General features: G+C 65.7%; 54 protein-coding genes and 2 pseudogenes. 31 read left to right on the plus strand and 25 right to left on the minus strand.

Annotated elements, in window-relative coordinates:
* Window positions 1-389: 389 nt before the first annotated feature.
* The 3 genes and pseudogenes from DU475_RS24205 to DU475_RS05925 all read right to left on the minus strand — a co-directional run bounded on the left by DU475_RS24205 (window position 390) and on the right by DU475_RS05925 (window position 2,945).
* Window positions 390-779 (minus strand): CZB domain-containing protein, encoded by a 390-nt coding sequence (locus DU475_RS24205; RefSeq protein WP_349644159.1) that lies wholly within the window; start codon window positions 777-779, stop codon window positions 390-392.
* Window positions 780-945: 166 nt separating this feature from the next.
* Window positions 946-1,653, minus strand: a pseudogene (locus DU475_RS24505) (methyl-accepting chemotaxis protein); the annotation flags it as partial.
* 509 nt (window positions 1,654-2,162) lie between these two features.
* Window positions 2,163-2,945, minus strand: a complete 783-nt coding sequence (locus DU475_RS05925; RefSeq protein WP_164631219.1) for a class II aldolase/adducin family protein — start codon at window positions 2,943-2,945, stop codon at window positions 2,163-2,165.
* Between the two features lie 264 nt (window positions 2,946-3,209).
* On the opposite strand from DU475_RS05925, the gene DU475_RS05930 reads away from it, so the two are divergent.
* The gene (locus DU475_RS05930; protein ID WP_205524241.1) at window positions 3,210-4,142 is read left to right on the plus strand and encodes a hypothetical protein; all 933 of its coding nucleotides are present in this window, start codon (window positions 3,210-3,212) and stop codon (window positions 4,140-4,142) included.
* 199 nt (window positions 4,143-4,341) lie between these two features.
* On the plus strand, window positions 4,342-4,758 hold the full coding sequence (locus tag DU475_RS05935; RefSeq protein ID WP_164631222.1) for a Ros/MucR family transcriptional regulator: 417 nt from the start codon (window positions 4,342-4,344) through the stop codon (window positions 4,756-4,758).
* A 7-nt stretch (window positions 4,759-4,765) separates the two neighbouring features.
* Here the strand turns inward: DU475_RS05935 and DU475_RS05940 are convergent, their stop codons facing one another.
* Window positions 4,766-5,506 carry an SDR family NAD(P)-dependent oxidoreductase gene (locus DU475_RS05940; RefSeq protein ID WP_164631224.1) on the minus strand — a complete coding sequence of 247 codons (741 nt, stop codon included), beginning with the start codon at window positions 5,504-5,506 and terminating at the stop codon, window positions 4,766-4,768.
* Between the two features lie 83 nt (window positions 5,507-5,589).
* Here DU475_RS05940 and DU475_RS05945 point away from each other — a divergent pair, with 83 nt between their 5' ends.
* Both DU475_RS05945 and DU475_RS05950 read left to right on the plus strand, forming a co-directional pair.
* Window positions 5,590-6,222, plus strand: coding sequence for a TetR/AcrR family transcriptional regulator (locus DU475_RS05945; RefSeq protein WP_502706840.1), 633 nt, complete (start codon window positions 5,590-5,592; stop codon window positions 6,220-6,222).
* A gap of 120 nt (window positions 6,223-6,342) precedes the next feature.
* On the plus strand, window positions 6,343-6,957 hold the full coding sequence (locus tag DU475_RS05950) for a DUF6456 domain-containing protein (RefSeq protein WP_164631227.1): 615 nt from the start codon (window positions 6,343-6,345) through the stop codon (window positions 6,955-6,957).
* Between the two features lie 32 nt (window positions 6,958-6,989).
* On the opposite strand, the gene DU475_RS05955 is transcribed toward DU475_RS05950, so the two are convergent.
* On the minus strand, window positions 6,990-7,418 hold the full coding sequence (locus DU475_RS05955; RefSeq protein WP_047307089.1) for a SufE family protein: 429 nt from the start codon (window positions 7,416-7,418) through the stop codon (window positions 6,990-6,992).
* A 115-nt stretch (window positions 7,419-7,533) separates the two neighbouring features.
* Complete coding sequence (locus DU475_RS05960; RefSeq protein ID WP_164631229.1) at window positions 7,534-7,956, minus strand: DUF5330 domain-containing protein; 423 nt, start codon at window positions 7,954-7,956, stop codon at window positions 7,534-7,536.
* 405 nt (window positions 7,957-8,361) lie between these two features.
* Between DU475_RS05960 and DU475_RS05965 the strand changes: the two genes are divergently transcribed.
* The 3 genes from DU475_RS05965 (at window position 8,362) to DU475_RS05975 (ending at window position 11,477) form a co-directional block, all read left to right on the plus strand.
* Window positions 8,362-10,185 carry a PAS domain-containing sensor histidine kinase gene (locus DU475_RS05965; RefSeq protein ID WP_164631231.1) on the plus strand — a complete coding sequence of 608 codons (1,824 nt, stop codon included), beginning with the start codon at window positions 8,362-8,364 and terminating at the stop codon, window positions 10,183-10,185.
* Entirely contained in the window at window positions 10,178-10,993 is an 816-nt protein-coding gene (locus DU475_RS05970) for a peptidoglycan-binding domain-containing protein (RefSeq protein ID WP_041807428.1), read from the plus strand. The genes DU475_RS05965 and DU475_RS05970 overlap by 8 nt, the downstream gene beginning before the upstream one ends.
* 142 nt (window positions 10,994-11,135) lie before the next feature.
* Entirely contained in the window at window positions 11,136-11,477 is a 342-nt protein-coding gene (locus DU475_RS05975; protein ID WP_164631233.1) for a DUF1491 family protein, read from the plus strand.
* Window positions 11,478-11,701: 224 nt separating this feature from the next.
* On the opposite strand, the gene DU475_RS05980 is transcribed toward DU475_RS05975, so the two are convergent.
* From DU475_RS05980 to DU475_RS05990, 3 genes are all read right to left on the minus strand, one after another.
* Entirely contained in the window at window positions 11,702-12,676 is a 975-nt protein-coding gene (locus DU475_RS05980; protein WP_164631235.1) for a DUF2336 domain-containing protein, read from the minus strand.
* 152 nt (window positions 12,677-12,828) lie between these two features.
* On the minus strand, window positions 12,829-13,899 hold the full coding sequence (locus DU475_RS05985) for a polysaccharide deacetylase family protein (RefSeq protein WP_164631237.1): 1,071 nt from the start codon (window positions 13,897-13,899) through the stop codon (window positions 12,829-12,831).
* Between the two features lie 78 nt (window positions 13,900-13,977).
* Window positions 13,978-14,508, minus strand: coding sequence for a hypothetical protein (locus DU475_RS05990; protein ID WP_164631238.1), 531 nt, complete (start codon window positions 14,506-14,508; stop codon window positions 13,978-13,980).
* A 173-nt stretch (window positions 14,509-14,681) separates the two neighbouring features.
* Here DU475_RS05990 and DU475_RS05995 point away from each other — a divergent pair, with 173 nt between their 5' ends.
* Both DU475_RS05995 and DU475_RS06000 read left to right on the plus strand, forming a co-directional pair.
* On the plus strand, window positions 14,682-14,876 hold the full coding sequence (locus DU475_RS05995; protein WP_164631240.1) for a hypothetical protein: 195 nt from the start codon (window positions 14,682-14,684) through the stop codon (window positions 14,874-14,876).
* A 17-nt stretch (window positions 14,877-14,893) separates the two neighbouring features.
* A complete protein-coding gene (locus DU475_RS06000; RefSeq protein WP_013503339.1) occupies window positions 14,894-15,676 on the plus strand; it encodes a hypothetical protein in 783 nt (260 codons plus the stop codon).
* 26 nt (window positions 15,677-15,702) lie between these two features.
* Here the strand turns inward: DU475_RS06000 and DU475_RS06005 are convergent, their stop codons facing one another.
* From DU475_RS06005 to DU475_RS06015, 3 genes are read right to left on the minus strand one after another with little or no spacing between them, the layout of a single operon-like run.
* Window positions 15,703-16,269, minus strand: a complete 567-nt coding sequence (locus DU475_RS06005; RefSeq protein ID WP_013503338.1) for a DUF1254 domain-containing protein — start codon at window positions 16,267-16,269, stop codon at window positions 15,703-15,705.
* A complete protein-coding gene (locus DU475_RS06010) occupies window positions 16,266-16,844 on the minus strand; it encodes a DUF1214 domain-containing protein (protein ID WP_013503337.1) in 579 nt (192 codons plus the stop codon). Before DU475_RS06010 ends, DU475_RS06005 begins: the two co-directional genes overlap by 4 nt.
* Window positions 16,845-16,887: 43 nt before the next feature.
* Window positions 16,888-19,170: a transglycosylase domain-containing protein gene (locus DU475_RS06015; RefSeq protein WP_164631242.1), complete on the minus strand. Its 2,283-nt coding sequence runs from the start codon at window positions 19,168-19,170 to the stop codon at window positions 16,888-16,890.
* 268 nt (window positions 19,171-19,438) lie between these two features.
* Here DU475_RS06015 and DU475_RS06020 point away from each other — a divergent pair, with 268 nt between their 5' ends.
* Window positions 19,439-19,951 carry a YcgN family cysteine cluster protein gene (locus DU475_RS06020; RefSeq protein ID WP_164631244.1) on the plus strand — a complete coding sequence of 171 codons (513 nt, stop codon included), beginning with the start codon at window positions 19,439-19,441 and terminating at the stop codon, window positions 19,949-19,951.
* Between the two features lie 53 nt (window positions 19,952-20,004).
* Window positions 20,005-20,748 (plus strand): sulfite exporter TauE/SafE family protein, encoded by a 744-nt coding sequence (locus DU475_RS06025; RefSeq protein WP_164631246.1) that lies wholly within the window; start codon window positions 20,005-20,007, stop codon window positions 20,746-20,748.
* Between the two features lie 293 nt (window positions 20,749-21,041).
* Here the strand turns inward: DU475_RS06025 and DU475_RS06030 are convergent, their stop codons facing one another.
* Window positions 21,042-21,557, minus strand: coding sequence for a MarR family winged helix-turn-helix transcriptional regulator (locus DU475_RS06030; protein ID WP_142882310.1), 516 nt, complete (start codon window positions 21,555-21,557; stop codon window positions 21,042-21,044).
* Between the two features lie 79 nt (window positions 21,558-21,636).
* Here DU475_RS06030 and DU475_RS06035 point away from each other — a divergent pair, with 79 nt between their 5' ends.
* From DU475_RS06035 to DU475_RS06045, 3 genes are all read left to right on the plus strand, one after another.
* Entirely contained in the window at window positions 21,637-22,875 is a 1,239-nt protein-coding gene (locus tag DU475_RS06035; RefSeq protein WP_164631248.1) for a cytochrome P450, read from the plus strand.
* A 9-nt stretch (window positions 22,876-22,884) separates the two neighbouring features.
* Entirely contained in the window at window positions 22,885-23,205 is a 321-nt protein-coding gene (locus DU475_RS06040; protein ID WP_012495408.1) for a 2Fe-2S iron-sulfur cluster-binding protein, read from the plus strand.
* Window positions 23,206-23,280: 75 nt separating this feature from the next.
* Complete coding sequence (locus DU475_RS06045) at window positions 23,281-24,495, plus strand: ABC transporter substrate-binding protein (RefSeq protein ID WP_013503331.1); 1,215 nt, start codon at window positions 23,281-23,283, stop codon at window positions 24,493-24,495.
* Window positions 24,496-24,986: 491 nt separating this feature from the next.
* Here DU475_RS06045 and DU475_RS06050 read toward each other — a convergent pair whose 3' ends face one another.
* Genes DU475_RS06050 through DU475_RS06065 form a run of 4 tightly spaced genes read right to left on the minus strand, consistent with a single transcriptional unit; the run spans window position 24,987 to window position 28,865 of the window.
* Window positions 24,987-25,193, minus strand: a complete 207-nt coding sequence (locus DU475_RS06050) for a hypothetical protein (protein WP_164631250.1) — start codon at window positions 25,191-25,193, stop codon at window positions 24,987-24,989.
* Complete coding sequence (locus tag DU475_RS06055; RefSeq protein WP_013503328.1) at window positions 25,190-26,335, minus strand: PepSY-associated TM helix domain-containing protein; 1,146 nt, start codon at window positions 26,333-26,335, stop codon at window positions 25,190-25,192. The genes DU475_RS06050 and DU475_RS06055 overlap by 4 nt, the downstream gene beginning before the upstream one ends.
* On the minus strand, window positions 26,332-28,644 hold the full coding sequence (locus DU475_RS06060) for a TonB-dependent siderophore receptor (protein ID WP_164631253.1): 2,313 nt from the start codon (window positions 28,642-28,644) through the stop codon (window positions 26,332-26,334). Before DU475_RS06060 ends, DU475_RS06055 begins: the two co-directional genes overlap by 4 nt.
* Window positions 28,644-28,865, minus strand: coding sequence for a hypothetical protein (locus DU475_RS06065; RefSeq protein WP_041807425.1), 222 nt, complete (start codon window positions 28,863-28,865; stop codon window positions 28,644-28,646). Before DU475_RS06065 ends, DU475_RS06060 begins: the two co-directional genes overlap by 1 nt.
* A 424-nt stretch (window positions 28,866-29,289) precedes the next feature.
* Between DU475_RS06065 and DU475_RS06070 the strand changes: the two genes are divergently transcribed.
* From DU475_RS06070 to DU475_RS06080, 3 genes are all read left to right on the plus strand, one after another.
* Window positions 29,290-30,429, plus strand: a complete 1,140-nt coding sequence (locus DU475_RS06070; protein WP_164631255.1) for a patatin-like phospholipase family protein — start codon at window positions 29,290-29,292, stop codon at window positions 30,427-30,429.
* 120 nt (window positions 30,430-30,549) lie between these two features.
* Window positions 30,550-32,535, plus strand: coding sequence for a S8 family peptidase (locus DU475_RS06075; RefSeq protein ID WP_246700253.1), 1,986 nt, complete (start codon window positions 30,550-30,552; stop codon window positions 32,533-32,535).
* 74 nt (window positions 32,536-32,609) lie between these two features.
* Complete coding sequence (locus DU475_RS06080) at window positions 32,610-33,854, plus strand: MBL fold metallo-hydrolase (protein WP_246700254.1); 1,245 nt, start codon at window positions 32,610-32,612, stop codon at window positions 33,852-33,854.
* Window positions 33,855-34,171: 317 nt separating this feature from the next.
* Here the strand turns inward: DU475_RS06080 and DU475_RS06085 are convergent, their stop codons facing one another.
* Entirely contained in the window at window positions 34,172-35,344 is a 1,173-nt protein-coding gene (locus DU475_RS06085) for a serine hydrolase domain-containing protein (protein ID WP_164631262.1), read from the minus strand.
* Window positions 35,345-35,425: 81 nt separating this feature from the next.
* On the opposite strand from DU475_RS06085, the pseudogene DU475_RS06090 reads away from it, so the two are divergent.
* Window positions 35,426-35,593 (plus strand): annotated as a pseudogene (locus DU475_RS06090) (BrnA antitoxin family protein); the annotation flags it as partial.
* 68 nt (window positions 35,594-35,661) lie between these two features.
* Here the strand turns inward: DU475_RS06090 and DU475_RS06095 are convergent.
* Window positions 35,662-36,729, minus strand: a complete 1,068-nt coding sequence (locus tag DU475_RS06095) for a linear amide C-N hydrolase (protein ID WP_164631264.1) — start codon at window positions 36,727-36,729, stop codon at window positions 35,662-35,664.
* Between the two features lie 210 nt (window positions 36,730-36,939).
* Here DU475_RS06095 and DU475_RS06100 point away from each other — a divergent pair, with 210 nt between their 5' ends.
* The 11 genes from DU475_RS06100 to DU475_RS06150 all read left to right on the plus strand — a co-directional run bounded on the left by DU475_RS06100 (window position 36,940) and on the right by DU475_RS06150 (window position 46,634).
* Window positions 36,940-38,529: an MDR family MFS transporter gene (locus DU475_RS06100; RefSeq protein ID WP_164631266.1), complete on the plus strand. Its 1,590-nt coding sequence runs from the start codon at window positions 36,940-36,942 to the stop codon at window positions 38,527-38,529.
* Between the two features lie 128 nt (window positions 38,530-38,657).
* A complete protein-coding gene (locus DU475_RS06105) occupies window positions 38,658-40,055 on the plus strand; it encodes a TAXI family TRAP transporter solute-binding subunit (protein WP_164631268.1) in 1,398 nt (465 codons plus the stop codon).
* Between the two features lie 105 nt (window positions 40,056-40,160).
* On the plus strand, window positions 40,161-40,325 hold the full coding sequence (locus DU475_RS06110) for a Flp family type IVb pilin (protein ID WP_013503316.1): 165 nt from the start codon (window positions 40,161-40,163) through the stop codon (window positions 40,323-40,325).
* A gap of 346 nt (window positions 40,326-40,671) precedes the next feature.
* Entirely contained in the window at window positions 40,672-41,004 is a 333-nt protein-coding gene (locus tag DU475_RS06115; RefSeq protein ID WP_150105227.1) for a hypothetical protein, read from the plus strand.
* Between the two features lie 346 nt (window positions 41,005-41,350).
* A complete protein-coding gene (locus DU475_RS06120; protein ID WP_164631270.1) occupies window positions 41,351-42,526 on the plus strand; it encodes a phage portal protein in 1,176 nt (391 codons plus the stop codon).
* A gap of 116 nt (window positions 42,527-42,642) precedes the next feature.
* Window positions 42,643-43,236 carry a hypothetical protein gene (locus DU475_RS06125; protein WP_164631272.1) on the plus strand — a complete coding sequence of 198 codons (594 nt, stop codon included), beginning with the start codon at window positions 42,643-42,645 and terminating at the stop codon, window positions 43,234-43,236.
* A 92-nt stretch (window positions 43,237-43,328) separates the two neighbouring features.
* A complete protein-coding gene (locus tag DU475_RS06130; protein ID WP_164631274.1) occupies window positions 43,329-43,529 on the plus strand; it encodes a hypothetical protein in 201 nt (66 codons plus the stop codon).
* Window positions 43,530-43,533: 4 nt separating this feature from the next.
* Entirely contained in the window at window positions 43,534-43,713 is a 180-nt protein-coding gene (locus tag DU475_RS06135) for a hypothetical protein (RefSeq protein ID WP_164631276.1), read from the plus strand.
* A gap of 85 nt (window positions 43,714-43,798) precedes the next feature.
* Window positions 43,799-44,545, plus strand: a complete 747-nt coding sequence (locus tag DU475_RS06140) for an HK97 family phage prohead protease (RefSeq protein ID WP_164631277.1) — start codon at window positions 43,799-43,801, stop codon at window positions 44,543-44,545.
* A gap of 131 nt (window positions 44,546-44,676) precedes the next feature.
* Window positions 44,677-45,933 carry a phage major capsid protein gene (locus DU475_RS06145; protein ID WP_164631279.1) on the plus strand — a complete coding sequence of 419 codons (1,257 nt, stop codon included), beginning with the start codon at window positions 44,677-44,679 and terminating at the stop codon, window positions 45,931-45,933.
* A gap of 329 nt (window positions 45,934-46,262) precedes the next feature.
* Complete coding sequence (locus DU475_RS06150) at window positions 46,263-46,634, plus strand: DUF2019 domain-containing protein (protein WP_164631281.1); 372 nt, start codon at window positions 46,263-46,265, stop codon at window positions 46,632-46,634.
* An 85-nt stretch (window positions 46,635-46,719) separates the two neighbouring features.
* Here DU475_RS06150 and DU475_RS06155 read toward each other — a convergent pair whose 3' ends face one another.
* The 4 genes from DU475_RS06155 to DU475_RS24215 all read right to left on the minus strand — a co-directional run bounded on the left by DU475_RS06155 (window position 46,720) and on the right by DU475_RS24215 (window position 49,362).
* Complete coding sequence (locus DU475_RS06155) at window positions 46,720-47,277, minus strand: hypothetical protein (RefSeq protein WP_047308480.1); 558 nt, start codon at window positions 47,275-47,277, stop codon at window positions 46,720-46,722.
* A gap of 3 nt (window positions 47,278-47,280) precedes the next feature.
* Window positions 47,281-47,868 (minus strand): ComF family protein, encoded by a 588-nt coding sequence (locus tag DU475_RS06160; protein ID WP_047308479.1) that lies wholly within the window; start codon window positions 47,866-47,868, stop codon window positions 47,281-47,283.
* Window positions 47,869-48,226: 358 nt separating this feature from the next.
* The gene (locus DU475_RS06165) at window positions 48,227-48,724 is read right to left on the minus strand and encodes a hypothetical protein (protein WP_164631283.1); all 498 of its coding nucleotides are present in this window, start codon (window positions 48,722-48,724) and stop codon (window positions 48,227-48,229) included.
* A gap of 476 nt (window positions 48,725-49,200) precedes the next feature.
* On the minus strand, window positions 49,201-49,362 hold the full coding sequence (locus DU475_RS24215; RefSeq protein ID WP_246700255.1) for a hypothetical protein: 162 nt from the start codon (window positions 49,360-49,362) through the stop codon (window positions 49,201-49,203).
* A 235-nt stretch (window positions 49,363-49,597) separates the two neighbouring features.
* Between DU475_RS24215 and DU475_RS06175 the strand changes: the two genes are divergently transcribed.
* Window positions 49,598-50,554, plus strand: coding sequence for a hypothetical protein (locus tag DU475_RS06175; RefSeq protein ID WP_164631285.1), 957 nt, complete (start codon window positions 49,598-49,600; stop codon window positions 50,552-50,554).
* Window positions 50,436-51,791, plus strand: a complete 1,356-nt coding sequence (locus DU475_RS06180) for a DNA-packaging protein (RefSeq protein WP_502706841.1) — start codon at window positions 50,436-50,438, stop codon at window positions 51,789-51,791. Before DU475_RS06175 ends, DU475_RS06180 begins: the two co-directional genes overlap by 119 nt.
* A 13-nt stretch (window positions 51,792-51,804) precedes the next feature.
* On the opposite strand, the gene DU475_RS06185 is transcribed toward DU475_RS06180, so the two are convergent.
* Together DU475_RS06185 and DU475_RS06190 are read right to left on the minus strand one after the other, a co-directional pair.
* Window positions 51,805-52,116, minus strand: coding sequence for a hypothetical protein (locus tag DU475_RS06185; RefSeq protein WP_164631287.1), 312 nt, complete (start codon window positions 52,114-52,116; stop codon window positions 51,805-51,807).
* An 84-nt stretch (window positions 52,117-52,200) separates the two neighbouring features.
* On the minus strand, window positions 52,201-52,594 hold a 394-nt coding region (locus DU475_RS06190; protein WP_164631289.1), incomplete at its 5' end, for a trypsin-like serine protease.

Below are 52,594 nucleotides of genomic sequence, written 5' to 3' on the forward strand. Positions count from 1 at the left end.
CTCTCGACCAATCGGCGTCAAACGGGCATTCTTGTGAATGTTCATCCGGTCCCTCCTTGGACACTGAAGCTTCGCAACCTCAGCATCCTCGGTCCGGACCGGATGGACAACCTAATGAAAGCTCACAGCTAGAGCGCTTCATTGTTTGGTTGAAGCGAATTTGGCCCTTGCCAAGGGTCCGAAGTCCTCGTCCTGAGGAGCCCGGCGAAGCCGGGCGTCTCGAAGGATGAGGAGCCACATCGCCTGCGGCGCATGGTTCGAGACGGCGCTTTACGCCTCCTCACCATGAGGTTCTGCAAGCTGCGACCGCTAGGAAGTGCGGTCCTGATTCCGTCAAAAGCAGAGATGCTCTAGCTTGCCGGCACGCATCGTCGCCGCGGCGAGCGCCGCTACGTCACGAGCCGGTCGATAAGTCGCAGCACGTCTTTCGAGGCGTGGCCGACCTGGTCGATCTCGGCCATCGCGCCGGCGAGGTCACCGGACTGGATCAGGCGCGCGGCGGCTTTGCCATGCTCGTGCACCAGGGCGTGCGGCCCCTCCAGCGCGGCGAAGGCGGGATTGGTCCGCGATCCCAGCGAGGTGTCCCCGTAGTACCATTTGCCGAGGCGGCAGGCGTGATGATCGGTCAGCTCGGTGCTGCTCAGCCTGCTGCGGCCGGCAGCCATGTCGGCGAGCCGCTTCTTCCAGGCGATATGGTCGGCCTTGGCGAGGCGCGGGATCAGGCCGTCGAAGCTCATTCGGGACAATTCCTCGAGCTCGCCGCCGACCAATGACTGCACTTGGTCGAGCTGATCGGAAATGTGTCCGACCTGGAGGACACACTTCTCGGTCTGTTCGGCGATGGTCGAGATTCCGCTCGCGATCTCGCTCGACGCCTGCGATTGCTGATTCAGCCATCGCAGCCACGATGGTGGCGATGTCCTCGCGCAGCCGATCGATCCGGCTGCGGATGTCGACGGTGGCGCTGCTGGTCTGCTGCGACAGCCCTTTCACTTCGGTCGCCACCACGGCGAAGCCGCGCCCGGCCTCGCCGGCGCGTGCGGCTTCGATCGTGGCGTTCAAGGCGAGCAGGTTGGTCTGGCGCGCGATCGCATCGATCGAAGACACGATGCTGCCGATCGCATCCGACGCCGCACTGAGTTCAGTGATCTTCTCCGCCGCCAGCTCGGCGGTGGCGCTGACCCGGCTCATCGCGGACGCTGCGGTGCTCGCGGTGGTCAGACCGTGCTGCGCGCTGACGCGCATGTCGGCGGCTTCGGATGCCGCGGTTTGCGCCGTGGTGCGGATCTGGCCGATCGACGTCACCATCTCTTCGCTGGCGCTCGCCAGCGCCTGCGAGCGCTGATCGATCTGCCGGGTGAACGACAGCAGGTTCGCGGAAGCGACCGCAGTCTCGCTGCCTTGAATCGAGAGATCGACCATGCGGTCGAGGTTGCGCGAGACGTCGCCGGACAGCTTCTGCAGCAGCCGGCCGATTGCGCGGCTCAGGGGATCGTCGCCGGAAGGCGGCTCGATATCATAGCGGCCATCGATCAATTGATCGATGCTGGCGGCGAGTGCCTCGTCACGAGCTCGTAGTTCTACTAGTTCGGTCGCGACGGAGTGCTCGGCGGAGTCGCGCATCGTCTTGCGCGCGGACGAAAGAAACGACATGGAGCCTCGAAAATGAATGCCTCGGTTTGGCCTACATTGATACAAGGTCGTTAATCGTGCGTTGGGGTCGCGGCTCCGACTTTATTCACGAGGCGGAGCCCGCGCGCGCAATGGGCGCCTACTAAAGTCGAGCGACGCAGTCAGGCGGGCCGGCGCAAAACCAAACCCGACACAAATGCCGTCCGCTGCTGGAGATGATAATCGCACGCGGGGCGTGTCGCTCGTCAGCGTGATGGTGGTGATCGAAGGTGCGGTGAAGTCATTACGTCACAAATCGATGCCGTGGCCGACGGTTGCAGGCCGACGCAAAAACGCCGCCCGGAATTGGGCGGCGTTTGGATTCCGATAGCGTAGAGGATGATGCGGAGAAGATAGCACGGCTGCGGCTGATTTCAACCTCCGCCGATCACGGCGTCATCGCGAAGAAGCGAAGCCGACGAAGCAATCCAGCTCGGTGTGCTGAGCCTCTGGATTGCTTCGCTGCGCTCGCAACGACCAGGACGCGCCGCTCAGGTGCGATAGCTCGGATCGATGCGGTCGAGCTTGCGCAGCAGCGGCGGCCACACCAGCTTGGTGGAGCGCAGCTCCATCGCGTCGCGATTGGCGATCAGGTCGTGGTTCTTGTCGATCACCATCTGCTCGAGCGGGTAGGCGGTCGGGCCGAGCATCTTGGTGCGGACCTGCATCGTGCAGGCACGCTCGAGGTGGTACATCCGCTCGAATGCCGATGCGACGGTGCGGCCGACCGTCAGCGTGCCGTGATTGCGCAGCAGCATGTGGTTCTTGTCGCCGAGGTCGCGCTGCAGTCGCGGCCGCTCGTCGTGGTCGAGCGCGACGCCTTCATAGTCGTGACAGGCGAGATCGCCGGTGACGAAATGCGCGGTCTGGTTGATCGGCAGCAGCCCGTCCATGCAGCTCGCCACTGCGGTCCCGTCCGGCGTGTGCAGGTGGATGACGCAGCCGGCGTCTTCGCGGACCTCGTGAATCGCCGAATGGATGGTGAAGCCGGCTGGATTGATCTTGTACGGGCTCTCGGTGAGCTGATTGCCGTCGAGGTCGACCTTGACCAGGCTGGAGGCGGTGATCTCGTCGAACATCAGTCCATAGGGGTTGATCAGGAAGTGATGCTCGGGGCCGGGCACCCGGGCGGAGATGTGGGTGTCGACCAGATCGTCCCAGCCGTACAGCGCGACCAGGCGGTAGCAGGCGGCGAGGTTGACCCGCTGCTCCCATTCAGCCTCGGTCATGTCGGAGGGGACTTCTCTCAGGCGTGCGGCTTCGGCTGGGGACATGCGTTTCCTCTTCCTGTGGGCGCCGTTGCCCGGCGCGTTGACGTGGCGGAAGCCTAGTGCTGCGAATGTCTTGCAGCAAGCGCCGACCGAAGCGCGGCAGACATGTGGCGGTGCCGGCGGTCCGACCCGACGCGAAACCTCGGGGGGCGCAACCGCGGCCTCAACAAGTTGTTCGCAAAGGTCTGCGGCGATTGCCGTTATGGGACAGATGACGCTATCCTGACGAGGGCTGCCGTGGCGATCCGCCCCGGCGTGGAGTTAAGAATGATTTTGCTTCTGGTCGCCGGCATCGCCTTCCTGCTGGCCGGAGCGGCGTCGATCATCATCGGCGTTCCGGTCAAGGAATTCAGCTTCGGCAACACGTTGATCCTGTCGGGCGTGGTGGGCGCGTGCACCGGTGCGCTGCTGCTTGGGCTGTCGGCAGTGATCCGGGAGCTGCGGCTGGTCGCGGCCGGCCTGGCGGTCGAGGAGACCGGGGAGAGTTTCGCCGGGGCGAATGCGGCCAGGACGAATACGACCAGGACGAATGCAACGAGGACTCCGGCGCGCGCCGCGATTACGCCGGCGCCGGCCTCCGAGCCCGACAGCGATGCGTTGTTTCCGGGCGAGCGGCCCGAGCCTTCGTTGCCGCCGCCACAGCCTTTGGAGGCTGCTGCTGAGCCTGCCGGGACTGCGCCCTGGCAGGAGGAAGTGGCTACCCGTGATCGCGTGCGTCAGCGGGTGATGCCTCCGCTGGAGATCAAGCCGCCGCCTCCGGCGCCCGCTGAAATCTCATCGCCGCCTCCGCTCGACGCCGGCGAAGACGCCGCGCCGCCCAAGCGCCGGAATCTGTTGTTCGCCTCGTCGCGGCGCGAACGCGAACGGAGCGCCGCCGGCGCCACGGATGAGACCGGCGAGTCTTTCGCCGGTCATGGTCCGGTCGGGACTTCGCGCAGCTTCGAGGAAGCCTGGCCGCGGAAGCGTTCCGCGGCCGCCGAGGAGATGCCGCCAGTTCCGGAGCGCTCCGGGCTGCTGGAGCCGACCCCGGCACCGCGCAGCGAGGAAATGCAGCAGGTCACGGTGCTGAAATCGGGAGTCGTCGACGGCATGGCCTATTCGCTGTATTCGGACGGCTCGATCGAGGCGCAGATGCCGGAAGGGATGATGCGGTTCGAATCGATCGACGAGCTTCGGGAGCATCTGGAGCAACGGAGCTGATACGCGCCGGACGCGAATTTCGTCTGTTCGTCTACCTTGCTCGACTGCGCTGCCGTAAATAGACTTCGGTATTGGCAAGATTAGAATCGCCAACTTCCGGCGATCTGCCGACGACTGCCGAGTATCCCGGACAATTTGACCATTGCGCCCGCGGAAAACCTCCGCGCGGCGTGTTCGAATGAGTGACGAAGGACAGCCGATGAGTGACACCACGGGGAAGAGCTACATCGAGCTGACCGCTTCGATCGTCTCCGCCTATGTCAGCCACAACGCGACGCAGGCCAGCGAAATCCCGGCGCTGATCGGCCAGGTTCACGCGGCGCTCCAACGGCTCTCCGCCAGCCGCCCCGAAGCGGCGCCGCACGAGCCTTCCAAGCCGGCGGTGCCGGTGAAGAAGTCGGTGACGCCGGAGTATCTGATCTGCCTGGAAGACGGCAAACGCTTCAAATCGCTGAAGCGGCACCTGCGCACGCAATACAAGATGACGCCGGAGCAGTACCGCGAGAAGTGGGGACTTCCCGCGGACTACCCGATGGTGGCGCCGAACTACGCGGTGGAACGCTCGCAGCTCGCCAAGAAGATGGGGCTCGGCCAGCAGCGTCGTCGGCGCAAGTAGCCCGGCATCAAGCCGAGAAGCCGGCGTCCGCGGTGATCATCGCGCCGGTGATCAGTCCGGCGGCCGGACTTGCCAGGAACGCGACGACGGCGGCGATCTCCTCGGGCTTGCCGTAGCGCCCGAGCGCCGTCAGGGCGCGGAGCTGGTCGGCTTGCTCGCCACTCGCCGGGTTCATGTCGGTGTCGATCGAGCCCGGCTGAACCAGATTGACGGTGATGCCTTGCGGCCCGAGCTCACGGGACAGTCCGCGGGTGAAGGCGTGCAGCGCCGACTTGGTCATCGCGTACACGGTCGACCCCGCAAACGGCACCCGCTCGGCGAGCGTCGAGCCGATCGAGATGATCCGTCCGCCCTCGCGGAGGTGCGGGATCGCGGCCTGCGACGCCAGCACCACGGCACGCACGTTGACGTTGAGCAGCGCGTCGAGGTCGGCGAGGCTGAGCTCGGTGATCGGTCCGACCCGGCCGATGCCGGCATTGTTGACGAGAATGTCGAGGCCGCCGAGGTTCCCGGCCGCAGTCTCCACCGAGCGCTTCACCGCCGCCGGATCGGCACTGTCGGCCTGGATCGCGACGCCGCGGCGGCCGTTGGCCTCGATTGCCTTCACCACCTCGGCGGCGCGGTCGGCCGATCGCTCGTAGGTGATCGCGACGTCCGCGCCGTTGGCGGCCAGTTCGATCGCGATCCCGGCGCCGATTCCGCGCGCGGCTCCGGTCACCAGCGCTCGCTTGCCCGTCAGCTCAACCATGTCGCCCTCGTTTTATGTAGTGATCGATATAAAAAGTCTTAGGTAATTGCCGGAGGTGGGTCAAGCGATTTATATAGCGAATGATGCAGAAATCGGATTCGACCTTGGGAGATCGAGCCGCTCGGACTCGCGGACGGCCGCGGGCGTTCGACAGGGCGCAAGCTCTGGCGCAAGCCACACGGCTGTTCTGGATCAAGGGCTATGAAGCGACCTCGATCGCCGATCTCACGCAGGCCATGGGGATCGGAGCTCCGAGCCTGTACGCGGCGTTCGGATCCAAGGAAGCGCTCTACGCCGAGGCGCTGCGGCACTACGAGACCAGCTACGAGCAACTGGTCTGGGCCGGGTTCCACAGCGCGCCGACCGCGCGAGAGGCGGTGACCGCCTTTCTGCTCGACTCCGCGTCGGCGCTGACCGGGGCTCCCGACGATCATCCGCTCGGCTGCATGGTGACGCTGTCGGCGGTGGGGAGCGAAGGCCACGCTGAACTCGGCGAGCTGGTGCGCGGCGCGCGTGCGGTGACGCTGCAGCGGCTGGAGGCGCGGCTGAGCGCGGCCGTCGCGGCGGGCGAGCTGCGGGCGGGGGCCGAGGTTCACTCCCTTGCCCGGTTCTTTCAAGCCGTGCAGGCGGGAATGTCGATCCTGGCCCGGGATGGCGCTAGCCGTGCCGAGCTGGATGCGGCCGCCCGCCATGCTTTGGCGCGCTGGGACGCATGATCGTCGGGCAGGTTGAAGGTTGAGGAAAAAAATCCGAATATCGCGTCTCAGGGCTTGCGGCCCCGCTCCCGATATGTGAAAATTTTCCTAGAACGAGACTCTGGGAAAGGTCGAGACGAGATGCAGAGCAAGCGCCGCGGGCGGAAGTCCGCCACAGCACGCGAGCAGGGCAGGGCCGAGGTCGACGGCTTTCGCGCCCGTCATCTGGATCTGACCGAACGCGAGATCATGACGGCCGAAGGGCTGGCGCGCGTCACCATGGATGAGAGCGAAAGCCCGCTGGCATGGCTGGCCCGCCGCAAGGGGCGGGATGGGCGCGCGCTGATCAGCGCCGAGCAGTTCGTCGCCGGCGAGCGGCTGCGTGCCGATTTCACGCGGGCCAACATGACGCCACGCGTCACCTCGAACTGGGGTGCTCCGACCGGCCGGGCCGGCCAGGGTGGCGGTGCGGGGGAGATGACCGATCTGGTGGTGGCGGCGCGTCAGCGGGTGCAGCACGCGCTCGACGCCTGCGGGCCGGAGTTCTCCGGCGTCCTGCTCGACGTCTGCTGCTTTCTGCGCGGGCTGGAGGATGTCGAGCGCGAGCGGGGCTGGCCGTCTCGATCCGCCAAGGTGGTACTGCAGCTCGCGTTGGATCGGCTGGCGCGGCACTACGGCGTTTCCCGGCGCGACGGACAAGCCAAGCCGCGGTTTCGGAGCTGGCTGGCGGATGATGCGGCGTTCGTGGTGCCGTAAAGCGACCGATCAGCCGTCGCGGTGGATCGCGGTCAGGTCGACGCGGCGAGGGTGTCGCGGGCGTCGGCCTTGATCCGCTCGATCATCGAGCGCAGGCCGTTGGAGCGCTGAGGCGTCAGGTGCTCGCGAAAACCCAGTTCGTCGAACACTGCGATCGGCTCGGCGGCGAGGATCTGCTGCGGCGTGCGGCCCGACACCAGCGTCAGCAGAATCGCGATCAGGCCGCGCACGATGTGCGCATCGCTGTCGCCGAGATAGCTCAGCACCGGTTCGCCGGCCGCGTTGCGCGTCAGCTTGCGCGACAGCCACACCTGGCTGGCGCAGCCCTGCACCTTGTTGGCGGCAGAGTGCTCGTCTTCGGGCATCGGCTGGAGCGTGCGGCCGAGTTCAATCACGTAGCGATAGCGGTCGTCCCACTCGTCGAGCAGTGCGAAATTATCCCTGATCTCGTCAATCGTCATCGTGCCCCGCATCTGTCGGTCGCGGTTCGCTCGCGAGGGAACCTCTATCGACAAATATATGGGTTCGCGGGCGCTCGAAAGCGAGAATCGCCTGATCCGGTGGTCGTGGATTGCCCTAATTGGTGGCAGTCGGCTTGGCGATCATATCGATCGCCGCGGTTTCGGCGCCGGGCAGCTTCCACTCGATCTTCAGATCTTCCGCCGTCAGCGTATCCCGCGGCGCCAGCGACGGATCGGGCGCGTCGCCGCCGCCGATCGCGCCGGTCGGCTCGCCACGCTTCTCGGTAATGATCTGGTACAGTTTGCGCGCGCCTTCCTGCGCGCGATGACCGATCACCGTCGCGGCCTGTTCGCCGACCTCACACGCCGCCGGCTGGCGCTTGCAGAACTGACTGAAATCGGACACCGCCGCGCTCGCCGCAGAAACCGCCTCGGAGGCGCCGATCTGCGGCAGCTTCTCCGAATCCGGTGTCGACTCGCGCGGTAGGAATACCAGCACCACGCCGATCCAAAACGCCAAGCGAAGCAGAAAGAACATCTCGCGACCCCGTCGTCCAATCCCCGTTGCGATTGGTCTCGCAATCAAACTCTGTCGTATCCAGCGGCAATGAATTCGGAGTTTTTTGGTTACTTACAATTCGAGCAAAGTCCGCGAAAAATCCCGTCGAAACGATTCGATGTAAACATTCGATTGACGGCGCTCGGCTTCTCCGCTCGCAATCGATTGACGTCCACCAATTCGAAACCATACCGCTGCGCGCTTTGAAACCATGCGTTCACCATGCGGTTCGAATGCGGTGTTCAGAGACACCTGGACGCGATGGCGAGCGGCAGTCTGCGATCGCCTTAGTGTTCGTTTAAGGTCGCTCTGACAGGTTCGGCCAACCACACGCGGGGCGCGGAAACGCTTCCCGTTACGAGGCGACCAGCGAGCGCGAGCAGCGTGGCAGTATCCAGAATCATCGGTGAGTGTCTCGATGCGTTGCTGCATCCGTCCGCGCGTCTCGACGCGCTGACGGCCGCGCGCCATCGTGCGTTCATCGCGCCGCGCCTGCTCGGCAGCCTTGCCGCCTTCGCGGCGTTCCCATTGTATCTGGTGCTGCGCGGCGCACCGACCGCACTCGAAGCGGCGGCGCTGGCCTGGCTGATCGCACCGATTCTGGTGGCCTGGTTCCTGTCGCGCACCGGGCACTACGAGCGCGCGCATTTCCTGTCGTCGCTGGCGCTGACCGTGCTGGTGATCGGGGTCGCGGCTCTGACCGGCGGCATTCAATCCTTCGCCGTCGTCTGGCTGGTGGTGATTCCGATCGAAGCGGCGCTGTCGGCGTCGCGACGCGTCGTCACCTTCGCGGTGTCGCTGGCGCTCGGCGGCGCGCTGCTGCTGATCGCGCTCGGCGGATTCGGCATGCTGCCGCAGCCCGCAGCCGCCGAGACCTCGAATACGACATTGGCTGCTTTCGGGATCGGCTCTGCGGCGCTTTACGCCTCGGTCCTCGCCTATGGGGCGGCGTGGCTGGCGCGCACCAACGGCGCATTGCTGAACGTCGAGGAAGAGCGCTATCGGCTGCTCGCCCGCAACATGAGCGACGTCATCTCGCGCCACAATCGCAACGGTGCGGTGCGTTTCATTTCGCCGGCTGCGGAGAACCTGATTGGGGTTCCGATGGTGCAGCTCGCCGAGCACGGGCTGTTCGATCGCGTCCATGTTGCCGACCGTCCGGCGTATCTGAAGGCGATCTCGGATGCCGCCCGCGGTCGCGAGACCGGCAGCGTCGAATTCCGCATCCGCCGCGAAGTGGTTCGCGACGAGCGCGGTCGGCCGTCGGCCGCCGAATTCGTCTGGGTCGAGATGCGCTGCCGGCCGCTCGAACCCGGCGGCGCCACGACGCCCCCCGGCGAGACCGAAGTCGTCGCGGTGATGCGCGACATCACCGAACGCAAGCTGCACGAACAGGCGCTGGACGAAGCCCGGGCAGAAGCCGACCGCGCCGACGATGCCAAGAGCCGGTTCCTCGCGACCATGAGCCACGAGCTGCGCACGCCGCTGAATGCGATCATCGGTTTCTCCGACATGATCGTGCAAGAGGACGAACTGCGGCTCGGTGCCGAGCGGCGCAAGGAATACGCTCAGCTCATCAACGATTCCGGCCAGCATCTGTTGTCGGTGGTCAACGGCATTCTCGACATGTCGAAGATGGAGTCCGGCAATTTCGAGATCGTTCCGGAGCCGTTCGCGCCGCGCCCGGCACTGCTCAACTGCTGCAATCTGCTGGCGCTGAAGGCGCGCGACAGCGGCATCGATCTCGTCACCCGCGCGCCGGAGAATCTGCCCGACGTCGTCGGCGATCCGCGCGCGTTCAAGCAGATTTTGCTCAATCTGGTCTCCAACGCAGTCAAGTTCACCGAGCGCGGCGGCACCGTGACGGTGTCGGCCGCAGTCGAGAGCACGCGGCTGGTGCTTTGCGTCACCGACACCGGCGTAGGTATCGCGGAAGAGGACCTGAAGCGGCTGGGCGACCCGTTCTTCCAGGCCGGAAAGACTTATCAGCGCCGCCACGAGGGTACCGGCCTCGGGCTGTCGATCGTCAAGAGCCTGGTGCGGATGCACGGCGGCGAGATCGACGTACGCAGCCAGATCGATTGCGGCACCACCGTCACGGTGTCGCTACCGCTGGCGTTGCCGACAGCGAGCAACGTCACGACGTTGAACCCGGCGATGCCGGCGGACTCGCCGGCGCCGGACTACCAGGTGAAGAAGAGTGCCTAAGACGAGAAAGGACGATGCACCGCGGCGTCGCGGTGCGGCGGCAGCCGCTGCGGAGAGTGAGGAGCGTGGATTTGCGATGCGGCTGATGCTGTCTAGTCCGAAGGACTTCGTCGCGGCGATGTTCGCCTCGGCCGCGGTCGTGGCGATCGTTACCAATGCGATCTTCATGCAGGCCGGCCAGCATCCGTCGCCGATGTTCGGGAGCGCCGCGCCGTCCACTTCGATTTCGATCGTGACGCTGCCGCGACCGCGACCGCTCGACGCCGAGCCGCGCGCTGCGGATACCAAGGCGCTCGACCCGAAGCTGCTCGAACCGACCGTGACCGAGGTGAAGCCGTCCGAATCCCGGGCGGTGGACTCCAGGCCGGTCGAAGCCAGGCATGCGGAGCCGAAGCCGGTCGAGCTGCGCCCGGTCGAAACCAAAGCGGCCGAGACGCGTCGGCCGGAGCCGCGCCCGGTGCGTGGCCGTGCCGCCGAGGCGGAGGATCCGCTCGGCAATCTGGTGCGAGCCACCGCCCCGCACAGCGCCGCCTCGTCCGCCGGTGCCCCGCGCCCGCCGGCCGCGATTCCCAACTCGGGCCGCGACCCGGTCGGAGACATGATCACCTCGTCGCGCCGGATCGCCTCGGTGCAGCGCGCCCTGACCCAATACGGTTACGGCCAGCTCAAGCCGACCGGCACCGCAGGCTCCGACACCCAGGCCGCCATCGCCCGCTTTGAACGCTCCCGCAATCTGCCGGTCACCGGTCAGATCTCCGATCGCGTCGTGCGCGAGCTCGGGCTGATGATCGGGCATCCGATCGATTAGGGGCGGCGGCTTTTCGTTTGAAAACCGCTTTTTACTCGAAAGAGACCGCTGTCGCTCCAGACGGTGGCCAACCAGCGATCACTCTGTTCTCGCATCCTGGCTGCGATTTGCTCAGCCCCCAGAATCCTCTACAAGCCGCCCTATGAGACTGAAGAGTGCGATTTGGGTGTCGGCCTACTTGCGACGCTGCCAGACCGAGGGCGTGTTCGGCGCAGTGAGTAGGCGCGGGGCCGAGGACGCCGGGGCGGTGTTCGTCAAGGTCGTGACCTCGAACGGCCTGGCGATGTTGTACGTGCCGGCGCCGCAGACCGCTTACGAGGACGAGCGGCCATTCGATCGGGTGTTTGTGCCGATGTCGCCGACGCCGCAGCCTGAAGCCGACGTCGATGCACGTCTCGCCAAGGAAATCCGGTTCGATCCCGACGTCTGGATCGTCGAAACCGAAGACCGCGCGGGGCGGCATTTTCTCGATCTGGCAAAGTAAGCTGGAGCGGTTCATCGCCTCATTGAGGCGAATCCGGCCGTCCTCGAGGGACTGAGTCCTGATCCTCAAAGGATCCCGACGAAGCCGGGCGTCTCGAAGGATGAGGAAGCGCAGAGCCCCGCGGCGCGTGGCTCGAGACGGCGCTTTGCGCCGCCTCACCATCAGGTTGTGCCTGTGGTGAGGCTCCGGAAGCGCACGCATGACTTCATCGAGAAAAGAAGCGCCTAACCGCGTGTCGTGCCGATCCGCGGCGCTGCGGTCGCGCCGGGTTGTACGGCTGGGCGCGCCTGCGGCGTGGCGCTGCGGGCGCGTTGCCGTTCGTCGTCGTAGAGCGCTGCGCGATATTTGGCGCGGGTGGAGGCGACGGTGGCGCCGCGCCATGCCGCCAGCATGATCAGCGCGGCGCGTTCGCTCAAACGATCGTACAGCCGCGACAGCCGGTACACCCACTCGACCGACGAGCCCTTGGCAGGGTCGAGAAACATCAGCACTTGCTCGAACACTTGGCTCTTGATGCCGAGCGCCTTCAGGGCGCAGGCGAGCGCTTCGCCCCCTTCATCGCAAACGACGCGCTCGGCGGTTGCGGCGGTGAGCAGCAGCGCGTCGCCGAGCTCGGCGCTGAAGTTCTCGACGTCGGACACATAGGCCGCCATGTGCAGCACTTCGGCGGCGCGCATCGCCCGCGGCGGATGAATTCGTGCCGCCGGGCGCAGCGGCGTCTCGGCGAGATTGTGCAGGATCTGCGCGCGTTCGGGGCCGGTCGCGGAAAAGAACATCTCGGACAATTGCGCGGCGTCTTCCGGCTGCATCGACAGGCTGGCGGCGCGCTGTTCGGCCTCGGTCGGCGCGCGCGGCGACGGCCGGGCCGAGGAGCCGGTCTCGGCTGGCGGGATGGGGGCTGCCAGCGGTACGCGCTGATCGCGCGCGGGCGACAGCGACAGCCGCAGCGCGATCGCGCGCGGGGTGTGAGGATAGATCGACAGCCGGGCGCGCACCACCGCACGGGTCGCATCGTCGACCTCGTCGATCAACCGCGAGGTCAGTTCGACGAACTGCCGCTCTTCCTCGTCAGTGTGCGACGGACTTTGCACATACAGATCGGTCAGCACCCTGAGTAGCGTCGGGCGTATGTCGACGCCTTCGCGGCGCGACAACGACATCAGCCCATCGTATCCGGGAAAGGGAGTGAACGTGGTCATGGCGGCGCAAAATGGTACGAGTTACCGGCAGGTTAGCCCGGTCGCTTTAACAGCACGTTAAGCTCAACGGTTTGTTAAGCAGCCAGGAGACGCAAAGACGGGCGCCTGGTGCGCCCGTCCGGCGAACTCACGATTTCGGTTATCAGCCGTTGCTAATCGACGGTGCGGATCACGTTGGCGATCGGCTTGGCGGCGCTCGCGGTCGGCTGCGCCGGTGCGACCTGGACGTCGTATTCCGGCAGGGTCGTGACTTTATCCTTGGCGGTGATGAACACGATCCGGTAGCCGCCGGCCTTGAGCTGGGCGAGCAGTTCGGGCATCGCCTGCGCGGTCGACTTCTGGAAGTCGTGCATCAGCAGGATACCCTTGCCGGCCTTCTTCAGCTTCGCCATCACGCCGGCGACGAGCTGATCCGGCTTGTGAATCCGGAAGTCCTCGGAATCCACATCGATCGAGAAGGTCGCGACGTTTCGCTCGCCGAGATACGCCTTCAGCTCCGGCGTCTGCCGCAGTTGCGGGAATCGGAAGAACGGCGCGGTCGGCTGGCCGGCCGCCTGTGCCACCCCGCTGATGCCCTTCTCGATTTCGCTTCTGGCCTCGGCGAACGGCTTGCTGGCGAGATTGACGTGCGACCAGGTGTGCGACCCCACGGTGTGGCCTGCGGCGATTACTTGCTTGAGGATCGCCGGATGCCAGCTCGCGTGCTTGCCGACCGGGAAGAACACCGCCTTGACGCAATGCGCCGCGAGTGCTGCCAGCACCGCCGGGGTGTTGACCGGCCACGGACCGTCGTCGAAGGTCAGCGCCACTTCGCCGGGCTGCAGGAAGTCGTAATCGCGATATTGCGACATGCCGAGCCCCGGACCGCCCGAGGTATCGATCTCGACCGTGCGGGAGATGCCGAGCGCATTCGGATTGCTGCAGGTCTGACGCACCGGTGCGGCAGCGGGGGCCGGCAGCGCTGCGGGCTTGGCGTTGATCGCGGGATCGACCGTGGCGCGCGCCGGCTGAATGCTCGGCGCCGGGGTGGCACTCGGGGGCGCGCCGCCCGGAGTCGGCCAGCGTGCCGCGATCGCACCGGTCGTGATCTCTTCAGAAACAGCAGGAGCGCGGGCAGTGTCGGTGGTAGCGGAGGGCAGGGTGAACCAGGCGCGGCCGGCACCGAGCCCGACCAGAACCGCCAGCGTGCTACAGCCGGCCGCCAGCACCGCAAATTTACGCATCGTCAACTCCTACACCTACACGCCGCTTGCCCGACGAACTTGGTCGCAAATTGGTTAAGCGGCGGTGTGCAATTCGAGTTATCGACGCGGTTTCGTCGAGTTCCGTTGCGAGTGAGTTGCGCGTGATCTCTTCGCCTTGCCACGGGCGGTGCGGGCGGCCGGCTTACTTCGTACCGCGGACCGCTCGGCGGTCTCGGTCGGCTGAGCCTGCGCGAACGACTGGCGCAGACTGTCGAGACGGGCACCGATTTCGCCGACCTGCTCGGACAGCTTCCTGGTTTCGTTCCGCTGCTCGGCGACCAGCCTCTCGATCTGTGCGAGCTGATCCTGCAAAGACTGCAATTGGTCGATCGATTGCTGCTGCGTCAGCTCCAGTCCCTTTGTCCGCTCCATGATCTGCTCAGAGGTCTGCGCGACGCGGGCCTGCACCTGGCGGCCGCTGGCGACGCGCTCCTGTTCGGGGGTGGTACCGGTCGCGATTCGCCACAAGAAGATCGTGCCGATCCCGGCGATGATCAGCAGCAACGCAGCGGCCGTGATCGCGATCGGCTGGGCGCCGAGGGCGGGCAGGTGGGAGGGACGCAGATCGAGCGGCGGAATCTCGCGCATGGAGGTCAAAAGCCTCACGTCGACGTCGTGTTCCCCGTCCCCGGCCGCAACGCTATCATCGCTCCCGTCGCGGCTGCAACCACGGTCTCTCCGCCATTAACAGTGCATTAACCATAACGGCTCCTTAATGCGGCGCGGTGATCGGGTCGGGGAAAGGACGCGGAGAGACCGGTATGGGCACCATCATTGAATTTCCGGCGGATGCGACGTCGCGGCGGCCGGGGCCGCCCTTGGCCGCGTCGGCCGATCATTCCGCCACCGTGACGATCCTGCCCGTGATCCGCATCGAACGCCATGTCGAAGCCGGCAGTGACGGCGGCCCTAAACAGGGCGCCGCGCCCGGCCGGCGCCGTCGCGCCCGCTCCTGACGCCGGGTCCGTTGTCCATGTCCGCGGTCGGCCATCCGGTCCTGATCCGGGGCGGGGCCGCCCGGGCGAGACTGCTGTTTTCCGTTCTGGCCACGCTCCTGCTCGGCGGCTGCGCCGGCGGCGACTTCGGGCGCACCCGTCGCGACTTCGTCACCGACGACATGCATCGCTGGATCGGCGCGGAGGCGACCGGCAGCATCGGCCTGAAGGCGTCGGCGTTCCAGCTCACCGACCAAGAGCGCAACATGCGCGACATGGCCTATCCGCTGATCGAGCCACCGCATGCTCGCCCCGCCTGGAAGAGCGTGTTCGGCGATTATCAGCCGATCGCCGCGCCGTGGCGGCAGCAGCCGCCGTTCGACCGCAGCGCTTACGGCAAGCTGCTGATCGACGAGCCGCACCGCTCGCATTCCTCGCGCTATGCGCAACTGATCGAAGACGTGCGCAATGATCTGACCCGGTTCGAGCCGTTCCAGTTCACCGCAGCGCGGGTGCTCGAACTCGACCAGAAGCGCAATGCCAGCCTGAAATACGTCGCCGACCTGTCGCCGCGCGAGCGCGAGGACGCGGTGGCGCGGATGGAGGAGAATGCGCTGATCGTACAGTGGGTGCAGCAGTGCCTGCGCCGCCGCGCATCGTCGTATCGCTGGGCGCTGGAGCGGCTGGTGATCATGGCGCCGGACGGCATCGCCGCCGACGCCGACCGCCTGATCGCCGAACTCGAAGTGCAGGCCGCCAATCTCGGCCTGGTCGCCAAGCCGGCCGCGCCGCAAAGTGGCGCGGTGGTACGGAAGGGGTAGAGCCGTCGCGACTTTCCCGGGGCGTGTCAGCTCGATTTCGCGGCGGCGTCCGTTTGCGACTTGCAGGTCGCGGCTTTGAGCGCGGCGCGGGCCTGCGGCATCAGGCCCGGTTCCGAGGCCAGCGCCTTCATCACGATCAGCCCGGTCACGCTCGGGGAATCGATGATCAGCCGGTCCGCCGAGGTGACGTCTTCGTCTTCGGGCAGTTCGGCGTGCTGCTCGGCCGTCATCAGATCGAGCTCGATCACCTTGCGGCCGGCGGAGCGATCGTTGATCGCGTAATACGCGACCTGATTGCGGGTGTAGAACGACACCGCGGTGTAGGCTTGGCTCACCGGCACCGCCAGCTTGATCGGGCCCTTCGACAGATCGTAGCGGCACACCGCCATCGCGAACGCCGGATCGAGCAGCGGCAGCGGCGCACTGTCCGGCGTGATGTCTGCCAGTTGCGTCACCTCGTTGACCTGGGTCAGCGGGGCCAGCCGGGCATAGGCGTCCTGGCCGGCGATCCGCGGCAGCACCAGGATGGTGACGAGATGCACGATGCCGCCGAGAACCAGACCGGCGATGATGGCGATGGCGAAGCGGATCATGGGCAGCCGACGGTAGTGACCGCCGGCATCGGCGCGTCGCGTTGAGTCCGGGTGGCGATGCCGACCGGCGTATCGTACAGCCGCAGCATCAGCCAGTAGCGGTCGACGCCGCCGGTCGGCAGCCAGTTGCCGGCGCGGGCCCGCGCGGCGATCCGGATGCTGAACTTACCCTCGGCGTCGCGGATGATCTCCTGGCTGGTGAAGCCGTAGCGCTCCAGCGTATTGGCGACCAGATTGCCGCGCGGATCGTACAGCGTCAGCGTCCAGAACCGCGCCGCCGGCGTCACGCCGCTGACTTCGACGTCGCAGCGGCCGTCGAGCGGGCGCTTGTTGTCATCGGCGGTGGCGAGGAACGAGATGCCGTCACCGGCGCCGACCGGCAGCGCGCCGCTGCGCACGATCGCGGCGCGGGCGTAGGGATCGACTTCGGAGGTGCCGACACGGGGGCGCGCGGTCCAGGCGCCGATCGACAGCGTGCCGAAGTCGGTTCCGATGGTGGCGGTGGTCCAGGTCGCGCCGATGCCGACGCCGGCGGCGATCAGCAGGGTCAGAAGGGTGAGGACGATCAGGCGCACGTCGCAGCCATCCTCGATGTCGTCGCAGATTGCATCGTCGCGCTCAGTTCTTCTGCGCCGCCGGGATCGGTGCGGAGCCCGACGCCGCGGCCAGACTGTCGGGGAACGCGGCGGCGCCGGACGAGACCTTGCGGCCGATCGCCTGGCCAGGCGTCGCGGCGGGTGCCGCATCGAGTGCGCGGGTGGCTTCGTCCAGCATCTTTTCGACCCGCACCAGCACCTCCGCGCCACGCCGGGTGAGTACCGGCGGCGCCGATTTGAGGTCGGCGGTCTCCCCGCCGGGGGCTCTGGCGCCGGGCCCAGCCGGCAGTTTCTCGCCCATGCCGACGCCGGCGAGTTCCTTGACCTCGACGCCCTGATGCGCCGCGACCATGATGTCGTGCCAAGTCTGCGCCGGCAGCGAGCCACCGGTCATCCGGTTGGTCGGCGAATAGTCGTCGTTGCCGTACCACACTGCGCAACTGAAGTTGCCGGTATAGCCAACGAACCAGGCGTCGCGATACGCGTTGGTGGTTCCGGTCTTGCCGGCGGCCGGAATGCCGTCGAGGCGGGCGCGGCGGGCGGTTCCCTCGGTAACGACATGACTCATCATGCCCGCCATGTCGGCGGCGATATTGGCCGGAATCGCGCGATTAGGCTGCGGGCCGTCGCGGTCCCAGCGCCACACCAGATCGCCGGCGCCGGTGCGGACTTCCAACACCGCATGCGGCGTCACCGCCATGCCCTTATTGGGAAAGGTGGCATAGGCGACTGCGTGTTCGACCACGGTGACTTCGGTCGAGCCGATCGGCAGCGACGGCGTGTCGAGCAGCGGAGCCTTGATGCCGAACCGGCGCGCGACCTCGACGATCTTCGCGCGGCCTTTCTTGGCCGAGTCCCATTGGTTCTTCGGATTGCCGCCGATCGCGATCGACAGCTTCACCGGCACGACGTTGATCGAGCGGGTGATCGCCTGGGTCAGCGTCACCGAGCCGGAATAGGAGTGGCCGTAGTTCTGCGGACACCAATTGCCGAGGCAAACCGGTCCGTCGACCACAATCGAGTTCGGCTTGAAGCCGTTGAGCAGCGCCGCGGTGTAGACGTAAGGCTTGAACGACGAGCCGGGCTGGCGATAGGCGTCGACCGCGCGATTGAACTGGCTAAAGCCGTAATCGCGGCCGCCGACCATGGCGCGGACGCCGCCGTCGAGATCCGACACCACGGTCGCTGCTTGCGTCGCGTGATAATCGCGGCCGAATTGGCGGAGCTGGTTCTCGATCGCCCCCTCGGCGGCGCGCTGCACATTCATGTCGATCGCGGTGCGGACCACGAACACGCGTTCGGTGTAGGACTTCGGGAAGGTGTCGACGATTTTGCGGACTTCGTCGAACGCCCAGTCGAGATAGTAGTTCGGCGAATTCTCGTCGCGGCGGTCGACCACTGAGGCCGGATTGCGGCGGGCGCCGAACACCTGACCCTCAGTCATGAAGCCGGCGTCCACCATGTTGTCGAGCACCTGGTTAGCGCGGGCGCGCGCCGCCGGCAGGTTGATGTGCGGGGCGTATTTGGTCGGCGCCTTGAACAGGCCGGCAAGCATCGCGGCCTCGGCGAGATTCACGTCGCGCACCGACTTGTTGAAGTAGAAATGCGCCGCTCCGTCGGCGCCGAAGGTGCCGCCGCCCATGTAGGCCCGATCGAGATACAGCTTCAGGATCTCGTTCTTGGTGAGCCGGGTTTCCAGCCAGATCGCCAGGAACGCTTCGTTGATCTTGCGTTCGAGCGTGCGCTCGTTGGACAGGAACAGGTTCTTGGCGAGCTGCTGGCTGATCGACGAGCCGCCCTGACGCACCCCGCCGGCCTGGGCATTGGTCACCAGCGCGCGCATCGTGCCGGCAACGTCGATGCCGAAATGATCGTAGAACCGCCGGTCCTCGGTCGCGAGCGTGGCCTTGATCAAATTGTCCGGGAAGTCCTCGAGCGGGATCGCGTCGTTGTGCTTGATGCCGCGACTGCCGATCGGATTGCCGTAACGATCGAGGAAAGTGACGGCGAGATCGGACTTCTTCAGCCAGTCCTCGTCGGCCGTCTCGTGAAACGCCGGCTGGGCCAGCGCCAACAGTGCCACCAGCCCGAGCAGACCGATCGAGGCCGACTCCGACAGCGGCTCGATGAACACCCAGCGCTTCCAGCCGCCGACATAGAAGCGGTCCATATAGGTCGAGAACCGCTCCCACAGCTCGCGGATACCCACCGCCGAGGAGAACAGCGTCGAGTCGAGCCGGGCGTCCAGATCCAGAAACCAATTCCGGACCCGCTGCTTCCAATTGTCTGGCAGAATCTTCGGCACCGGGCTCGACCAATCACATCAGAACGCCGCATTGGCGCTGTTCGTCTGGCGCAATGTTGCGGCGATCACAAGGCGAGGCGACAGGGTTCGGAAACTGATTCCTTGTAGCCGAGCATGCCCGATAAACCAATGGCGGTGCAGGGGATTCTTCGTCGGATTGACGGCGGTTCGTGCGATTCCGGGGCTGCCATGCCGGCTAAGCGCTTGCGCCGCCGGGCAAACTCCCCCTAGAACGGCGGCCTCACCACCGCAAAGCAGCATCCAAGGCATGACCGCGCGCCCCAAGAAGCCGTCCGCGCAAGACGGTTTCTTCTGGAAGACCAAGACGTTGGAACGGCTCTCCCCGACCGAATGGGAGAGCCTGTGCGACGGCTGTGCGCGCTGCTGCCTGGAAAAGCTCGAGGACGAAGACACCGGGCGGATCTATTTCACCGAGGTCGGCTGCCGGCTGCTCGATGCGGGCGCCTGCGCCTGCCGGGACTATCCGAACCGGTCGGACCAGGTGCCGGACTGCGTGCGGCTCACCCCGAAAGAGGTCCGCGAGCTGACCTGGCTGCCGCCGAGCTGCGCCTACAAGCTCGTAGCCGAGGGGCGCGACCTGTATTGGTGGCATCCGCTGATCTCCGGAGATCCGAACACCGTGCACGAGGCCGGGGTGTCGGTGCGGGGACGGGTGGAGCGGACCGAGACCGAAATCCCGGTCGAGGAACTGGAAGATCACATCGTGTCGTGGCCGGCGCTGTTACCGAAGCGCGCCAAGCTTAAACAGCGGCCGAGGTAGCTTCGCTTATCTTGCCGCCGGCGGCGCCCGCCGCCGTCTTTTGAAGGACTTGCATGACCGCGCTGATCATCATTGCCGTCGCCGGCCTGTGGGCCGGCGTTCAGAACACGCTCGCCGGTGGCGGCTCGTTCGTGACACTGCCGGCGCTGTTGTTCGCCGGGATGTCGCCGCTGGCCGCGAACATCACCTCCACGGTCGCGCTGTTTCCGGGGCAACTCGCATCGGGCTACGCCGGCCGCGGCATGGTGCGTGGTGTCGGCGAGGTCAGCTTCCGGGCGCTGGTGCTCACCAGCCTTGCTGGTGGCGCGGCCGGCGCGCTGCTGCTGCTGATCACGCCGCCGACCGTGTTCGCCAAGATGATCCCGTGGCTGGTGCTGTTCGCCACGGCGATGTTCGCCTGGGGCAGCTTCGGCCGCAAGCCGAGCGCGCAGGCGAGGCACGTCGGCGCGCCGGTGCTGATCGGAATTCAATTTCTGATCTCGATCTACGGCGGCTATTTCGGCGGTGGCATCGGCTTTCTGATGATGGCGGCACTGTCGATCGCCGGCATGGCCGCGCGCAACGCCGGCGCCACCAAGAATGCGCTGGCGGCGGCGATGAACGCCTCCGCGGTGGCGATGTTCGCGCTCTCGCCCGAGGTGAGATGGCTGGAGGCACTGGTGCTCGCGGTGTCGTCGACGGTCGGTTACTTGCTCGGCGTCTGGGTGCTTCGCCGGGTCAACGAGACCTGGCTGCGGATCGGCGTCGTCGCCCTCGGCATCGCGCTGACGATCGGGCTGTTCTGGCGCCAAGCGTAGCGGATCAATGTCGGTTCGGCCGATCCCGAACCGACACCAAACTTCATTTCTGACTCATCGGTGAGGCACGGAGCTTGTTCGCGCTTGCGAACGAGTCCGTCGCGCGTGCCGAAACACGTGTCAACTTATTCGTTGCCAAGGCAACTGATATGTGAGAATGGTTCTGAACAAGAGCGACCCAGTCGCCGGTTCGGGGAGGAGCCATGCTCGGCAGCACAGCGGCCGGCTGTCGCGGAGACGTGTCCGCGATCATGCGCAAGCAGGATGCACGGCGTGGAGCGCCGCGCGGCGGTTCAGGTGGTTTCGCCGGTGACCGCGCCGAGATTGTTGTGCAGCCGGCGCAACAGATCGATCAGTATTTCCTGCTCGTCCGCACTCAGGCACGACATCAGCTTCCGTTCGCGCTCCAGCGCAGCGACGATCACCTTGTCATGGGTGGCGCGACCTTTGCCGGTAAGCGAGATCGAATGCGTGCGGGCGTCGTTCGGATCGACGCGGATGGTGATCAGCCCGCGCGACTGCATGTCGGACAGCGTGCGGCTGACTGGTCCTTTGTTGAAGCCGATCACCTGACAGATCCGCGCCGCCGAAATGCCCGGCTCGATCGCCAGCAGCGACATGATCCGCCATTCCGTGACGTTGACGCCGAAATTGCCCTGATAGAACGCCGTGGCACTGTTCGACAGCTTGTTGGCGATGAAGGTGATGAACGCCGGAACGTAGCGCTCCAGATCGAGCGTGAGGCCTTCCGGCCTCGGCGCGGCCGCGGCAGATCGCCGGGATTTTGGCGGACGGGATGCACCAGTCATGGGGATGTCGGCTGCGAATGCATGCGCCGACATAAGGACATGCCACGGCATTTCACAAGTGGCGATTGAGGAGGACAACATGACCACGGCTCCCTCATCGGTGCCGGTTACCACGCCGTCCCACGACGGCGTCGGTGTTCCGCATCTCGGTATCGATCCGTTCGCGCTGGACTACTTCGCCGATCCCTATCCGGAGCAGGAGACGCTGCGCGAGGCGGGGCCGGTGGTCTATCTCGACAAGTGGAATGTCTATGGCGTCGCGCGTTACGCCGAGGTCTATGCGGTGCTCAACGATCCGCTCACCTTCTGCTCCAGCCGCGGCGTCGGCCTGAGCGATTTCAAGAAGGAGAAGCCGTGGCGGCCGCCGAGCCTGATCCTCGAGGCCGATCCGCCAGCGCATACTCGCACCCGCGCGGTGCTGAGCAAGGTGCTGTCGCCGGCGACGATGAAGCGGCTGCGCGACGGCTTCGCGGCGGCGGCGGACGCCAAGGTCGATGAGCTGCTGGCGCGCGGCGGCAGCGTCGATGCGATCGCCGATCTTGCCGAAGCCTATCCGCTGTCGGTGTTTCCCGATGCGATGGGCTTGAAGCAGGAGGGGCGCGAGAATCTGCTGCCTTATGCGGGTCTTGTGTTCAACGCGTTCGGGCCGCCGAACGAACTGCGGCAGAACGCCATCGAACGCTCGGCGCCGCATCAGGCCTATGTGGCCGAGCAGTGCCAGCGGCCGAACCTCGCGCCTGGCGGGTTCGGCGCCTGTATTCACGCCTTCAGCGACACCGGCGAGATCACGCCCGAGGAGGCACCGCTGCTGGTGCGGTCGCTGCTCTCGGCGGGCCTCGACACCACCGTCAACGGCATCGCGGCGGCGGTGTATTGCCTGGCGCGTTTTCCGGACGAGTTCGCGCGGCTGCGCGCCGATCCGTCGCTGGCCCGCAACGCCTTCGAAGAAGCAGTGCGGTTCGAGAGCCCGGTGCAGACCTTCTTCCGCACCACCACGCGCGAGGTCGAACTTGCAGGCGCCACGATCGGCGAGGGGGAGAAGGTGCTGATGTTCCTCGGCTCCGCCAATCGCGATCCGCGGCGCTGGGACGATCCGGACCGCTACGACATCACCCGCAAGACCTCGGGCCAAGTCGGCTTTGGTTCGGGCGTGCACATGTGCGTCGGTCAGCTCGTCGCCCGGCTGGAGGGGGAGGTGGTGCTCGCCGCGCTGGCTCGGAAGGTGGCGGCGATCGAGATCGCCGGGCCTTTGAAGCGCCGCTTCAACAACACGCTGCGCGGGCTGGAAAGCCTGCCGATCCAACTGACGCCTGCCTGAGGTCGTATGATGCCGAGTATCACGTTCATTCTTCCCGATGGCGAACGCCGCACCACCGAGGCTGCGGTCGGCGACACTGCGATGTATGCCGCGCTCAGCCTCGGGCTCGACGGGGTTGTCGCCGAATGCGGCGGCAATGCCGTGTGCGCGACCTGTCACGTCTATGTCGAGCACGGACTCGAGAAGCTGCCTGCAGTCGCCGGCGATGAGGACGATCTGCTCGATGGCACTGCCGCCGAGCGGCTGCCGAACAGCCGGCTGTCGTGCCAGATCAAGCTGTCGTCCGATCTCGACGGCCTGATCTTGCGGATTCCGGATCGTCAGGTCTGAGCAGCGCTACCGTAGGGGGCAACGACCCGCTGCGGCCCACTCAACAAACAATCAAAACACCGAGGGAGAAACGAAATGAGATCAACCAAGGGCCTGCTCGGCCTCGCGGCCGCGTGCCTGTTGTGTGGCACTGCCAACGCCGAGATCTCCGGAAACGTCGTGCGCGTCGGCGTGCTCAACGACATTTCCGGCATTTTCCAGGATACCAACGGCATGGGCTCGGTCGAGGCGGCTCGGATGGCGGCCGAAGACTTCGCTGGCGGCGGCAAGAACATCAAGGTCGAGATCGTCTATGCCGATCACCAGAATAAGGCCGACGTCGGCAACGCCATCGCCCGCCGCTGGCTCGACAACGAGGGCGTCGACGCGATCGTCGACGTGCCGAATTCGGCGGTCGGGCTGTCGATCAACACGCTGCTGCGCGGCACCAAGATGACGTTCCTGGCGTCGTCGACGGCGAGCTCCGATCTCACCGGCAAGGCCTGCTCGCCCAACACCATCCAGTGGGTCAACGACACCTGGGCGACCGGCAACACCACCGCCGCGGCGATGATGCAGCGTGGCGGCAAGGACTGGTACTTCATTACGGTGGATTACGCGCTCGGCAAGGGCATCGAAGCCGAAGCCGCCAAGTACATCGAGGCGCATGGCGGCAAGGTGCTCGGCTCCGCCAAGCATCCGCTCGGCACGTCGGACTTCGCCTCGTTCCTGCTGCAGGCGCAATCTTCGAAGGCCGGCGTGATCGGCCTCGCCAATGCCGGCGGCGACACCATCAACAGCGTCAAGCAGGCGGCGGAATTCGGCATTCAGCAGAGCGGGCAGAAGCTGGTTGCTTTCCTGCTGTTCATCAACGACATCCACGGCATGGGCCTGAAGGTGGCGCAGGGCCTGCAGCTGATGGAAGCGTTCTATTGGGACATGAACGACGACACCCGGGCCTTCGCCAAGCGGTTCGCGCAGCGGCCCGGCATGAACGGCAAGATGCCGAGCGGCAACCAGGCCGGCGTCTATGCCTCGACCTTGGCCTATCTCAACGCCGTCGCGGCCACCGGAAGCGACGATGCCAAGGACGTCGTCCCGCAGATGAAAAAGTTCAGCGGCAAGGACAGACTGTTCGGCGACGTCACCATCCGCCAGGACGGCCGCGTCGTGCATCCGATGTATCTGTTCGAGGTGAAGAAGCCGGAGGAGTCGAAATATCCTTACGACTACTATCGCCTGGTTTCGACCATCGCCGCCGACAAGGCGTTCCGTCCGATCGCGGAAGGCGGGTGTGAGCTGGTGAAGTAGTTAGAAGCCGTTGTCTCTCAACGCCGTCATGGCCGGGCTCGTCCCGGCCATCCACGTCTCGCCACGACGCTATGCCGAAGTTCGTGGATGCCCGGCACAAGGCCGGGCATGACGCGGGAAATTTGAGTCGAGCCTAACCCAACCCTAAGCCGTCATCCCCGCGAAAGCGGGGATCCAGTATTCCAGAGCGATTGTCTTGCTCGCCGAGCTAGAGCGGTTCATCGTTTGATTGAACGATCCGACCTTTCCGAAGGCACTGAGTCCTCATCCTGAGGAGCCAGGCGAAGCCGGGCGTCTCGAAGGATGGGGCAACGCATTCCCTGCGTCACATGGTTCGAGACGGCGCTACGCGCCTCCTCACCATGAGGTTGTGCGTGCAGCAGGCGGCGTGGATCAGCACCAGAACTGCTCTAAACAGGCGGCGCTCTGCGATACTGGGTCGCCCGGACGAGCCGGGCGATGACGCTTGGGGGCGGGGATGAGTTGAGGCTCTAACGAGGCTCGGCCCGCTTCGGGCCGATCTGCCAATACACGACTGCCACCGCAACGGGCAGTGCGAGCGCGATCCAGGAGATCCAATCCCACAGCCCGTCGCCGAGCAACGCTGTCGTCAGCCCGAGGGCGGTGATGACGCCGATCGCGAGCGGGGCGGCGAAGATCTGCGCGGTGGTGTGCGAGGCTCTGCGGGGTATGGTCATGCCGGCCTCGCTTCAGATGGCGCCGCGGTGCGGCTGCGGACGCTGCCGCCGAAGCGCTGTTTAGCGACCCAGAGATAAAGTCCGGTGATCAGCACGACGATGCAGACGAGGTCGAGCAGCGCCCAGACGATCTTCAGCGGCAGGCCGCCATAGTCGCCGAAATGCAGCGGCCGCGACATCTGCAGCGTTTGCAGGTACCACGGCATCTGCGGCACCAGAACCGGCACGCTCTGGTCGACGTCGACCAGCGTCGGCGTGTTCAGCAGTGCCGTCAGAGCGGTGTTTCCCTTCATCCACACCACCAGATGCCGCGGGCTGCCGAAGTTTTCCGCGGTCGGCATCGTGATCGAGGTCAGCCGGCCGTCAGGGAGCGCGGCGCGGACCCGGGCGATGGCTTGATCGAGCGACGACGGCTGCGCAACCGGCGCGCCGCGATGCGCGGCCAGCAAAGGCGGCAGCTCCTGGCTGCGCCAGTAATCGTACATCGGCATCGCCAGCGTATTGATCACACCGGTGGCGCCGACGACGAACAGCCAGACAGTGGTGACAATGCCGAACAGATTGTGCAGGTCGAGCCATTTCAGCCGCCGCGACCGCTGACGGACGGTGCCGAATTCGACCCGCCGCATGAACGGCGCATAGACCACGACGCCGGAGACGATCGAGGCCACCAGCAACAGGCCCATCGCGCCGAGGAACAGTTCGCCGGGCAGGTCCAGCAACAGGTTCTTGTGCAGCAGCAGGATAATGTCCATCACGCCGCGCTGCGGCTTCTCTTCGCCGAGCACCGCCTTGGTGTGGGCATCCATCACCAGGCGATAGAATTGCCCGCGCATCGGTTTCGTCGTCGGCGACATCGTGACGACGACCACGCCCGGCTGTTCGTCGCGCCAGTTGACGAACAGCACATGACTGCCAGGGCGGGAGTCCTGAGCCGCGCGAACAATGTCGTCGACCGGCGCGGCCGGCTCCGCGTGCATCAGTTTCGGCGGGACGAAGTGCTCGTCGGTCAGTTCGCCGATCTCCTCATGGAAGATCAGTGGCAGGCCGGTGATAGCCAGCAGCAGCATGAACAACATGCTGATCAGCGAGGTCCAGGTGTGGACCTTGCTCCAGATCCTGAGGACGCGCGTTCCGGTCACCAGCGATAGCTCGCGGTCGCGGTGATCACCCGCGGGGTGATGTACTGGCAGCCGCCGGTCACGGTGCACTGCGCGTGGTCGTCGTTGCCGATGTTCTTGACGTTGAGCGCCAGGTTGATGCCCTTCGGCTGGCGATAGTGCAGCCCGGCGTCGAACACGGTGTAAGCATCGTTGGTCAGCGTGTTGAGGATGTCCATGTAGGACTCGCCGACATAGCGGAAGCCGGCGCCGAAGCCCCAGCCGGCGAGCGGTCCGCTCTGCAGGGTGTAGTCGACGAAGGCCGACGCCATGTGGCGAGGGATCAGCACCGGCACCTTGCCGATGTCGCCATTGTTGCTCTCGGTGTTTTTCAGGTTCTGCAGCGTATAGGTCGCCAGCAGGTTCAGTCCGGGCAGCGGCTTGGCAAGCAGTTCGAGTTCGAACCCGCGCGACTTCACCTGGCCAGTCTGGATGCTGTAGTTGAGGTGCAGCGGGTCGGCGGTCAGCACGTTGTCCTGGGTGAGGTCGAACACCGCCGCGGTGAACAGAAGATCCCGGTTCGGCTGGAACTTGACGCCGCCTTCGTACTGCTTGCCCTTGGTCGGCTTGAAGGCGTTGGAGCTGAAATCGATGCCGGCGGTCGGCAGGAACGATTCGGAATAGCTGACATAGGGCGCGAGGCCGTTGTCGAACACGTAGGTCAGGCCGGCACGCTTGGTGAAAGCTGTGTCGTCGTTCGGCTGCGGCACGCCATTGAGGCGATTGAGGGTGGTCTGCTGCGCGGCGTCGTAGCGACCGCCGAGCGTCAGGATCCAGTTCTGCAGCTTGATTTGGTCCTGCAAATAGATGCCGGCCTGGTTTAGATTCTGCTTGTAGCTCTGCAGCATCGTCGTCGGAATCGCGATCTGTTGACCATAGACCGGATTGAGCCGGCTCAGCGACGGCGCGGTGCCGCCGAACTGTTCGCCGCCGAGCTCGAACGCCTGATAGTCAGTGCCAATCAGCACCGTATGCTGCAGCGGGCCGGTCGATGCCTTGGCAATGACGTGGTTGTCGATGTTGAAGCTGTCGCTGGTTTCCAGCACCTTGCGCGAGACCCGCGGGAACACCGTCTGGGTGTCGAGCGGGGTACCGGCGAAGGTGATGTAGCGATATTCCAGGTCGACATGGCCGTAGCGCGCCCGCGAGCGCACGATCAGATCGTTGCTGAAGCGGTGCTCGAACTGGTAGCCGATCCGATACTGGGTCTGGTCGAAAGTGTTGTACGAGGGATCGCCAAGAAACAGCGGCAGCGCCTTGACGTCGACGACCTTGCCGCCGCGCAACGTACCGACCGACACCGGAAACGCGTTGCCGAACACGTCGTGCTGGAAGTCGCTGAGAATCGTCAGCGTGGTGTCGTTGGTCGGCCGCCAGGTCACCGCCGGCGCAATATAGACGCGGTCGTCCTTGATCTTGTCGGAGAATTTGGCGATCTGCGCGTCGGAATCCCGCAGCACGCCGGTGAGGCGATAGAGCAGGGTCTTGTCCTTGTCGATCGGGCCGCCGACATCGAACGCGCCCTGCAGCCGGTCGGCGGTGCCGACCAGGCCGACCACTTCGCCGAACGCCTGATCGGTCGGGCGCTTGCTGATCAGGTCGATCAGACCGCCCGGCGGGCTTTGGCCGTACATGACGGAGCTTGGGCCCTTGACGACATCGATCCGCTGCACGCCGTAAGGCTCGTTGCGGAACACCGAAAAATACGCCGAGCCGTTGGCGGTGTCGCGCAGGCCGTCACGGAAATTGGAGAAGCCGTTGGTCTCGAAGCCGCGGATACGGGCCTGATCATAGCGCGGATCGGCGCCGCCGGTCTGCACGGCCACGCCGGCTGTGTATTGCAGCGCCTGCGCGATGGTGTCGACGCCGCGGGCATCGAGATTGTCGCGGCTGACCACGGAGACCGACTGCGGCGTCTCGATCAGCTTGGTGTCGGTCTTGGTGCCGCTGGCGCTGACGCTCGGCACGAAGCCGGGCACCGGATCGGTGCCGCGTTCGAAGACGATGCGCTGCGCCTGCACCGGCAGCGGCGCTTGTACGACGCGCTGCGCGGAGCGGCGTGAGCGGCCCGCCGCAGAGCGGTTCCGGTCGCGTGCGGGCTGGGCCTGACGCCGGCTCGCCTCGGGCGCGGCGACTTCGACGGCGGGCAGCTCGGTCGCTTGCGGTTTTGAGGCTTGCGCGGCGACCTGCGCCGAAGGCCATCCCAGTGGAGCGATCAGCGCGCTGGTCAGCCACAACGCGTTGACCACGGATCTTTTGCCGGCATTCTCGCCAGCGTTGACGAACTTCATCACTCACCCCCCAGGTCGAGCGCGGGGAGTAATCGAATGCCGCTACGTGTAGCAACGCTTTTGCGAAAGCTTAGCGCGAAGTCAGTTTGGAATCGGTCGAAGATCGACGAGGCGGCCGCGCCACCGCAGTCGGGAGGGCACAGCATCACCTTGATTTCATTGAGTTGATCGGCGCGCTGCCATCGCCAAGCGATGGTGTCGCCGTTCTTTGAATCGTTCAAAATTTGGGCTCATCCGATCGAACAGCGGTGATCGGCGGCTCGGGATCAGGCTGGCGCAAGAGAGCGCGGCGCCGACGGCGGCACGGCGCATTCGTCCGGGCATCTCTCCTGTGTCATGTCCGCAGTCGGTGACGGCCAGACGGTCGAGGAGACCCAGCCGGACGAACGCGCTCGGGACGATGATCAATATCGCCGTCCTCTCCTGGTGTAGGCTCTGACGTTGCTTGCACCACTCGACGGTCGCCGGCGCGGCGTCGATCAGCTCCGAGAAGCGGTTACTTTACAGTGCGATTGGCCGGTGCTAGCCTTCAACCTAAAGTCGTATTTGACTGCTTGATTGATAGTTAGATGGGCGGCGCAAACGTGATGCGTCGTATCGGGAATTGAACTGACAGGTCGTCCAGCCGTTTGCGAGGGCAAGGGTATGACCGATTCTCCCGTGGGACGTGTTCCGACCGAGATTGTCGCTCCGAAACTCGAGGACGGCATTGCGCTTTGCCTGTCCGGCGGCGGCTACCGCGCGATGGTGTTTCATGTCGGGGTACTGTGGCGGCTGCACGAAACCGGCATCCTGAAAACGGTCAGACGTATCTCCAGCGTATCGGGCGGTTCGATTGCCGCCGGCCTGCTGGCATTGAAATGGCCGACATTGAGTTTCGCGGCGGGGAGCAGCACGACGGAGTTCGTGCGCGAGGTGGTGGCGCCGCTGCGCGCCTTCGCGGGCGAGACCATCGATGCCGGATCGATCCTGTGGGGCATTGCGTTGCCGGGCGTATCGATCGGCGACGAGATCGCCAAGGCTTATGATCGCGGGCTGTTTCAAGGCGCCACGCTGCAGGATCTGCCGGACGAGCCGCGCTTCGTCATCAATGCCACCAATGTACAGTCGGGCGTGCTGTGGCGGTTCTCGAAGCGCTATATGCGCGACTACCGAGTGGGCGAGGTGCTGAATCCGACAGTGACGTTGGCGCAGGCGGTGACGGCGTCGTCGGCATTTCCGCCGGTGCTGTCGCCGTTCCAGCTACGGCTCGACCCGACCAAATTCACGCCGAATTCCGGCGACGATCTACAGCGCGAGCCGTTCACCAGCCGGGTGTTTCTCACTGATGGCGGCGTGTACGACAATCTCGGACTGGAGACGGCGTGGAAGCGCTACACCACGGTTCTTGTCAGCGACGCTGGCGGCCAAGTCGCCGCCGAGGAAGAACCCGCGACCGATTGGGCGCAGCATGCCTATCGGGTGCTCAATCTGGTCGACAATCAGGTTCGTGCACTCCGCAAGCGCCAACTGATCGACTCGTTCAAATCGCATGTGCGCCGTGGCGCCTATTGGGGCATCCGCACCGACATCACCGACTATCAGCTCTCCGACGCGCTGCCGTGCCCGCACATCCGCACCATGCAACTCGCCGAGATCGCTACCCGGCTGAAGCGGCTCGACGACGTCACCCAGGATCGGCTGATCAATTGGGGATATGCGGTGTGCGACGCGGCTCTGCGCAAACACGTGGATGCGGAGCTGATGCCGCCGAAGCAGTTTCCGTATCCGCAATCGGGAGTGTGAATCCGAAACAGCAGCGCCGGCCCCGTTTCGACGGATAGGCTCAGGCGGGGCGTCGGCGGAGGAGAGCCAATGGCGAGGGACGACGGATCCTTGTGGCCGAGTGGCGACGATGGACGGCCGATGCAGTTTTCGCTGCCCGGCGAGATCGTCGAGACTATCTTGCTCGGCCCCGCCGACGACCGCCGGGTGCTGCAGGATTCGCCGCTGCTCGGCGACGTCTGGAGCGCCTACGCGCTCGATCCCGGGGCACGCCAGGACGTCCTGATCACCCCTCACTTCAAAGCCACCGCTGCCGATGTCGCCAGCATGATCAGGCTCGGCCGGCCGATCTGGAACCGGTCGCGCAACGAGATGGTCGATGCGCAACTGTCGCGCCGGCTCGAATCCGCCAAGATCGCCTATCTGCAGGGGCTGGTCGCAGCCGAGCTGTATTTCGACGAAGTGCTGTGCATCCTGGTGCCGCTGACGTTGTGGTGGCGGCAGCAGCAGGGCGCCGGTCGGATCAAACAGGTCGAGGATCGCCGAGGCGCGCTGGTCAAGCTGCTGCAGACGCCACCGGGCGCGACGCGCAAAGCAGGGATCAATGTCGGGCGCGACAACTACTCATCGCTCGAACGCTATATCGCGCTCGCCGGGTTGATCTTCTGGATTGGCAAGCGTCAGCGGCGTTCCGAAGATCAACTGCCGGGGCAGGCGACAGGCAGCGCCGCGACGCTGCTGAACTTGCCCGAACTCGACGAGGATCTGGCCTTCGCGCAGTATGCGCCGTTTGCCGCCGAGATCGTCGATGAGATCTTCAAGGCCTATCCTAAGGTCGAGGAGGATCTCGCCGAACTGGTGCGCAAGAGCTCCGAGATAGGCGAACTCGCCGGAGACGCACTGGCCGAGGGGTACATCTTCCAGGTGTCGCTGAACCGCCGCGCCGACACCGCGCTCGATCGCTCGGTCCCTGCAGTGAAGGCCGACGCGGCACAGTCGCTGTTCCGGGTAATGTGCGACCGGATCGTCTGGGGTGTGATCGATTCCGGGATCGACTGCAGTCACCCGGCACTGCAGATGATCGACGAGCAGGCGACGACCGACCCGAGCAATCCAGTCTACGCGAGCCGTGTGAAGAAGACCTTCGACTTTACACGGATCCGCGAGATCGTGACCAGCGAGGTCGATGACGTCGGAGCAGCCGAAGTCGATCGCATCGCGCGGACCACCGGCCTGTCGATCGAGGCGACGCAGAAATATCTCAAGCAGGTCGCGATCGATGCCGAGAACCGGCGTCCGATCAACTGGGGCGATGTCGAGAAGCTGATCACGCTGAAACATCCGCCGCCGCCGACCAATCCGCACGGCACGCACGTTGCCGGCATCATCGGTGCCGACGGCGATCTCGTTGGCTCGGCCTATAACGGCATGTGCCCGGATATCCGGCTGTACGACTTCCGTGTGCTGGGGAAGACCGCGGCCGACACCGAATTCGCGGTGATCGCGGCGTTGCAGTACATCCGCTACATCAACGATCGGCACAATTACATCACCGTGCACGGCGTCAATCTCAGCCTCTCGATTCCGCACAACGTCCGCAACTACGCTTGCGGCCGGACGCCGGTGTGCAACGAATGTGAACGGCTGGTGGAGAGTGGCGTCGTCGTGGTGGCTGCGGCGGGCAATCGTGGTTTTCAGAAGTTCCAGACCGTCGATGGTCCGTTCGAGAACTACGCCGCCTTCAGTATTACCGATCCCGGCAACGGGGACGGCGTCATCACCGTCGGTTCGACCCACGGCAACTGGCCGCAGACCTACGGCATCAGCTTCTTCTCCAGCCGCGGCCCGACCGGCGACGGTCGTCTGAAGCCCGATCTGGTGGCGCCGGGAGAGCGGGTCTACTCCACCGTGCTGAACCACGGATGGGCGCCGGAGTCCGGCACCAGCATGGCGGCGCCGCATGTCAGCGGCGCGGCGGCGATGCTGCTGGCGCGCTACGAGGAACTGATCGGCCAGCCGCGGCGGGTGAAGCAAATCCTCTGCGCCAGCGCCACCGATCTCGGCCGCGAGCGCAGTTTTCAGGGCCACGGTATGCTGGACGTGTTGCGCGCGTTCCAGTCGATCTGAGAGCGCAGGCGCGCGGGAGCTGGACGATGTACTTCAGTCTCGATGTGCTCAGAGCAAGACAGGGCGACTGCCTGATGCTTCACTATGGCACCGAGGACAGGCCGCGCCTGATGCTGATCGACGGCGGTCCTGCAACGGTGTATGCGCAGTCACTCAAGCCCCGTCTACAGAGGCTGCGGGCCGTGCGCGAACGCGCCGGGTTGCTCGACGGTGCCGATCCGCTGCCGATCGATGTCGTGCTGGTCAGCCATATCGACGACGATCATATACGCGGCATTCTTGATCTGACCCACGAGCAGCGCAGACGGGCGGCCGGTCTCCGGCTTGCCGTCACCAGCCTGTGGCACAACAGCTTCGACGACCTGCTGTCGACCAAGCCGGACGAACTGACGAGCGGCTTCGGCACCGCCTCGATTCTGGCCGGCGCCGACGCCAATCTGTTCGCGGGCGTCGAGATCGGCGACAGCGAGGAGGAAGCCGCGGCGCAGGCCGTGCTCGCCAGCGTGCCGCAAGGGCGGACCCTGCGCGACGACGCTGCCGATCTCGGTTGGAAGCCGAACCACAAGTTCAAGGGCAAGCTGATCCTGACCGCGCCGGAGGTTGCGCCGGTCGATCTCAATGGCGTGTCCATCACCGTCGCTGGCCCGATGCAGAAAGAGCTGCAAGCCCTGCAGGACTTGCACGATCAATGGCTGCGGCGGCGCAAGAGCGAAGACACCAGACCGACTGCGTCGGCGATGCTGGCTGCGTTCGTCGACAAATCAGTGCCAAACCTGTCGAGCATCGTGTTGCTGGCCGAATGCGGCGGCAAGACCATGCTGCTGACCGGCGACGCCCGCGGCGACAAGATCATCGAAGGGCTGGAGGTTTCCGGCAGACTGGCGAAAGACGGGACGTTGCATGTCGACCTTCTCAAAGTGCCGCACCACGGCAGCGACAACAATATGGAGACGTCGTTCTTCGAACGGGTCACGGCCGATCACTACGTGTTTTCCGGCAACGGCGACCACGGCAATCCAGAGCGCACCACCTTGCAGATGCTGCTCGATGGGCGCGGTGTCGACGACGACTACACGATCCATCTGACCTATCCGGTCGAGGAGATCGATGTCGCGCGCGAGGCCGATTGGACGAAGCAGCAGGCAAAGGAGGCGAACCGGGCCAAGCCGCCGAAGGGCGGTGTGCGGCCCGACTGGTCGGCGGAGGAGCAGGGGGTGGTCGCGTTCTTCGCGGACAATCCGGAACTGGCCGCCAAGGTGAAGATCGTCGCCGACGGCAAGCCGCATCTGATCGACCTGCTCGACCAGGTGATGGTCTAACGGCGCGGTCGTCGCGGCGACTTCGCGATCGGCGCCGCGCGCTAGGTCGTAAGCGGCCTCCGTAAAACTACGATCGGGGCATTCCCGGACTCGGGATTTGCCCAGATAGAATACACGCGGCAAGTGTGTCACATACTGAACATCCGCGATGCGGTTCGTCGCGGTCCCCTTCCTTGGGGCGTTTCCTCCCTAGACTTGGGCCCGGGCGCCGATTGGCGACCGGGCCTCTTTCTTTGTCGTCGGATCGCCATTGGAATTCCGATCGGGGGCGGCTGCCGGATCTCGGGGCAGCAGCTCGAACTGATCGAGAATCCCGCTCAGCCGAGGCAGCGGCGGAATTCCGGCAGCGCGCGATGCGTCACCGCCCAGGCGGCGTTATCGACTACAGCTCGCTGCGACGACAGTTTGGCGATCACCAGCCGGCTGGCCGGATCCACGAACAGGTTCTGGCCGTGGATCCCCATCGCGAACATCGCTTTCGGTTCGTCGTGGATCACGTACCAGCCTCCGCGGTAGCTGAAATTCCGGTAGGGAAATAGCTTCTGCCACTCGCCCTGCCGCCACGCATCCCTATCGCCGCCGCGCCACAGATCGTCGATCCATGACGGCGGCACGATGATGCGGCCGTCGCGGCGACCGTCGTCGAGTATCATCTGTCCGATCCGAGCGAAATCACGCGCCACCATGCTGAAGCCGCCGGTGGTGCGTGCCTGGCCCTGCCGGTCGGTGGTGATCGAGGCCGGCTGCTCGGCGCCAAGCGGGCGCCACAGCAGATCGGAAACCAGCGCGCCGAAGCGGGTGCCGGTGGCGCGTTCGATCGCCCAGCCGAGCAGATCGGTGTTGGCTGAGACGTAACGAAACGGCCCGCCATGCGGCAGCGGCTTGATCGCCAAGTCGCTGTAGAACGTTTTCAGGTCGGTCGGCGGTCGATCCGGCGGCATCGGGTCCCACCCGGCGGCGGCCGCATAGGCGCGCTGGGCGTCGAGGTCGATCAGAATGCCGGTCCGCATGTCGAGCATCTGGCGCAGCGTCGCACCCTGATACGCAGTGCCCGCCGCTTCCGGGATCAGCGTCGTCACCTCGGCGTCGAGCTGCAGGTGGCCGCGCTCGCTGAGGATGCCGGCGATCAACCCGGTGATCGATTTCGACGCCGACATGATGATGTGCGGTGTCGTCGCGGTGGTGCCGTTGGCGTAAGCTTCAGAGGCGATCGTGCCGTCCTTGAGCACAACCAGCGCGTCGGTGTCGGTCGCTCTCAGAAAGCCATCTAGGCCGAGCATTTCTCCACCCTGGGCGCGGACGCGAAAGCCAGTGAGTTCGCGCGGAGCTGCGGGCAGGGGCCAGATATCGTCCGGCGCGTTGGGGATCGTCTCGGTCGGGATCAGGGCATCGATGTTGCGGAACGACCAGCGGCTGAACGGCAGCTCACGCCAGTTGGCGAGCGTGGCGCCGACTGCGTCCTCCGGCGCGGCGAGATCGGAACGGGGCATGCAAGCTCCAGGTGGGTACTCGGATGATGTAGGCGCTCCGCCGCTGATGGTCCATGCTGGCGGCCTCGCCAAAAAGCAAAGCCGTTCGCCGAAGTGCTCCCCGATCTCGCCGGACCGAACAAGGCGCCGACCAAGCGGCTGGTGTCACTGCGGCTGTCGCCGGAAGTGATCGACACCTACAAGGCTGGAGGTCCCGGTTGGCAGTCGCGGATCGACGCCGATCTGCGACGCATCAACAAGATCAAGTGACCCCGACGTTTCGTCTCCGGGAGAAGCTCTCGGAGACTGCAGTTAGCCCTGTTGTTGCGCTGTCGATCTTACAGCCCCTGAAATTTGAACGGCTCCGCCGGCTTGAAGCGATCGTGCACTTCGCCGGAGAAGATGTTGCGCTGGCCGGGGCCGAGGTCGAGCTTCTTCACCACGCCCTTGTCGGCGGAGAAATCGATCTTCGTCAGATCGATCCAGAACACGTTCGGCGTCAGCGCGGATTCGAAGAAGTACAGTTTGCGCTTGTGGTCGGAGACGCTGCGCCAGCGGGTCGAGGAAATGTTGGGCTGATCGGGCGTCGAGATCCCGAATGGTACCGATACATTGCGGATCACGCTGAACGCGGCGGCGATCGATTCCACCGGGTCGGGTGTCTTCGGAATCGCGCCGACATAGAACGCAGCCCGCGCGAAGCGGTCGGCGGCGCGATTGGTGCCGGGCAGCATCACCGTGCCGCCGATCTGCTGCCAGTACGAGTTCAGCGCGAGCTGCTGATCGAAGGTCGGCGAATTGGTCATCACTTGGTATTGCCGGCCGTAATGGATCACCTGCTTGCCGTCGATATATTCGATGATGGCGCTGTCACCGGAGGCATCCGACAGCGCCAGATGCACCGTGGCGATGCGCTGCTCACCGGGCATCTTGTCGGTGACGACCGTGAACGGTTCCTTCGCCAGCGCCTCGACTGCTTCGGCGACGGTGGCGAAATTGTCGAGCGCGTATTGCGGCCACAGCGACAGCGCTAGCCCCGGCTTGGAGCCGTCGAACGGCGGATATTGCGACTCCGCCAGCCACAGCACATTGGCGACCAGCCCTGCCTCGTTGATTCCGTCCGAAGTGGCGACATCATAGGCCGACGCGATGACGCTGCCGTAGCGCGCGGTCCACTTTGCAGAATTGGAGCCGGCTTCGCCGGAGCGTTTGATGCCGCGCGGGAAGATCCAAAGATTGGTGCCGATGTCGCGCGCCCAATCCATCGATCGCGCCGTGATCACCTGGTTGTCGGCGCCGAGATAGACCAAGCGCGTGCAGGCGTCGGCGACCGGCGGCCATAACAATCCCGCGATGGCGGCTGCGCCGGCGCAGGTGGCGAGGAGACGTCGCGTGAACCCGATCATGGCTGACCTCCTTTCCCCACACGAAGCGTGGGCGTATTTTGCCATGCGGAACATTCCGCCGGCCGATCATATCCCAATTCCATGGACCGGCAGCGGTACGCGGTGCACCCATGCGCTGACGTTGCTGTCGTTTCAGCAGGGGATGCGTTAGTAGGATGCACTGGCGAATATCCCCCGCATCGTTTCAGCCCGACGAGATTCCGCGCCCGCATGAGCATGTCCGAACGCCAGAGCCGTCAACCTGTGGGCGCGCCCCACCATCTGCTGTCCGACGAAGCCGCCGCCGAACTCTCCAGCATTCCGACCGAAGTGATCAATCTCGGCGACGCGCCGCCGCTGACGCCGGCCGGTGCGCTGACCCAGGGCGAAGTTCGCGCGATCTTGATGAGCTTGCTGCTGGCGATGTTCCTCGCCGCGCTCGATCAGACCATCGTCGCCACCGCGCTGCCGACGATCGGACGGCAGTTCGGCGATGTCGAAAACCTGTCCTGGGTGATCACCGCGTATCTGCTGTCGTCGACTGCAGTCGCGCCGGTGTTCGGCAGCCTGGCCGACATCTATGGCCGGCGGGTGATGATCATCGTCTCGCTCAGCCTGTTCGTCGCCGGATCGGTGATGTGCGCACTGGCGCCGAGTCTGCTGGTCCTGATCCTCGGCCGCGCGCTGCAGGGGCTCGGCGGCGGCGGCATCATGCCGATCGTGCAGACGGTGATCTCCGACGTCGTCAGTCCGCGCGAGCGGGGCCAGTATCAGGCCTATTTTTCCGGCGTGTGGGTATCGGCCGGAATCGGCGGGCCGATCCTCGGCGGCTTCTTTGCCGAGCATCTGCACTGGTCGATGATATTCTGGATCAACCTGCCGCTCGCAATCGGTGCGCTGGCGCTGCTGCTGCCGAAGATGGCGAAGATCCCGGTGTATCACCGCCGGCGAAAAGTCGATTGGCTCGGCGGCGTACTGCTGATGTCCGCGGCGATGGCGGTGATGCTGGTGCTGACCTGGGGCGGCAACCGCTTCGCCTGGCTTTCGCCGACGATCCTGGCGCTGTCGGGTGCGGCGGTGCTGTTGGCGGCGAGCTTCGTCTGGCACGCGCTGCGGGCGCGCGAGCCGTTCCTGCCGTTGCAGTTGATGAGCGGGACGGTCGTCCCGTGGGCAATGGCCGGCGGCGCCTTCACCATGGGGGCGATGATCGCGCTCACCGTGCACATGCCGCTGTATTACGAGGCGGTGTATCAGCTGACTGCGAGCCAATCCGGCTTGGCGCTGATCCCGATCGCGGCGATCTCGGTGTTCGGCGCGGCGTTCACCGGCCGGGCGATGGTGCATGTCGAACGCTACAAGCGGATCGCGATCTTCGGCACCAGCTTCGCGGCGTTGATGGCTACGGCGATCGCGGTCCTGACGCCGCTGCCGCTATGGTTGTTCCTGACGCTGCTGTCGCTGTGTTCGCTCGGCCTCGGCACGGTGTTTCCGGTCAGCGTGGTGTCGATCCAGAACGCAGTGCCGCGGCCGCAGATCGGCACCGCGACCGGCGCGATGAACTTCTTCCGGGCCCTGATGGCCTCGTTCACGGTCGCGGCGTTCACGGCGATCCTGCTGATCGCGCTCGGCGGCGACATCCAGCTCGGCGGGGGTGAGCACCGGCACGTCACCGGCAACGTCGCGGCTGCCGACATGGTAGCGGCATTCCGCTGGGTGTTCGGCGCAGCGGCGCTGATGCTGACTGCTTCGGCGCTGTGCATCCTGGTGATGGAGGAGCGTAAGCTCGCCGGCCCCGAGCCGACGCTCGCGCTCCCAGAGTAGGGCACCTGAAGGTCGGCGGATTTGCCGATACCCCGCAACTTAAAATCGAGTAGGCTGCCGCACAACGGCCGTAAGCTCGGCGCAGGGCGTTGCCTGGCGCCGCTCGGGCGCAAAAAGCGGGTGGCGGGATGGCATCCCCGGAAGGCAGCAGCAATGATACGTTCCGCAACCGGCGCCGCCGCAATCGGGCCCGCTTTGCGCTGGCAACGGTGCTGACTCTCATTCTGGTGGCCGTCGGCGTGCTCGCCTTGGTGTTCTATGAACTACGGCCGGTGAGCTTGAAGATCGCGGTCGGGCCGGGCGGTGGCGATGATCTGAAGCTGGTTCAGGCGCTGGCCCAGAGCTTTGTCCGGGATCGGGCTGCGGTGCGGCTGGTGCCATTGGTGACCGGTGGGGCGACGCCGAGCATCGACGCGTTTCGCGATCACAAGGCCGACCTTGCGGTGACACGCGCCGACCTCGATCTGCCGGCGGACGCGCAAGCGGTCGCGGTGCTGCGCAAGAACGTGGTGGTGCTGTGGGCGCCGTCATCCGCCGGGAAGGGGAAGAAGTCGGTTAAGACCATCGCCGATCTGGCCGGCCGCCGGGTCGGCGTGATCGGACGGACGCCCGCCAACGTCAAACTGTTCGACGTTATTCTGGCCGAGTCCGGCGTGGTGCCCGACAAGGTCCACAAGGAACAGTTCGCTACCGGCCAGCTTGCCGAGATGGCGCGCGATCTGTCGCTCGATGCCTTCCTCGCCGTCGGCCCGCTCGACAGCAAGATCACCGGCGAAGCGATCGCCGCCACCGCGAAAGCACGGGGCGAGCTGCGCTTCCTGCCGATCGACGTCGGCGACGCGATTGCCAAGAAATATCCGATCTACGACTCGGAAGAGATCCCCGGCAGCATCTTCTCGACCCAGCCGGCGCGGCCCGAAGACAAGGTCGACACCGTCAGCGTCAACCACCTGGTTATCGCGCGGCAATCACTGTCCTCGGTGACGGTGACCAAGCTGACGCGGCAGATCTTCGCCGCCCGTCAGCAGATCGCCCGCGAGATGCCGCTCGCCGGCAAGATCGAGGCGCCGGACACCGAGAAGGATGCAGCGCTGCCGGCGCATCGCGGCGCCGCCGCGTTCATCGACGGCACCGACCGCACCTTTATGGAGCGCAATAGCGATTACATCTGGGGCTTGGTGTTGCTGTTGTCCGGCCTCGGCTCGGCCGGCGCCTGGTTCCGCAGTTACTTGACGCGCGACGAACGCGAGGCCGGCACCAAGATGCGTGACCGGGTGCTGGCGATGGTCGCCAAGGCGCGCAAGGCGGAATCGCTGGAGGCGCTGGACGCCTTGCAGCACGACATCGACTGGATCCTACGCGACACGCTGGATTGCTACGACGACGGCGCGATCGACGACCTCGAGCCTTTCAGCCTGGTACTCGAGCAGTTCCACCATGCGGTTCAGGATCGGCGCGCCGCGCTGAGCACCGGCCCTGATCTGGTGCCGGCCGATTCTCCCCCGGTCCCGGCGGCCGGGGCGTGATCGGCGTGGCCGTGATAACGTCAAGACTCCCGTAACCTGTGACATTTAGGGTTCCGCCGTTCCGGCGCGCCCTGGACGACGTGGGCGCGAAGACAGGAGATTGCGGTGCGACGCCTGATTTCTCGATTCCGGACCGACACGCGCGGCGCCACCTCGATCGAATATGCGCTGATCGCCGTCGGCATCAGCATTGTCATCGTCGGTCTGTCGGCCACGCTCGGGACCAATCTGGCCGCCAAATATTCGGCAGTCAAAGACGCGCTGCCTTAGCTCCGCGGCTGGGCTGGCGGGCTGGTCCTGCATGACGCTGTGTGCGCCATCCAGCCGAAACGGGCGATCGTATCGACGCGTTCTGCTACTTGCCAGCCGGACTAGCCGGGGCGGTCCGACCGGGCACCCGACATCGATCATAAGAAAATAGTCCTTGACAGCGTGACGCTCCCCGCATAGGGTCCGGCCATGCTCCACAAGTGTGTTCGGAAAGGCCGAACGCTGACGCGGCATCGGCCGTTGTTTCGTCCGGGCCCGGATCTCTCTCGACGCCCTGAGAGCGGCGTGCTGGCGTCGTATGGTTCGAGACGGGGCTGAGCGCCCGCTCGGCGGGACGTCGTGGGCGTTGCAAAGCGTCGATCCTGATTTCATCAGCAACGCAATGGCTCCGGCTGTGGACGTTGATGGTCGCACCAAGTCCCGCACGCCATTTGTATCGACGACGATCTTCGGCGGAACGGGATACAGCATCGCGCGTTGGCGGATGGAAGGCAGGTCGATAACGCCGGAACAGCAAGGAGGGGTCATGGCGAATCGTGATGAAGGACGAACCGTCGAAACCCCGATCGAGGTGAGGCAAGGCGAGCGCGGTCCGTCCGTTCTGGCTCTCCTCACAATCAGCACAGGACTGGCGGTGCTGGTGCTGGGCGTGATCTGGTTCGTCTGGTTCAGGTTGTAATAACTTCGGTGCAAGCCACTCCGCCGCACACCGGCCGGACGCCAGGTCCTGCGACTCCATAGGAACTCTCCCTCGCGAAGCGCCGCGCCGTCTCGGGAGATTCAGCTTGGGTTCCCAGATCGGCCGGCCGGACGCGGAGTCGGCGATTTCGTCGGCCGCCTAACAGCAAGCAATCCCCGCATTCACACCCGTCAGTCCGCGACAACAGCGGCCGTGATGCGTGGCGGCTGACCTCTACGGCCTCACGACAAGTACAGAGTTCGGCCACAGCGGGCACGCTGTATCCGACTCTGTGCTGCTGGTCCATCCCATCCTGCCGTTCGCGGCCGAAACAAAGGACCTCGTCATGTTCGATCGGCTGAAGGCTCGTCTGGCGCTGACGGAAGTCAAGACGTCACGAACCGCGCAGTTACTCGCGATCGGCTTCGGAGGACGGCCGCGGTGGACGCCGCGCGACTATGCCGGGCTGGCGCGCGAGGGCTACGTGCGCAACGCCATCGTGTATCGCTGCGTTCGGCTGGTGGCGGAGAACGCCGCAGCCTGCGCGTTCGGCGTGTTCGACGGCGCGCAGGAGAGGGAGGCGCATCCGCTGGCCGCGCTGCTCGCCCGCCCCAATCCGCGCCAGGACGGCGCCGCGCTGCTGGAGACGCTGTACGCGCATCTGCTGCTCGCCGGCAACGCCTATCTCGAGGCGGTGACGCTCGGCGAGACCGTGCACGAACTCTACGCGCTGCGTCCCGACCGCATCAGGCTGATCCCGGGCCAGGACGGCTGGGCGGAGGCTTACGATTACAGCGTCGGCGGCCGTAGCGTTCGGTTCGATCAGAACGCTGCGCCGCTGCCGCCGATCCTGCATCTGACGTTTTTCCATCCGCTCGACGATCATTACGGCCTGGCGCCGCTCGACGCCGCCGCGGTCGCAGTCGACACCCACAATGCTGCCGCGCGGTGGAATAAGGCGTTGCTCGACAATTCCGCGCGGCCGTCGGGCGCGCTGGTGTACGCCGGCCCGGAAGGTGCCGTGCTCAGCGAGAACCAGTTCGAACGGCTGAAACGCGAATTGGAGAATACCTACGAAGGTGCCGCCAATGCCGGCCGGCCGCTGCTGCTCGAAGGCGGGCTCGACTGGAAGGCGATGGCGCTGTCGCCGAAGGACATGGACTTTCTCGAGGCCAAGCACGCCGCCGCGCGCGAGATCGCGCTGGCGTTCGGCGTGCCGCCGATGCTGCTCGGCATCCCGGGCGACAATACATTCTCGAACTATCAGGAAGCCAACCGCAGCTTCGTGCGCCAGACCGTGCTGCCGCTGGCGACGCGGGTCGGCAACGCGCTGGCGCAGTGGCTGTCGCCGCAGTTCGGAGACGGCGTGCGCCTGGTGATCGATACCGACCGGATCGACGCGCTGTCGCCCGACCGCACCGCGCTGTGGGACCGCGTCACCCGCGCACCGTTCCTCACCCTGAACGAAAAGCGCGAAGCGGTCGGCTACGCACCGCTCGACGGCGGCGACCGGCTGGGGTGAGGATTGGCGGCTCGCAGGCTGCACCTGTTGCCGAAAGTCGGACTGCAATTGGGCAATCCTCATGTCACGATTCGCGAGGCAAGATCAGGTCGCGCGAGCGTGATGTGGCAGGGCGAATGGCAAGTCTGGAGAAGGAAGTGAGGAAGCGGATCTACTTTCAAGGTCTGGACCCGGACGGTTGGCCGGAGCCCGGCGAGCTAGCGCCTTACTTCCTGGCGCCGGCCGAGAATCCGTGGGCTCCCGATCCGCACGGAAACGACGAGTTTGGGCTCGAGATTTCGGGATTGTACGGCACCGATGGCAAGCCGGAAGTCGATCAGGTCAACGTGCATCTCACAATGGTTGGTACACCTGATTTTGGCGTCTTCTTGCACTATTCGAAATGGGATGGCCGGATCAGGCAGCCGCTTGATTGTTACTCCAAGGGTGACATGAGCCGGATCAAGCAGTGGTTGCGGACGCTGCAAGGCGATCTGCGGCCGATCGGTCTGTTCATTCCCTACGCGAAAGCCTGGCCCGCCGTGAAGGAGTTCATGGAGCGGGACGGCGAACTGCCGACCAGCATCGAATGGGTCGACGGCAAGGATCTGCCACCCAACACCTTTCGCTTCCCGGGTTTCTTCAAGCCCGGGCCGGAGCCGCGCGTATTGCGGGATGAAGATATCAACGAGCAGCCAGCCGGCGACGGCTTCGGGTTTCTGCGCCGCTGAGCAGCGAGCGCGAGCGTTCCTCTCACGATGAAGAACGACTGACGGCGCGTGGACGATTGTCCGCCACGCGGGTGTCTGCGCGCGAGATGCCGATGTCCGATCTGATCAAGATGTTTTCCGAGCGCGGTGACCTCGCTCATGTGGCGCTGTTGCTGTGGGCGATCGGGGCCAGTCTCGGGCTGTGGTTTGTACTTCGCGAGTGGGCGGCGGCGGTGCGGCGGTTCGATGATTTCGTCCACGCGCTCGAGCTGTTCAACCGCCGCGCGCGGCGCCGGGCGATCGACGAGGAGTAGGGCGATGCAGCGGCTGTCCAGTGTGCTCACCCGCGTCCGCGCCGAGACCAAATCGGCGAAGGATCCGCAGACGATCTTCCGCGAATTCCTGGCGCATCTGGCCGGCGCGCATCGCAAGCCGGCGGCGCGGCGCGCCGCGCCCAAGCCGCCGCCGCGCAAGCGGTCGGCCAAGCGCGCGAAGTAACCGCCGCGCAGCCGCGGCTGCTCCGCCGCGCAGACCACCGCTCACCATAGCCATCCCGACTCACTCGTATCCTGCGAGGCCGCTCATGCTTGCCCCGTCGCCTGCGCACGCCGCGTTGCCTTCGCCTGCGCCGCTGCCGGCGCGGCTGTCGCTGGCCGAGGACGGCAGCATCGACGGCTATGCCAGCCTGTTCGGCGAGATCGACCAGGCCCGCGACATGGTGATGCCCGGCGCCTTCACCCAGACGCTGAAGCAGCGCGGCTTGCGAAAAATCCCGATGCTGTTCCAGCACGATCCCGCCGAGCCGGTCGGCGTCTGGCTGGAGCTGGCCGAAGATCTGCGGGGCTTACGCGCCCGAGGCCGGCTGATCCCGGATGTGGCGCGCGGTCGCGAGCTGCTGGCGCTGCTCCGCGCCGGCGCGATCGACGGGCTGTCGATCGGCTATCGCACGGTGCGCGGCCAGATCGATCCGAAGACGCGGGTGCGGCGGCTGTATCAGGTCGATCTTTGGGAGATCTCGATCGTCACCTTTCCGCTGCTGAACGGCGCGCGCATCGCCACCGTCAAGCAGACGCCGCGGCCCTCGCCGCAGCGCGCCGCGGCGGAGGCGGCGTGGCGCCGCGTCCAGGACGTCGCACCGACCCGTTCGGACGATGCCGCGGAGGCACCGGCATCGCCGATCCGGCGCGGGAGGATCGCGGCGACGCTGTCCACCCGCGCCGGCCGCAAACAGGCGCTGGCGAGTATCACCGGCCGCGTATGCCTCGACCTCTCCCCGCGCGCGGCCGGATCGGCACGGCGCGCTGATGCGGGCGAGGAAGCGTCGTCGTGAGCCCCAGCGCTGCGATGCGCGGCTGCCCTCACTCCAGCCCTCTCCCGCGCGCGGGAGAGGGGGCCCGCTGCGGATCGGGCGGACGACTTTTTTTAAGACCGACGTCCTTCATCATCACCACAAGGGATCTCATGATGACCACGTTCGACCATGCCCCCGAGACCAAGGCTGGCTTTGCCGGCGACGATGCGCAGCAGGTGTTCGATGCCTTGATGCGCGCGTTCGAGGACTACAAGGCCGAGAACGACGCACGGCTGAAGGCGATCGAGACCGGCAAGGGCGACGTGCTGGCCGAGGAGAAGCTGGCGCGGATCGACGCCGCGCTGGATCATCAGCAGCGCCGGCTCGACGAACTCGCCCTGAAGGCGGCGCGGCCGCAGCTCGCCGCGGAGCGGACGCCGCCGGCCGCCGATCAGCGCGAGCACAAGGGCGCGTTCGAGGCCTATGTCCGCACCGGCGAGGCCGCCAGCCTGCGCCGGCTGGAGACCAAGGCGCTGTCGGTGGGCTCCGATCCCGACGGCGGCTATCTGGTGCCGACCGAGCTCGAGCACACGATCAGTTCGCGGCTCGCCGCGATCTCGCCGATCCGCTCGCTCGCCACCGTGCGCGAGATCTCCGGCGGGGTGTACAAGAAGCCGTTCGTCACCGCCGGGCCTGCGACCGGCTGGGTCGGCGAGGGCGACGCCCGGCCGCAGACCGCGTCGCCGTCGCTGGATGCGCTGTCGTTTCCGGCGATGGAGCTGTACGCGATGCCGGCCGCGACCGCGACGCTGCTCGACGACTCCGCAGTGAACATCGACGACTGGCTGGCCGGCGAGATCGACCAGGCGTTCGCCGAGCAGGAGGGCATCGCCTTCGTGTCCGGCGACGGCGTCAGTAAGCCGAAGGGCTTCCTCGCCGTGCCGACCGCGGCCAACAGCGCCTGGAGCTGGGGCAAGCTCGGCACCATCTCGACCGGCGCCGCCGGCGCGTTCGCCGCCACCGCGCCCGGCGACGTGCTGATCGACGTGATCTACGCGCTGCGGCCGGGCTATCGCCAGAACGCCAGTTTCGTGATGAACCGGCGGACGCAGGCGGCGATCCGCAAGTTCAAGGATTCCTCCGGCGCCTATCTGTGGCAGCCGCCGGTCACCGCCGGCGGCCGCGCCAGCCTCGCCGGCTTCCCGCTCGCGGACGCCGAGGACATGCCGGACATCGCGGCGAATTCGCTGTCGATCGCGTTCGGCGACTTCCGCCGCGGCTATCTGATCGTCGACCGCCAGGGCGTGCGCGTGCTGCGCGATCCGTATTCGTCGAAGCCCTACGTGCTGTTCTACACCACCAAGCGCGTCGGCGGCGGCGTCCAGGATTTCGACGCCATCAAGCTGGTGAAGTTCGCAGCGAGCTGAGGCGCCGCGCCGGTTCTCCCTCTCCCGCCCGCGGAAGAGGGCCGGGTGAAGGCCGTAGGGTGGGTTAGGCGCGTAGCGCCGTAACCCACCGAGGCGCCTGATACCGCGTGTCTGAGCATCACAGCCGCCGTCCGGCCGATCACTCGATCACGAGCGGCCTTGATGTCGGCGAGTAGTCCTGGCAGCTTTCGTCACCGAACAACAGGGCTGCTCTGTCGTTGGTGTCTCGAACGACAGTGGAGCGCTTAAGCTGCCAGCGAATTCCCCCGCAGCCGAAGCGGAGATACGTACAGCCCATGGAGGCGGGGCCGCCGCCGGAGGTCGTAGCCATGAGCAAGCCGGATCTGCGCGGGATGGCGACGCCCGACCTTGTGGCTCTATTTGCCAAAGTCACGGTCGACCAGGACGACGCCTTGCTCGGCAACCAGATCGCGAGGTTCAATCGCCTGTTCGGCGTGATGGCAGAGATTGCGGACGAGCTGAAGTCGCGCGACGGCGACCAGCGCACCGCGCTTCTCAGCCTTTTCGAATACCCCAATATGCAGGTGCGGCTTCAGGCCGCAAAGCTGACGCTCGCCGTCGCGCCGGTGGAAGCGCGCCGGCAGCTCGAAGCGATCGCATCCTCGAAATGGTTTCCACAAGCCGGCGACGCCGGCATGTGCCTTTCGTTTCTGGATGATGGGACGTTCAAGCCGAAATGATGCGGCGACGCGACCCTGCAGTGGCTGTCACGCGTATCCTCACCTCGTAGCGCGTATCGGCTCGGTGTAGTCAGTGTGGAAACCATCAAACCGCGAGCGAAAGCTGGTTCTGCGTCAGCGCCTGCATGCGGGCGTTGAGCTTGATCTTGTCGTCGGCTTTGGCGCGGGCATGGTCGGACATCGCCGAGACGAGCGCTTGTAACCCGCCGGCATCCGCCACCGTCACGAATGTCTTGGTCTTGTTGATGAACACGACGGCCTTCCGGCCCCGCGCCAAAAGCTCGATAATATTGGACAGCGTGCCGGTGCTCTTGCAGTCCCACACCATCAGGCCGACGTCGCTGACGCGGGCCATCTCGCGGTCTTTGGCGGTGAAGAACGCCCGGCTGCCGGCTGCGGCGGTCGTCGATACGGTCTGCACCGGCCAATTGCCGACATTGTTGCGCGGCGTCTCGCCGCTGCAATACACCGTCACTCTTACGGCGCCATGCTCCGCCAGGCAGATTTGAATCGAAGTGTCCGCCCCATCGGCGTCACCGACCACGACGTCGAGGTCCGAACCGGCGATCGTGGCGATTCGTTGCTCGACCTGCTTGTCGAGCCGACTGATCGAGATCGAGCCTGCGATGAACACCGTGGTCATGAGCTACGTCTTCGTGATCGTTGCGGCGTAGATCTTGCCGATCTTGGGATCGGCCCGAAGCGCCGCACAGGCGGCTTCCATCGACGCTCCCGTATCGAACAGATCGTCCAGCAGCAGGGCGTTCCACCGCCCGTTGCCGCCGATCACGTCTTTTACCGCAAAACAGCCGGCGAGGGCAGTGGCTTTCTCGTCCTTCCCGGTCAGGTTCTTCAATTGTGGGGCCCCAACGGGCGCTGTTTTGCTCAGCAAATCGGTGAAAACGGGAAGTCCCGCCAAACGCCCGAGCTGAGTGGCAATTTCGGCGACCGGCTGCCGCACCCGGTGCACGGTTGGGGGCATCGGCACGATCAGGCCCACCTTGGTAAACCGCGGCAGCAACGACTGCCTTAGCTGGTCCGCGAGCCGACCCACCTGTGTCCAATCCGAACGATATTTCAGCTTGAACAGCGCCTCGCCCGGCTCTGATCGAACGGTGTCGAACCGCGGGTGCCCGTGCTCGTCATCACCGAGATAGGTGCTCGACAGAACATGCTGATGCAGCGCGTAACCCGCATCCCAATTCCCCTTCAGGGCTCTGACATCCACCAGCATAGGGCTGATCCGGTCGATATGGCTGCACAGAAACGGGATCCTTCCGGGGCGGCCGGCTCAGTTGCAAGACAGGAGCTTCCCGGACAAGGCCGGGCCGTACAGCTTCTCTGCCGTCGACGGGGTCGTCACCAACGCTGATGATGCGCCGGAATCGTGCCGCGCACGGTATCGGTCGCCTACGGCGATCTCCGCTGCGACACTCTGATCGTCGATTGCGATGGAGTACGCGTGCTGCGTGTCGATAGGGAAAGGAGAATTTTTATCGCGATCAGGTTGGTGCAATCTCAGCGAACTTAGAACGGGTGCGGAAAGAGGTGGGTAGGAGTTGTCGCAACTTCGACCTTGCGGCTGCTAGACCTCATTTAAAAAGAGCATTTGGAAAAGCGTTGCGAGGAATTACGACGTCTTTTCCAAGCTTTTTTCCTTTGGTGCCAGGCTCGCTAATATATGCGTGCAAGCTTCCACCAGGTGGAATAGTCAAAAGTACGACATACTGGTCTTCGGCTTTGCCGTTCGAGGCTTTTCGTCTTTCAATTAGTTCGTGTAATCTTTCAAGTGGGAGGCAGCAAATCTCCTTTCCTTCGACGCAGACGAGAACCAAAAACAGCTCGTTATTTGCCTTAGAAATTTTGTCCAGATCAGAGAGTTGATCTTTGTGAAACGTGAATTGATATTCGCCACGGTTGTTTGGTCGGCTGCAGTACTTCAGATAGATCGATAGGTCGTCGTTCACCTTGTAAGCGTTATCGTACTTGGATGATTTGATTCTCAGCGAGTTGATTGCGGTAAATTGCGGATGCTCTGCGATCTGGATTAGGGCCGCTCCGTGATTAAAATGGTCGTCACGAATTTTCATTTGCATTCCCTGGTGGCTAGGTCTGAAACGTTCAGTGGTATCTGATGCTTGTCGCCGCCGCTTTGTCGAATCGACATGGCGCATCCTAGTAATAATGTAGTTCGGGGGGAAGCCGAAGTGGTCGCGGAGATCGACATCGTATCTTCCACGTGAGGTCTGGCAGTGCTTCTTTGTAGTCTATGATGTGAAGAGCGTTCGTTTCGCATTCATGTACAATAAGTCTCTGCTCACTTTTTGAAGGTGTGGCAAAGGCCGCTCAATCGCGGCGGCGAGGCTTGAGCTGGAAGCGTTGCGTAGGAGGACACGGTCAACGCCTCGGCGCGCTCTCCACCGGCGCCATGACGAGGTGGTTGAGGCTGAATCCGGCGCGCCGGGGTTGCGTTCGAGACATCCCCGTGCAGCGCCGGATCGGTCACTACGACTTAACCTCAATGCGGCTTGTCGGGCTCCTCGCCGCCCTCTGTGCAAAAGGCCAGCTAGTCCTCGATCGAATTGGCGGATGCCTTCTTTGCTTCAGCGACGGATTTGCCCTGAAAGGTGATGACGTCCCGCGTGCCGGCGACGTCGCCGTGGAAGATCCCGGCGTCGGTGTCGTATTCGGCCGTGGCAGTGTAGCCCTTGTAGGTCATCGTGGTCATGGCTGGCGCCGAATTCGTGCACGCCGCTGCAGTCGCCTCGGTGACGGTGCGGCTGGCTGCAGCATGGCAGCGCTTTCCGGCCGCGGCAACTGGCGCGATCCCATATCCCCCGGCCGGTGCTGCAAGGCGTGGATGCCCGGCACAAGGCCGGGCATGACGAGCGAGCCGGTGATCGCAGGAATGCAGGACCGCTTGCTCGGCGGCGTGAGCCGAACCCAACCGGTAGGGAGCTCTCATGACCGACAATCCTCCGCCGCCCCGTTATTTGCCGCGCGGGCTGACGCCCGAGGCGGTCGCGGAGCTGAAGCGGCTGTACGAAAAGACCGACGAGCCGCTGACGGAGGTCGCGGCGCAGTTCGAGATCTGTCGGCACACGCTGCGCAAGGTGGCGGAGGCCGAGGGCTGGACGCCGCGGCTGGAGCGCCCCCGGGTCGGGCCGCGGCCGCCGCTGCCGGTCCGCCAGGCGCGCGGGTTTTCGCAGCAGGCGCTCGACGATCTGCGGCGGCGCTACGTCGAGACCGAAGAGCCGGTGCAGCGCATCGCTGAGGACTACCACATTCATCGCAACACGCTGGAGCGGCTGGCGATGCAGGAGGGGTGGCCGCGCCGCAAGGATCGGCCACCGCGCGACATGCCGGTGCTGCTGCAGATCAATCGCGAAGCGACCGCGGCGCTGCAGCAGGCCCGCGCGATCGCCGCCGGTGCGCCGCTGCCGGGGTTGCCGCCGCCCGCGGTGGGCACGAAGGCCGCGGGCGACACGGAGGCCGCGGCGCCTGCGTCCGAGAGCGAGGCCGAGATGGCGCCTGTGACCGAGGCATCGGCCGCAACGCCGGCCGACCAGGCGTCGCCCGAAGCGGCGCTGTCGCTGGCGCGGCGGCTGGAGCGCGCGGTGGAGACCCAGCTCCGCAAGGTCGAAAACCTGCGCGAGGACACCACGCTCGGCGGCCACCGCGCGGTCGAGGCCGAGCGGATCGCCCGCACGCTGGCGGCGCTGACGCAGACGCTGTTCAAGGTCCGCCAGCTTCGCGATCCCGAACGCGCGCTCAGCGCCGCCGATGACGAGATGCCCGCCGATGCCGATGGATTCCGTCTGGAGCTTGCGCGCCGCATTGAGACGTTTGTCGGCGGCGGGACTGACCGAGCGCTTCCTGCGCCAGGCCAGCCTGCGCAACCTGGCTCGGCTGCAGGATGATTTCGCCGTCTTCGCGCATCCGCATCAGGAGTCTGCGGACGCCGGCAATGACGGCGCGCCGTGGACGACCTGGCTGATGCTCGGCGGCCGCGGCGCCGGCAAGACCCGCGCCGGCGCCGAATGGGTGCGGGCGATGGTGGCCGGCACGCCGCCTTATGCGACGCGGCCGCACGGCCGGATCGCGCTGGTCGGCGAAAGCTGGCACGACGCCCGCGAGGTGATGGTGGAAGGCGAATCCGGCCTGCTGCGGATCACGCCGCGCCGCGAGCGCCCGGAATGGATCGCCACCCGCAGGCGGCTGGAATGGCCGAGCGGCGCGGTCGGCGAGGTGTTCTCCGCCGACGATCCGGATAGTTTGCGCGGCCCGCAATTCGAGGCGGCGTGGTGCGACGAGCTGGCGAAATGGCGCTACGCTGAAGCGAGCTTCGACATGCTGCAATTCGGGCTGCGGCTCGGCGCTCGGCCGCGGCAACTGATCACCACGACGCCGCGGCCGCTGCCGCTGATCAAGCGGCTGCTCGGCGATCCGCATACCCGCGTGACGCGGGCGCCGACCCGCGCCAACGCCGCGCATCTGTCGCCGGCGTTTCTCGAAACCGTGGTGGCGCGCTATGCCGGCACGCGGCAGGGCCGGCAGGAGCTCGACGGCGAACTGATCGAGGACCGCCCCGACGCGTTGTGGTCGCGCGACCGGATCGAGCGCGCCCGGGTCGGCGCGGCGCCGCCAATGGTGCGGATCGTGGTGGCGATCGATCCGCCGGGCTCGTCGCGGCCGGGCGCGGATGCCTGCGGCATCGTCGCGGCGGGGCGCAGCGCGGCCGGCGATTACTACGTGCTGGAGGACGTCTCCAGCGACCGGCTGTCGCCGGCGGCCTGGGCGGCGCGCGCGATCGCGCTGTATCACCGGCTCGAGGCCGATGCGATCATCGCCGAGGTCAATATGGGCGGCGAGATGGTGCGCGCGGTGCTGCACGAGACCGACGCCGCGATCCCGGTGCGCGAGGTCCGCGCCAGCCGCGGCAAATTCGTCCGCGCCGAGCCGGTGGCGGCGCTGTACGAACAGGGCCGGGTGCGGCACGTTGGCTGCTTTCCGCTGCTCGAAGACGAGATGTGCGATTTCGCACCCACCGGGCTGTCCTCCGGCCACTCGCCGGACCGGCTCGACGCCCTGGTGTGGGCGATCACCGCGCTGATCGGCGGCGCCCATGCGGGGGGGCCAAGGATGCGGGTGCTGTAGCTACGCGCCGCGCTCAGCAGTAGCCGTACCAGCCGCAGGCGTAGGGCAGGCGGCCGAAGATCAGGTTCGGATCGGTGCCGTAGTAGCTGCGGTACAGATACGAGCGCGGCTTGCCATAGTAGCCGTGCACGATCGGCGGCACGTCGACCTCCGGCGCATACACCGGCGTGCCGCTTTCCATCTCCAGCGATGGCCGCACGCCGCGCGGCTGCGGTTGCGGCTCGGCGAAGATCCTGCCGATCTTGCCGTGCATCGGCAGATCGGCGGCGCGCGCCGGCTGGGCCAGCGGCCACGCGATCAGCAACACAAGCACGACACGCAGCATCGCGGCACTCCGGATCAGGAGCCGCCAGGGTGGGGGATTATGGTTAATAAAGATTAACCAGCGGCGCGGCTGTGGCAGCCGTTGCTACCGCGCCAGCGCCGAGCCCCAGCTCTGCGCGGTGCGGGCGATCCAGTCGCGGTACAGCGTCAGCGGGGTGACGCCGGTGAGGCCGCCGCAGCCGGCGCTGTTGCCGGGGCCGGTCGACCACGACACCACGCCGACGACCACCAGCCGGTCGTTCTGCGCCTGCAGCGCCGGCCCGCCGGAATCGCCGGTGCAGGCACCTAAGCCGGCGCGGCCGCCGCCGGCGGCGGGATCGGTGAGGCGGATCTGCAGGCGGCCGGGGCGGCCGGTCGCGGTCAGCGTCGCGCTGCGCGCGGTGCCGCCGCTCTTGCCGTGGCCGCGCCGGGTGACGCCGATGCCGGCGACGGTGAAATCCTGGCCGGCGGCGAGCGGATCGTCCGGCGCCGGCCAGGAT

This window comes from Rhodopseudomonas sp. WA056, from assembly GCF_010906995.1.
In the GTDB taxonomy this organism is placed as follows: domain Bacteria; phylum Pseudomonadota; class Alphaproteobacteria; order Rhizobiales; family Xanthobacteraceae; genus Rhodopseudomonas; species Rhodopseudomonas palustris_G.

Excerpts from the sequence above, each read along its gene's own strand:
- DU475_RS05925 (WP_164631219.1), bottom strand. The coding sequence starts at position 2,945 with ATGTCCCCAGCCGAAGCCGCACGCCTGAGAGAAGTCCCCTCCGACATG.
- DU475_RS05930 (WP_205524241.1), top strand. The coding sequence starts at position 3,210 with ATGATTTTGCTTCTGGTCGCCGGCATCGCCTTCCTGCTGGCCGGAGCG.
- DU475_RS05935 (WP_164631222.1), top strand. The coding sequence starts at position 4,342 with ATGAGTGACACCACGGGGAAGAGCTACATCGAGCTGACCGCTTCGATC.
- DU475_RS05940 (WP_164631224.1), bottom strand. The coding sequence starts at position 5,506 with ATGGTTGAGCTGACGGGCAAGCGAGCGCTGGTGACCGGAGCCGCGCGC.
- DU475_RS05945 (WP_502706840.1), top strand. The coding sequence starts at position 5,590 with ATGCAGAAATCGGATTCGACCTTGGGAGATCGAGCCGCTCGGACTCGC.
- DU475_RS05950 (WP_164631227.1), top strand. The coding sequence starts at position 6,343 with ATGCAGAGCAAGCGCCGCGGGCGGAAGTCCGCCACAGCACGCGAGCAG.
- DU475_RS05955 (WP_047307089.1), bottom strand. The coding sequence starts at position 7,418 with ATGACGATTGACGAGATCAGGGATAATTTCGCACTGCTCGACGAGTGG.
- DU475_RS05960 (WP_164631229.1), bottom strand. The coding sequence starts at position 7,956 with ATGTTCTTTCTGCTTCGCTTGGCGTTTTGGATCGGCGTGGTGCTGGTA.
- DU475_RS05975 (WP_164631233.1), top strand. The coding sequence starts at position 11,136 with ATGAGACTGAAGAGTGCGATTTGGGTGTCGGCCTACTTGCGACGCTGC.
- DU475_RS05980 (WP_164631235.1), bottom strand. The coding sequence starts at position 12,676 with ATGACCACGTTCACTCCCTTTCCCGGATACGATGGGCTGATGTCGTTG.
- DU475_RS05985 (WP_164631237.1), bottom strand. The coding sequence starts at position 13,899 with ATGCGTAAATTTGCGGTGCTGGCGGCCGGCTGTAGCACGCTGGCGGTT.
- DU475_RS05990 (WP_164631238.1), bottom strand. The coding sequence starts at position 14,508 with ATGCGCGAGATTCCGCCGCTCGATCTGCGTCCCTCCCACCTGCCCGCC.
- DU475_RS05995 (WP_164631240.1), top strand. The coding sequence starts at position 14,682 with ATGGGCACCATCATTGAATTTCCGGCGGATGCGACGTCGCGGCGGCCG.
- DU475_RS06000 (WP_013503339.1), top strand. The coding sequence starts at position 14,894 with ATGTCCGCGGTCGGCCATCCGGTCCTGATCCGGGGCGGGGCCGCCCGG.
- DU475_RS06005 (WP_013503338.1), bottom strand. The coding sequence starts at position 16,269 with ATGATCCGCTTCGCCATCGCCATCATCGCCGGTCTGGTTCTCGGCGGC.
- DU475_RS06020 (WP_164631244.1), top strand. The coding sequence starts at position 19,439 with ATGACCGCGCGCCCCAAGAAGCCGTCCGCGCAAGACGGTTTCTTCTGG.
- DU475_RS06025 (WP_164631246.1), top strand. The coding sequence starts at position 20,005 with ATGACCGCGCTGATCATCATTGCCGTCGCCGGCCTGTGGGCCGGCGTT.
- DU475_RS06030 (WP_142882310.1), bottom strand. The coding sequence starts at position 21,557 with ATGACTGGTGCATCCCGTCCGCCAAAATCCCGGCGATCTGCCGCGGCC.
- DU475_RS06035 (WP_164631248.1), top strand. The coding sequence starts at position 21,637 with ATGACCACGGCTCCCTCATCGGTGCCGGTTACCACGCCGTCCCACGAC.
- DU475_RS06040 (WP_012495408.1), top strand. The coding sequence starts at position 22,885 with ATGCCGAGTATCACGTTCATTCTTCCCGATGGCGAACGCCGCACCACC.
- DU475_RS06045 (WP_013503331.1), top strand. The coding sequence starts at position 23,281 with ATGAGATCAACCAAGGGCCTGCTCGGCCTCGCGGCCGCGTGCCTGTTG.
- DU475_RS06050 (WP_164631250.1), bottom strand. The coding sequence starts at position 25,193 with ATGACCATACCCCGCAGAGCCTCGCACACCACCGCGCAGATCTTCGCC.
- DU475_RS06060 (WP_164631253.1), bottom strand. The coding sequence starts at position 28,644 with ATGAAGTTCGTCAACGCTGGCGAGAATGCCGGCAAAAGATCCGTGGTC.
- DU475_RS06070 (WP_164631255.1), top strand. The coding sequence starts at position 29,290 with ATGACCGATTCTCCCGTGGGACGTGTTCCGACCGAGATTGTCGCTCCG.
- DU475_RS06075 (WP_246700253.1), top strand. The coding sequence starts at position 30,550 with ATGCAGTTTTCGCTGCCCGGCGAGATCGTCGAGACTATCTTGCTCGGC.
- DU475_RS06080 (WP_246700254.1), top strand. The coding sequence starts at position 32,610 with ATGCTTCACTATGGCACCGAGGACAGGCCGCGCCTGATGCTGATCGAC.
- DU475_RS06085 (WP_164631262.1), bottom strand. The coding sequence starts at position 35,344 with ATGCCCCGTTCCGATCTCGCCGCGCCGGAGGACGCAGTCGGCGCCACG.
- DU475_RS06095 (WP_164631264.1), bottom strand. The coding sequence starts at position 36,729 with ATGATCGGGTTCACGCGACGTCTCCTCGCCACCTGCGCCGGCGCAGCC.
- DU475_RS06100 (WP_164631266.1), top strand. The coding sequence starts at position 36,940 with ATGAGCATGTCCGAACGCCAGAGCCGTCAACCTGTGGGCGCGCCCCAC.
- DU475_RS06105 (WP_164631268.1), top strand. The coding sequence starts at position 38,658 with ATGGCATCCCCGGAAGGCAGCAGCAATGATACGTTCCGCAACCGGCGC.
- DU475_RS06120 (WP_164631270.1), top strand. The coding sequence starts at position 41,351 with ATGTTCGATCGGCTGAAGGCTCGTCTGGCGCTGACGGAAGTCAAGACG.
- DU475_RS06125 (WP_164631272.1), top strand. The coding sequence starts at position 42,643 with ATGGCAAGTCTGGAGAAGGAAGTGAGGAAGCGGATCTACTTTCAAGGT.
- DU475_RS06130 (WP_164631274.1), top strand. The coding sequence starts at position 43,329 with ATGTCCGATCTGATCAAGATGTTTTCCGAGCGCGGTGACCTCGCTCAT.
- DU475_RS06135 (WP_164631276.1), top strand. The coding sequence starts at position 43,534 with ATGCAGCGGCTGTCCAGTGTGCTCACCCGCGTCCGCGCCGAGACCAAA.
- DU475_RS06140 (WP_164631277.1), top strand. The coding sequence starts at position 43,799 with ATGCTTGCCCCGTCGCCTGCGCACGCCGCGTTGCCTTCGCCTGCGCCG.
- DU475_RS06145 (WP_164631279.1), top strand. The coding sequence starts at position 44,677 with ATGATGACCACGTTCGACCATGCCCCCGAGACCAAGGCTGGCTTTGCC.
- DU475_RS06150 (WP_164631281.1), top strand. The coding sequence starts at position 46,263 with ATGAGCAAGCCGGATCTGCGCGGGATGGCGACGCCCGACCTTGTGGCT.
- DU475_RS06155 (WP_047308480.1), bottom strand. The coding sequence starts at position 47,277 with ATGACCACGGTGTTCATCGCAGGCTCGATCTCGATCAGTCGGCTCGAC.
- DU475_RS06160 (WP_047308479.1), bottom strand. The coding sequence starts at position 47,868 with ATGCTGGTGGATGTCAGAGCCCTGAAGGGGAATTGGGATGCGGGTTAC.
- DU475_RS06165 (WP_164631283.1), bottom strand. The coding sequence starts at position 48,724 with ATGAAAATTCGTGACGACCATTTTAATCACGGAGCGGCCCTAATCCAG.
- DU475_RS24215 (WP_246700255.1), bottom strand. The coding sequence starts at position 49,362 with ATGACCACGATGACCTACAAGGGCTACACTGCCACGGCCGAATACGAC.
- DU475_RS06175 (WP_164631285.1), top strand. The coding sequence starts at position 49,598 with ATGACCGACAATCCTCCGCCGCCCCGTTATTTGCCGCGCGGGCTGACG.
- DU475_RS06180 (WP_502706841.1), top strand. The coding sequence starts at position 50,436 with ATGCCGATGGATTCCGTCTGGAGCTTGCGCGCCGCATTGAGACGTTTG.
- DU475_RS06185 (WP_164631287.1), bottom strand. The coding sequence starts at position 52,116 with ATGCTGCGTGTCGTGCTTGTGTTGCTGATCGCGTGGCCGCTGGCCCAG.